Below are 57,067 nucleotides of genomic sequence, written 5' to 3'. Positions count from 1 at the left end.
CTCGTACCTTGCGGGAGATCCGCCGCGCGGAGGGCGCTTTCGCCTTTGTGGGCTTCGATTTCACTCACAAGCGGATACCTCAAAATATCACACTCGATCGCTGTGATCGCGCTTGATCGCTGCTCCTGACGCCCCAGTCCGGCAAAGCACCCGAGGGGGCGGGATGGTCAGTCAGGGTTAAAAAGCAGCCAAACCAATCTGCCGTAATGGGCAAGTGCCCCCAACATGATAGCAATGGCCAATGCCATGATCACTTCGGTTCTAAGGGTTTTTCGTTTAAGGTGGTGTCCTTTCATATCATAGCAATTTGCTACGATTTAAACGGTTCCAGGTTGTATTGGATTGAGCCCGCAATGAATCCGTGATCCAATTGACTCTCGGAGGCAGCCATGCGGGTTCGATGGATCATCGTCGCCGGTGCGATCGGCCTGTTGGCAGCCTGGTGGTATCAAAACCTTGTGGCGGCCTATATCACCGTTTTCAGCTGCCTAATTTTGTTCGCCTTGCGTGTTATCAGCGTAAAAATGTCCCCCACTGTAGAGGACGTCGACTTTTCGCAATCGGTCGATCAATGAACACCGTCCATGACTTCGAATGCCGTCTGGCCCGAACCGGTTGGAGTCATCAACATGGGAATGAATTTAGATGGCCCGATCTATTTACAGAAAAACGGGCTCCTAACGGTCGAAAAGAATAAGCTGCTCGATATAGGGCCGCAGAACGTCTATTTCGCGCGCGAAGATCAGATCCGCGAATTTATTAAAAACCAGGGTTCCGACGCGAGCGCGAATGAGGACGAGATCCAGCGCCTGATCTATTTCTCGACGCCCCGTCCCGAGGAACGCACGACGCTTTTCTCTGAAATCACCGATCTCACCAATATCGAATACGATTCCATCGATGTTTGTCCCGGCCTAAAGACTGAGATTCTTGATCTGAATTTCGACATGCTACCCAGCAGGATGGTGGGGCGTTATGATGTGGTGCTAAATTTCGGAACCACAGAGCATATTTTTAATCAGTGGAACTGCTTTGAAGTGATGCACGACGCGACGAAGGTCGGCGGCGTGATGTATCACCAGCTGCCGGCGAGCGGGTATCTTGACCATGGCTATTTCTGCTACACGCCGCTGTTCTTCCGGGAGATGGCACAAGCCAATGGCTACGAGATTATCGACATGTTTGTGACGCCAGCCGGCGAAAGTAAAATTGACAACCTTCATCTGCCGGCACGTTCTTCGCGATCGATATTTGAGCGTGTGAACTCGATGGGCGATGACAACCGAATCCCGGCTCTCAATATTCACGTCGTGCTGATGCGAACATCCGATCGCCCGTTTTCCTGCGCGTTGGAAATAGCAACAGCCCATGCTCCCGCTGATGCTGGAATGCTGACCCGCTACCAAGGCAACAGTCACCCGGTACCAGAGCGAGAGCGGGTGAGACGTGAACTTGCAGAGATCCAGGGTTCGCGATCTTGGAAAATCACCAAACCGCTACGCGATGTCTCCGGATACTTCCAGAGGCTGCGCCACTGACTGTATCGTGCTTCAAACTCCAGGGCGCTCCAGCGCTATGAATGATCCTGACGACTGAATCCTGTTGATGTGTGCTCGACCTCGTGCACGAAGATCAGATCAATCCCCAGCTTCTCGGCCAGCATGTTACGCGAATTATGGCTAAGCGCGATGGTCCAGTTGATCTGAGCCTGTAAAACTGGGCCATTTTTGGCTAGAGTTTTCCGCTAGCCTTCGTAGGCTGGAAGTAGCGGAGAGCGACGAAGGCATCGAAGTTTTCGGAGGCCCAGAAGGCGTTTATTTTGAAACAGGGCGCTGATGGCGTGCGGGTGGCGGACATCTGCCGGAAGGCGGGGATCAGCCCGGCGACCTACTTCAACTGGAAGAAGAAATACGACGGTTTGCCGCCGACCAAAATGCGGTGGTTGAAGCAACTCGAGGACGAGAACGCAAAGCTGAAGCGGATCGTGGCGGACCTGTCGCTGGACAAGGCGATGCTGCAGGACGTGCTGTCAAAAAAGCTCTGAGGCCTGGCCGCAAGCGCTTGTCGACAAGGTGCGTACTGACTGGAAGGTCTCGATCACGCGGGCCTGTTCGACCCTTCGGATCGATCGCGCACTTTACGTCTACAAGTCGAAGCGCAGCGACCAGGCCGCTCTCAAGCGCCGGATCAAGGACATCTGCGAGACGCGGGTGAGATACGGCTATCGGCGGGTCCATGTCCTGTTGCAACGTGACGGCTGGGCCGTCAACGTCAAACGCATCTATCGCCTTTATGGAGACTTAAGCCTGCCATTACGCAACAAAACGCCGAAGCGTCGCGTGAAGGCAAAGCTGCGAAAGGATCGAACTGATGCACGTCAGATCAACGAGACATGGGCAATGGACTTCGTCCACGATCAGCTTGCCACCGGTCGCAAGATCCGTGTGCTACGATCGTCGACACCTTCAGTCGCTTCTCTCCGGCCGTCGATCCGCGCTTCAGTATCGAGGGGAGGATGTCGTGCTGACCCTGGAGCGTATCTGCAAAACCGTCGGCTATCCCAAGACAATCCGCGTTGACCAGGGATCGGAGTTCGTCTCCCGCGATCTGGATATCTGGGCTTACCAAAAGGGTGTCGCGTCGTACTTCTCGCGCCCGGACAAGCCGACCGACAACAGCTTCATCGAATCGTTCAACGGCAAGTTCAGAAGCGAATGCTTGAACCGTTCCTGAGCCTTGACGACGCACGGCAGAAAATGGAGGATTGGCGGAGAGACTACAACGAGGTCCGGCCACATAGCGCGATCGGCAACAAGGCGCCGATATCGCTGTTGAACGGCTCATCGGCGTCCCCGCCGGCATGAGCTCAACCTGAAAATTCCAGCACGCGCTGGCCTAGTTTTGGGGAGCACTTGAAGACCGGCCGAGACTCGAATCTCCGCTGGACGAAACTCCAGGGGCAGGTCAAGTTTTGCAGGCTCATATCAGAGGCGGCATACCTACTTCGAAGGCCTTGGTTGGATAGGTACAATTCTGCCGGCTGCGCAGAATGTTATTGCTAAATAAGGTCACTTAATGCCGAAAGCCTCAGGCAGCGATGGTTGGACGATATGCATGCTTAGCCAGCGAGAGCCAGAGAAAGTCAGGTGACCGTAATCCCAAACGACCAGATCATGAGCGAGGTCGTCGCCGAACCTCGTCAAACATCCCTCCGCGTTGCATAGGGCGTCAACAAGGGGCACGTAATAAGTATTTGGGGGGAACCTCATAACCCGCATTTTCCGATCCATCTCAATCGAAGCTTGGTCAAGATCAGCATTTGTTCTTATAGGTATCGCACGACCAGCTTGCACGTAGCGTCTGGCCAAAATGTCCGGCAGAAACCCCTTCCATGTCGGGATCTGCCCTACAACAATAACCTTCTTCGCGCCAAGCTGCTGCAATTGCAAAAAGCGCGCCTCTAAATGAGAAATGAAATCGGGTCCTTTGTAGAAGAGAGGTGTCGATTCATGAAGCCAATACGCATTGAGTATCAGTACATCCGGTTTGATCCTTCGGATAGCATCGTCAGCAAAGCGGTTCATTTCAACGCAAGCCGGGTCAGATGTATCATTGCCGAATGGGCCACACCAACCTGAGCTCATCTGCAAGAGATTGAACTGGTACTGGGCGGCTATTTCGCGGAGCCCAACGGACAATGAAGCTGAATGTGAATCGCCGAGAAGGAAGGCCGTTGGTCGAGAAGGATCAGCAGGTGTCAAACATCCATTAGTAGTGAACCACTCAGCTGATTTATTACCGGGAAGCTGGAAACAAGGGCGGGGGCCATACTGATTCGTATAGCTGTTGATGTCAGGCACCTGTTGTAGCGACAACAACTTAGCGTCTCGAGACCACGGCCGAGTGGGCAAACCATTCAAAAGGTAAATGACGTACCCAGAAAGCCCAATGGCGGCCATTAGAGCCATTAAGCCGAGCGTTATACATCGATGTTTATGCGATTTTCTGATCGGTGTTTCGATAAATGTGAACGTGAGCCAAGCTAAGGCGACCGAAAGAGCGACAGCGAACCATCGGTAACCAGCCGGAAGATCGCCGCCCCAAAGAATGCGTGAGAATGAAAGGATCGGCCAATGCCAAAGGTATAGGGGAAAGCTGATTAACCCGAACCATACAGCAACACGACTTGAAAATACGGTTCGGTTTAGTAGCGCATCAGGGCCGGCCGATATGAACAAAATTGCGCCCACGGTCGGCAACAAAGCCCACCAGCCAGGAAATTTACTATCGGTATGCAGGCAGAAGATTCCAAGAAGAATAAGAAAGATTCCCGAGACGGACTCGACATCACTGAGGATCGATGGTTCCCGCCGCCTACTGCCGTCGAACAAAATGGCGGATATTACGCTACTGGCGGAGGACCTAAATTTTGATCTTGCGGTTTGGTACCGCAATAACGTCAGCGCCAAGATCGCACCGAGACACATTTGCCAAAAGCGGGATTGTGGTGAATAAAAATCACCTATCGGGTCACGATTGAGCATGGAAATGTTCATTGCAAAAGATACAGCAGCATAACCACAGCAAACGGATACTAGGTTCAGTCGAAGCTTCCAGGCTAGCCAAAGTAATATTGGCCAGATGATGTAGAATTGCTCTTCAACGCCGAGCGACCAAAGATGGAGTAGCGGCTTTGAGTCTGCTGAAACGTCGAAATACCCACTCTCGAACCAAAGCACTATGTTTGAAACGAATCCCGCACCGCCAGCGAGATGCTTACCGAATTGTCCCAGCTCGCCTGATAAAAGATAAATGAACGCAAAGACCAAGCTGCTCAGTAAGACGACCGATAAAGCGGGAAAAATCCGCCGAATGCGGCGCGCATAAAAATCGAGAATATCTACTTTGGATCGCCGAATAAGGCTTCCGAAAAGAATAGTCGATATGAGGAAGCCAGATATAACGAAGAAAACATCGACGCCAACGAAGCCGCCCGTTACTGTTGTAGGGAAAGCGTGGAAGAGAACAACTGAAAGAACCGCCAAAGCGCGGAGTCCATCTATGTCCGGTCGATACTTCGGGTGAATATTCTCCACTGCAGACGATATTTTATGTTTATCAATGGACTCAAGCATTTCCACTCAATCAATCTTCAGCTGAACGCGTCCCTCATTTCTTCTTCAGGGCTCGCTGGTGGGTGGCTGCTATACCCCATTCGGACGAATCGCGCAAAGATTGGAAAAGCCTAGGTGGCGTGCCTTCTTTTTCATCGCTGCGGTACTGCAAGTGCCGCTCCGGGTGGCAAAGTGCAAGCTCCACGTCTCTTGCTGAAGCAATCTGGCAACCTCGGCTCCTAGGGTGCCAAGTGCTAGATTTGGTCTCGCCTTGTCCGTCGAGCCCACTTTTCTCGCTTACTCGCCGCCAGCTCAAAATCGACGGCTAACTCGTATCAATTCAATTAGAAAGCTCAGCGGATCGCGGTTGTGACGCGTTTGCGGGTCGCAATCGGTCGACGAAACGGCCGCATTCACGCGAGAGTTGGGTAGGCCATGTGTCGGCATATTTGACGAGCACGGTCGATATCGCAACGATGGCAATGATCGAAAGTGCGCCTGCGACCAAAACCGAGAAGATATAGTTCTGGCCTGCCATTAGCAAAACGATGCCCGACGTTATGCTGCAGATCAGCGGCAGGTGAACAAGGTACAGTGTGAACGAAATTCTTCCAAGGTAGCGGCCGAAGGCATTTCCGAAGAATGACTGCAGACGCGCGGACTGCAGGAGAGCGAGCATCAAGAGCAGCGAACCAATCTTATGCCAGTGTATCGAATTGGCTTCGCCAGGCCCGAGCATTGGAAGCCATTTGAAGAAGAATAAATGGTCGTAGGACAGAGCTGCGGGCATGGAGCAGAGGTATAGACCAACGAGGAACAGGACCTCCGGGATAAAGTAGTGCCGTGTGGGCATCTTCTCGGCCCATTCCCTGAAATCATAAAGCATTGCGCCGATCGCGAAGAGTGGAAAGTAGTCGAGCGGCGTCCAAGCTATGAATAGCAAGTAGCATGTAAAGCGAATGTAACGATTGGTACTCATGGCGGAAATAACGAACACATACAAAGAGCCATAAAGCTCGATCCGCATGGTCCACAGATTTGAATTGTAGACAGAGCTACCTTTGACGAAAGCACCGTAAATCGCTTCCCCGATTGCTCCAGGAAGGGAGGGGCGGAATTGGTACCAAATGCTGAGCCAGCCGCTATGCGTTATCTGAGAGGCGCGATAGTTCAGCATGCCGCCGACTTTCATAAGCACCAGCGGGATTAGAATAGTGATGAGCATCGGCAGAGCAAGACGGACGTAGCGACGCAAGAGCTGCGCGGCGGTGCTAAGACTGGCTCTCTCGGAAAGCCCGGCAAGAACGTAACCGCTAAGGATGAAAAATACAGAAACTGCGGCATTGCCGTTCCAAATGAATGCGATTGGCGACGTGCCTAGCCGCAAGTCAAGAGGAGTGTTCAGCTCGCCGGGGTTGAGCGTCACGACCGCTGGGAGAAGTGAGATCATCAAATGTGAAAACAAAACCACGAGCGATGCATAACCGCGGAGGCCATCGAGAAACGGCTGTCGCATGGCTAATCGTTGACAACGTGGCCGCGCTGAAATGCGCTATCAATCGAGATTGATAAGCCAGACTTCGCGGCAGCGCAAATTGACAGGCACACTTCAATCCGCGGGCAAATTGGCAAGTCGCGTGAGCTGCTAGCAAATGATGTCGGCCCGGACGTTCGTGCATTCATAAGACTAGTGCTCCTTGACCATATTAAGTTTTCGCATCCAGATGCAGCGGTTTCCGCTGCTAAGCAAGATTTGAAATAACTCTACTCGATCTATACAAAATCGAACCCGTCGACTGCAACGCTTCAAAAATCGAAGGGGCTCGCGATTTGAGTGCAAGATTCGCGCTCGAGATTTCACGCATGTGGCGGGTGCATTGGCCAAAATGATTGGGCGAGCCGCTGTAGTTCCAGTCAAGGTCGGGGGCAGTAAAGGCAAAATGCGAGTGCCTCAGCAGAATTTTGGATGAAAGGGACGTGGATTCCAACCAAAATCTGCAACCGCAGCCGACGCATCAAAAATCATATCCTTTTCCATGCGGCTGCCCATCTCCGCATTAGCATTGGGAAAAAGAGCTTAAAAATAGCAAACGCTGTCTGCCAAAGCAACGGCGGCGCAGAAATGATCCACCGAGGCTGGTTCAGACTGTCAAATATTCGACCAGCCGTCTCACGATAGGTGATGACCTCGCCCCCTGGTAATTCATAAGTCTTGTTGGCAGCTGCAACGCTGGCCGTGGCGCAAATAGCTCCGACCGCTAGATCTTGCGCGTGAACCGGCTGGCGCAAGCCCATGCCTTCCCCCGCCAGTGGTAGAAAACGGAATTTCCGGATAAGCTTGGCGAGACGCAACATTCTGGTCACGGCCTTCTGCATAAATGATAGTAGGGCGAAGAATTGTCCAAGCAATACCGAGCCGATCGCACATCGCAATGAGCCGCTTCTCCGCCGCGCCAGTTCGCTCATCCGAAGTGGCCGGGCGAAACCCTTGCCTGCATGGCAGCATTGAAGTTTGGCAATCTGCGCCTGCGGCGAGTGCCTTTCCTGCCGAACCCGGCTTATTTCATCGTCGAGTAGACGCGTATGCGGACGTCGTCGCCTGCTGCTAGGTTGGCCGCGCCGGCATGCGCGCTTGGATTCTGCTATAGACTCCGTAGATGGTCCGGCCAACGGCTTCGGCGGTGAAGCGCTGCAGGAATCGTTGATGTGCGGCCGTCCCCATACGTGTGCGAAGAGGTTCGTTTTGTATGAGTTGCTGAAGTCTAGCCGCAGCTTGTTCGACATCGCCTTTCGGCACGATAAAGCCCTCTACCTGGTCGTCGATGACACTGCGGCAGCCGACGACGTCGGTCGTAATGATCGGCCGGCCGGCTGCGGCGGCTTCGATCAGGCTTCGGGGAAGTCCCTCGCGATATGACAACAGCATCGCAATGTGATGTGTGCCCCAGATATGGCCGATATTGCTGACACGGCCGTGCCAGAAGATCGGGCCTTCTTTTTCCCAGCCGCGCAGCGTTTCCTCGGTCAATGTCATCCGGCTAGATGGATCGGTTGCGCCGTACAGGTGCAGTTCCACGGCGGAGCCTTTGGCATGCACCTGTTTGGTGGCAGCGACCGCCTCAGCGATACCCTTGCCCTCAAGCATGCGGCCGACGACGGCGACCTTGATCGGGCTTCCACTTGGGGGCGGAACGAACGGGTACTCTGCAGGATCGACGCCGACGCCGCCGATGATGGTGAGGTTGGCGGCGTCAGGCGCTATGCCGAGTTCGGCGGGATCTTCGGCATTCTCGAAGATGAATTCGGTGTCGGCGCGGTTGAGGATCTTGTCGACCAAGAGGCGCACCACGCGCCGCATAGCGCGCTCCTTGAGATCGTCATTGATCCAGAAGTAGACCAGACCTGTCGGCAGCAGGACCAGTTGCCTTACTCGCGCGAAGCGCGCTGCAATTCCCGCCAGAATGACCATCCGCAGCCCGATACAGTGTACGATGTCGGGCTTGACCGCACGGATCGTCCGTATCATCCGCATCATGACGAGCACGTTGTATAACGGGCCGAGATTGCTGCGTTCGCTTTCAAAAGGCAGCACCCGAAAGCCTTCCGCCTCCAGTCGAGCGCGGTGATTTCGCACACGCGTGACCACGCTGACCTCGAATCCGGCCCGTTGCGCAGCACGCCCGGTGACGGTGAAGTGTTCCAGGAAAGCCCAATCTTCGGGGGCGAAGTATAAGATCTGGGAGGGCAAGTGGCAGTTCCGGCGATTGAGTTCGCTTATGTACGTTCCGGGGCAGGGAGAATCAATTTTAGATGTGATGCAGATTTGGCGAGCGGGGAACGGCCGGCGGCTGAAACTGCAGTTTCGGGTGGACACCGGCCTTCTCACTGGCTATTGGGTCGGCTGTTGCAGCATCCGGCAAGGGTTCGTGGGTCCTAAAGGATAGCTGAGTATTGTCCTTGGATTTCAATGGCATGATGGCCCAAAATACCAGTGTTGGTTCGCAGGCCAGCGATATCTTGCGATCGATCGCCAAGGGCAAGCGAATATCTTTCGTATCGGGCAACTTCAATGTTGTACATCCCGGTCACCTGCGACTGTTCAAGTTCGCGCGAGAGCTCGGCGACGTGCTGGTTGTTGGCGTGAACGCTGATGGCGCCCCAGGTGTTACGCTGCCGATGGAGTTGCGTCTCGAGAACGTCAATTCGATTTCGCGTGTCGATCACGTCGTGCCGCTTGGCACGTCGCCTGAGGTCTTCATTGCAGCCCTAAAGCCCGACTTCGTCGTCAAGGGCAAGGAATTCGAACTCAAAGACAATCCCGAAAAGTCGGCTGTCGAAACCTATGGCGGTCATCTCGTATTTAGTTCGGGCGAGTTGCGATTCTCGTCGCTGTCGCTACTCGAACGCGACTATTCAGAGCCGAATCTGTCGGCGGTCCGCAAGCCGCGAGACTTTCCGTTCCGCTATTCGTTCGATATGCAGGATTTGCGTTCGACGCTTGCCAAGTTCGCCGGACTTCGGGTTCTGGTGATCGGTGACCTGATTGTCGATGACTACATCACCTGCGATGCGCTGGGCATGTCACAGGAAGATCCGACGATCGTCGTTACGCCGATCGAGACAAAGACATTCGTGGGCGGTGCGGGCGTGGTGGCCGCACATGCTCGCGGCATGGGCGCAGACGTGCGGTATTGCTCCGTCGTCGGTGACGACGATGCTGCTCGATACGCGACCGATCAGCTCTTGCGTCAGGGGGTGGCACTCGATCAGTTCGTCGATGTCAGTCGTCCGACCACGCGCAAGCAACGCTTCCGTGCATTGAACAAGACACTTTTGCGCGTCAACCACTTGCGGCAGCATCCGGTCAGCCACGAAATCCAAGAGCAGATGCTTGCGTCAGTCGAGGCCGCCTTGCCTCATACGGATCTCATCCTTTTCGCCTGCTTTAACTACGGTTGCCTGCCTCAAGCACTGGTGGAAGCGATCAGCGAGCGGGCGCTCGCGCGATCCGTCATGATGGCGGCGGACAGCCAAGCATCATCGCAACTGGCCGATATCTCCCGCTTCCGGAATATGACGCTGATTACGCCGACCGAACGCGAGGCCCGGCTTGCGCTCAACGACTTCGAGTCGGGCCTCGCGGTGATTAGCGAACGGCTGCATAGCAAGGCTTTTGCCAAGAACCTAGTCATCACGCTGGGTGCCGAAGGCATGCTGATCAACGTCAAGAATGACGGGGAGTTCCGCACCGATCGATTGCCGGCCTTCAATGTTTCGCCAAAAGACGTCGCTGGTGCAGGCGACAGCTTCTTCACCAGCGCGTCGATGGCGCTCTGCGCCGGCGCGGATGTCTGGCAGAGTTCTTATCTCGGCGCCATGGCAGCCGCGCTGCAGGTATCCCGAGTGGGCAACACGCCGCTCAACACCAGTGAGCTGGTTGCTGAAATCGACGACGTGCGCTTTGACGTGTCTGAGCACGTCTGAGGGGAGCTCATATGCGGGCGCTTCTTCTGGCGGCGGGCATCGGTAGTCGACTGCGGCCCATTACAGACACGGTGCCGAAGTGCTTGGTCCAGATTCAGGGGCGACCCTTGCTCGACTATTGGCTCGACCTTGTTTTCCATGGTGGCATCGAGCGCGTACTTCTCAATACTCACTGGCTGGCGCCGCAGGTGCAAGCACATGTCATGGCGTCGCCGTGGGCGGATCGGATTGACCAGGTCTACGAAGAGACGTTGCTGGGCACGGGAGGAACCGTGCTGGCCAATCGTGACTGGTTTCAGAACCAGAGTTTCCTGCTGGCACATGCGGACAATTTAACCGATTTCGATGTGGCTGGCCTCATCGCCGCGCATGAGGGAAGGCCAGCGGGGCATGCCATCACGATGCTGGGCTTCCGGACAGACGATCCTAGTTCCTGTGGTATCCTGGAACTCGATCGACAGAATACAGTCCTTGCCTTTCATGAGAAGGTCGCCAATCCGCCCGGCAATTTGGCCAACGGTGCGGTTTACATCTTCGAACCGGAGGTGATCGACGCCATAGCGGTTCTTGAGCGCCCGGTCGTTGATCTCTCGACTGAGATTATCCCCAACTATCTGGGCCGTATTCTGTGTGTAGAAACCGATGGTTATCACCGGGATATTGGTAATCCGGAAAGCTTGCGTCGAGCCAATTCTGAGTTTAAGCAGAAGCCGTTCAAGGGGCCCGCTGGCGCGTTGCGCTGAGCCCGTTGTGGTAGGGCTTCTCCGCGGGGCTAAGCCGTCCCCGGATCGAAAGCGCAAGCATCACCATTTCGAAGCTAGGGATCGCACGAATGAAAGTGTTTTTGACGGGTGCCTGCGGCTACAAAGGATCTGTGCTCGTTCCGAAGCTCCTGAAGGCCGGTCATCAGGTCGTGGCCTTCGATATTCAGTGGTTCGGCAATTTCCTCGATCCGCATCCTGACCTCACGGTGGTGCAGGGCGACGTTCGCAATCCCGACGAGATTGATCTGACGGGTGTCGATGCGATTATCCATCTGTCCAGCGTTGCCAACGATCCGTGCGGTGATCTCGATCCGAAGCTCACCTGGGAGATCAGCTGTCTCGCCACGATGCAGCTCGCCGATCGCGCTCAGCGCCACGGCATCAAGCGCTTCATATACGCGTCATCGGGTAGCGTGTATGGCGTGAAGGAAGAAGAGCAGGTCACCGAGGATCTCGAACTGCTGCCTATCTCTGAATACAATAAAACCAAGATGTGTGGCGAGCGTATCGTGTTGTCCTACAAGGATGACATGGTTGTACAGATCGTGCGTCCCGCCACCGTGTGCGGTTACTCTCCGCGCCAGCGTCTCGACGTCTCCGTCAACATGTTGACGATGCAGGCGCTGATGAATGGCAAGATCACGGTGTTCGGTGGCGACCAGACTCGCCCGAACATTCACATCGATGACATCACCGATCTGTATCTCTTCCTGCTCGATCATCCCGAACATACCGGCATCTTCAACGCAGGCTTCGAGAACATCACCATTCTCGATATCGCCAACATGGTCGCCAAGCACATCAAGACGGAGATCGTGGTGACACCGTCGAATGATCCGCGCAGCTACCGCGTTAACTCGGATCGCTTGCTTGCCACGGGCTTCCGGCCGAAGAAGACCGTCGAGGATGCGATCAAGGAAATTATGGGCATGTACTCGCAGGGACAGCTCAAGAATGAAGATCGCTGGTATAACCTGAAGTGGATGGAGCGAGGCTTCGCCAAATGAACGCGCTGCCGTTTCCGACACCAGCCAAGCTGTTTAGCGACTATTCAAAGAGGCTCAACGTCGCGCTTGAGACGTTCGACTGGACGCCGGTCGAGAAGCTTGCCTATGAGCTGCGCGACTGCTGGCAGACTGGCCGGCAGGTGTTCTTCGTTGGAAACGGCGGTAGCGGCGGCAACGCCAATCATCTCGCTAATGACTTTCTCTATGCGCTGTCGAAGACGCCGGGCTCCGGCCTGCGCGCGCATTCGTTGGTCGCGAATCCCTCGGTCCTTACCTGTCTTGCCAATGACGAGGGCTACGATCAGGTGTTCTCGCTGCAGCTCGCCGTGATGGCGCGCAAGGGCGACGTGCTGATCGCGTTTTCCGGTTCGGGCAATTCTCCCAATATCGTTCGTGCGATCGAGGAAGCAAAGAAGATCGGCATGACCAGCTATGCCGTGCTCGGCTTCTCCGGAGGCAAGTGCAAGGAACTGGCCGACGTTCCGATACACTTTGCGATCAACGACATGCAGATCGCAGAAGATGCGCAGGTCATTATCGGACATATGCTGATGCAGTGGCTGCATCCGCAGCGTGGCGATATTACGCCAGCGAAGAATTAAAGATCGAGCACGATGGCATCTGAAAAATATCTGATCCTGGGGTCGAACTCGTTTTCCGGAGCGAGTTTCGCCGATTTTCTGGCTGCGGCCGGTCACGACGTGATCGCCACCAGCCGTTCGCGGGAACCGCATGACGCGCTGTTACCCTACAAATGGGAGAAACGGCCGGGCAAGGTGCGTTTCGAAAAGATCGATCTCAATCACGATCTCGATGCGCTGAAGGTGCTGCTAAATCGCGAGCGCCCTACCCATGTAGTTAATTTCGCAGCGCAAAGCATGGTCGGCGAAAGCTGGATCAATCCCGATCACTGGATGATGACCAACGTCGTCTCCGCAGTGCGGCTGCACGATCTGCTGCGCAACTATGACGGCCTCGATCGCTACGTTCACGTCACCACGCCGGAAGCCTACGGCTCGACGGAGGGTTGGGTACGCGAGGACACGCCGTTCAATCCGTCGACGCCCTATGCGGTGTCGCGTGCGGCCAGCGACATGAGCCTGCGGACCTATTTTGCGAATTATCAGTTCCCGGTGGTGTTCACCCGTGCGGCTAACGTCTATGGCCCCGGCCAGCAGCTCTATCGCATCATTCCGCGCACCATTGTCGCGGCCATGGGCGGGCAGAAATTGAAGCTCGACGGCGGCGGCAAGTCGGTCCGCGTGTTCATCCACATGACCGACGTGTCGGACGCCACAGTGCGGATCGGTCGAAGCGGCACGCTCGGCGATACCTATCACATCTCGGGTTATGAGCTGGTGTCAATCCGCGGGCTGGTCGAGATGATCCTCAAGCGGCTCGGCAAGTCGTTCGATGAATGCGTCGAGCTCGGTCCGGAGCGTCCCGGCAAGGACACCGCCTATACGCTCGACAGCTTCAAGCTGCGCACCGAGCTCGGCTGGCGTGACACCGTTTCGCTTGAGCAGGGTGTCGATGAGGTGATCCGCTGGGCCGAGCGTTTCGGTCCCGAGATCGCCAAGCTGCCGACGAAGTACGAACACAAGCCGTGATGGGCGAGTCCTTGAGGATGATGCGCCGCTTGCGGCGCAAGGGGAGAGCATTATGAACGTTGCAGTTCGCAAGACCTCGGCCAAGACGCCGGATGTCGCTGCGCTGAAGAAGCAGGCAGCGGTTCTCCGCGGCAAGGTCATCGAGATGTCGCATGCCGCGCAGGCTGCGCATCTGGCGTCGTCGCTGTCATGCGCCGACGTGCTGGCCGCCGCTTACTGGCATGTGCTGGATATTGATCCGTCCAAGCCGGCCGATCCGCTCCGCGATCGCTTCATCCTATCGAAGGGCCATGCTGCGGCGGCGTTGTTTGCAACGCTTGCGATGAAGGGCTACTTCCCGATGGAAGAGCTCGCGACCTATTGCCAGGACGGCGGCCGTCTGGCGGAGCATCCCCCGGCCAACCTGCTGCCCGGCGTTGAAGCTGCGACCGGTTCGCTCGGCCACGGCCTTCCGCTCGGCTGCGGCATGGCGTTGTCCGGCCGTATCAAAGGCGAGGCCTTTAACGTCTACGCGCTGCTGTCCGACGGCGAGAACAACGAAGGTTCGGTGTGGGAAGCTGCGATGTTCGCCGCTGCCCAAAAGCTCGAAAACGTCTGCGTCATCGTCGACTACAACAAGTGGCAGGCGACGGCGCGCTCCAACGAAACGCTAATGCTGGCCCCGCTGCGCGACAAGTGGGCGGCATTCGGCTGGGACGCCCATGAGATCGACGGCCACGACGTCGGTGCACTTGCTGAGGCGATGCAGAACATCCCGAACGGTTCGGGCAAACCCGTCGCGTTGATCGCCCACACCGTCAAGGGCAAGGGTGTGTCATTTATGGAAGACGACAACAACTGGCACTACCGCGCTCCGACCGCAGACGAAGTCGTGAAGGCGCACAAGGAGCTTGGCCTCGTATGAGAAACGCATTCGCAGACGAACTCACCAAGCTTGGCAATGAAGACCCGCGCGTCGTCATGTTGTCCGGTGACATCGGCAACCGCCTGTTCGACAAGTTTAAGGATAAGCATCCGTCGCGCTTCTTCAATTGCGGTGTCGCTGAAGCCAACATGATGGGGGTCGCTGCCGGTATGGCAATGAACGGCCTGCGCCCGGTCGCCTATACGATCACGCCATTCGTCACCACGCGTTGCCTCGAGCAGATCCGTACCGACGTATGCTATCATGAAGCGCCGGTTACCATCGTCGCCGTGGGGGCAGGCTTGGCCTATGCCGGTCTTGGCCCGACGCACCACGCTTGCGAAGACATCTCGTTCCTACGCTCGATCCCGAACATGGTCGTAATCTGCCCGGGCGATGCGCATGAAGTGCGCGGCGCGCTGCGTGCGGCGATGAAGCAGGATCAACCGGTCTATATCCGCATGGGCAAGAAGGGTGAGCCTGTGGTGCATGCCGGCCCGGTCGCGGATTTCGAGATAGGCAAGGCCATCACCATCGTCGAGGGCACCGATGTCTGCCTGCTCTCGACTGGCAATATGCTGCCTGAAGTCGTCGAGGCCGCACACAAGCTGAAAGAGCAGCGCATCAGCGCCAAGGTCGTCAGCTTCCACACTGTGAAACCGCTCGACGAAGCCTGCCTCAAGGACGCTTTCGGCAAGTTCAAGCTGGTCGCGACTATCGAAGAACATTCGCTGATCGGCGGCTTTGGTGCCGCTGTGTCAGAATGGTTGGCCGATACGGCAACTGCACCGAAGAAGTTCCTGCGCTTCGGTACGCCGGATGCATTCTTCAAGAAGTCCGGTGAGCAGGAATATGCGCGCGAGATGCTTGGCCTTTCCGCACACCAGATCGCCGACAAGATCGCTCACGCTCTCTAATCGAGTCACACATGAAAACCGAAGCAGCGCTCCTCGTCCAGACCGGCCAACCTCTCGTGCTGGCGGAAATCGAAATTCCGGCGCTGAAGCCCGGCCAAGTATTGGTTGAAGTCGCGTTCTCAGGCGCCTGTGGCACGCAGGTGATGGAATGGCGCGGCGACAAGGGCGAGGACAAGTGGGTCCCGCATTGCCTCGGTCATGAAGGCACCGGCACGGTTCTCGAAACCGGCAGTGCCGTCACCAAAGTGAAGGCCGGCGACAAGGTTGTACTGTCCTGGATCAAGGGTACCGGCATTGAGGCTGGCGGCACTGTCTATGACTGGGACGGCAAGAAGGTGAACTCCGGTGGCGTGACCACCTTCCAGCGCCACGCGCTGGTCAGCGAGAACCGCTTGACGCTGCTCCCTGAGGGCCTGTCGATGGAAGTGGCAGTGTTGCTCGGCTGTGCAGCTCCGACCGGCATGGGCGCCGTCTATAACGTGCTGAAGGTTCAGCCCGGTGATTCCGTTGCCGTGTTCGGCACCGGAGGCATCGGTCTCAACGCGTTGATGGCGGCCGCACTGGCCGGCGCGATGCCGGTGATCGGCATCGATCCGAATCCAACCCGCCGCGCGCTCGCCAAGATCTACGGCGCCACCCATGTGATCGACCCGAACGAGGGTGATGTGATCGCTGCGATCAAGAAGATCATGCCGCAAGGTGTCGACCTCGCGGTTGAAGCCTCGGGCATGCCGACGGTGATGGAGCAGGCCGTGAATGCCACGCGCCAGCAGGGCGGCCGTGCGGTCGTCATCGGCAACGCCAAGCATGGCGCATCGCTTGCGCTCAATCCCGGCGTCTTCAACCAGGGCAAGAGCCTGCTCGGCACCTGGGGAGGCGACAGCGTGCCGGACCGCGATTACGGCCGTTTCGGCCGTCTGCTCGGCTCCAACCGCTTCCCGGTGCGCGACCTGCTATCGAAGCCATATTCGCTGGCGCAGGCCGATCAGGCGCTGCAGGACCTCGCCGATGGCAAGGTCGGCCGCCCCTTGATCGACATGTCGCTGCGCTAAGCGGGGCTGTATGCGGATCGGGATCGACTTCGACAACACCATCGCCTGCTACGACGGCGTGTTCTACGCCGCGGCGCTGGAAAAGGGGCTGATCCCGGCCGAACTCGGCCGCGACAAGAACAGCGTGCGCGATCATCTCAACGGCTCCGGCCGCAAGGATGATTTCACCGAGCTGCAGGGCTATGTCTACGGCGCCCGCATGGAGCTGGTGTCGCCCTATCCGGGCTTTGCCGACTTCGTCCGTGCGGCGCTCAACGCCGGCCATACGCTATCCATCGTCAGCCACAAGACCAGGCATCCGATCCTCGGGCCGAAGCACGACATGCATGCGGCGGCGCGCGGCTTTCTGGAAGCGCGAGGCTTGATGGGCACAAGCGAGGGGCAGATCAACCCCGCCAATGTGTTCTTCGAGCTCACCAAGGAAGACAAGGTCGCTCGCGCCGCGTCGCTCGGCTGCGAGGTGTTCGTGGACGACCTGCCCGAAATCCTGGCGATGTCGGGCTTCCCGGATGGTATGCGCCGCGTGCTGTTCGACCCGGAAAGCCAGTTTGCCGGACGCGAGGTTGCCGGTGTTGAACGTCTGACGTCATGGGCCGCCATTGCCGCGGATTTGAACCGTGAGCGGAACTGAACCCGCGATCGATTCTGAACTGCTGGTGGTTGCACGGCGGCTCGCCTCCGATGCCGGACGGGCAGAGCCCGTCGGTCTGTCACGCCTGGCGGGAGGCAAGAACAATCAGGTGTTTCGCGCCGAGATGGCGCAGGGCGCGCCACTGGTGCTGAAACGCTACTTTAGCGATCCCCGGGATACGCGCGATCGCTTGGGTGCGGAGTGGGGGTTTCTGACCCATGCGTGGTCACGCGGCGTCCGCAGCGTGCCGGAGCCGCTGGCGAGTGAGCCTGCGTCGCAGACCGGTCTCTACAGCCTCGTTCCCGGCCGCAAGCTCGCGGCGCAGGAATTGACCATTGCGCATGTCGATGCGGCCGTGGATTTCGTTCTCGCCGTCAATGCCGCGCCGCGTGATCCCATGGCGCTGAAGCCGGGCTCCGAAGCCTGTTTCAGTCTCGCCGAGCATCTTGATACGGTTGAGCGCCGCGTGGTGCGCCTGCAGACGCTCGACGCCGACGCTCCGCATACCGAAGAGGCCAAGGACTTCGTAGCAGGCACCCTGCAGCCGCTCTGGACCGCCGTCCGCCGGCGGATCGCGGATGCCGCGCAGAGCGTGAACCTGCCGCTGGATCGCGCGCTGACGCTGCCAGAATGCTGCCTGTCGCCGTCGGATTTCGGTTTCCACAATGCGCTGGCGGACGCCGCCGGACGACTGACCTTTCTCGATTTCGAATATGCTGGGCGGGACGATCCGGCCAAGCTCGCATCGGATTTTTTCTGCCAGCCGGAAGTACCGGTGCCGACCAGTTTTCACACGCATTTCGCGACACGATTGGCCGATGGTCTTGATCTGGATGAAACCGGTCGCGTGCGCTGCCAGATCCTGCTTGATGCCTATCGCATCAAGTGGACCTGCATCATCCTGAACGACTTCTTGCCATTGGGGGCTGCGCGCCGTGCCTTCGCCGACACCGGCGCCTGGGCCACGCGCTGCGCAACTCAGCTGGCCAAAGCCCAAGCCAAAGTCGCCGGCCTTGCGGCCTGATCAACATTCACCCCTGAGGAGACAATATGGCCCTTCGCGAATTCGTCAGTCTGGTTCACAAATCCACCAAGCGCGATTACGTCGCTCGCGTCACCCAGCGTGACAAGGCCGACGTCGCCGAGATGGCGATCAAGTTCGATTTCGACTACTGGGACGGCAGCCGCGAGACCGGCTATGGCGGCTACAAGTATGATGGCCGCTGGCGCAAGGTCGCCGATGCGATGGTCGAAGCCTATGGCATCAAGCCTGGCATGCGCATCCTCGACGTCGGTTCGGGCAAGGGGTTTATCCTGCATGATTTCCTGGAAAGCGTGCCCGGTGTCGAAGTCGCTGGCATCGACGTGTCCACCTACGGCGTCGAGCACACGATGGAAGACGTCAAGCCGTTCTGTCAGGTCGGCACCGCGTCGAAGCTGCCTTATCCGGATAAGCACTTCGATCTCGTGATCTCGATCAACACGCTGCACAATCTCTACAATTACGACCTCTATGCAGCCTTCAAGGAAATCGAGCGCGTGTCGCGCGGCGCGAAGTATATCTGCGTCGAGGGCTATCGCAACGAGCGCGAGAAGGTGAACCTGATGTACTGGCAGCTGACCTGCCGCGCCTTTCACACGCCGGAAGAATGGGACTTCGTGTTCAAGCAGACCGGTTATACCGGTGATCACGAATTTATCTTTTTTGAATGAGAACAGAGTCTAACAATAACAGGGCGGGCCGGTTCATATTCCACGAGCCGGCCCGTTTGCTTTGATATTCGGTCGACAGCGACTCAGATCAGTCCGGCAAGCCGCGCTTTCAGGACAGGCGCCAGCGTAAATGAATCAGCGATCTCGTTGCGGTTGATCATCGCTCCCAGTTCGGCAACCTCTACCAGCCGATAGCCGGAAATGCCTTCCTGCAACGGCGAAACGCCGGGCGCAGTGATTTCGGCGAAGAACAGAGAGACGAAGCCACTGATCAGCGCAGTCGAGCCGTGGACCTCACCAAGCGGCACCAGTCGCACCGCTCACCTCTGGTCGATCCCACTTCGCGGCAACTGCGGGCGAAAAATGGTGTAAATGCGCTAGCAGAATCAAAAAGTTGCCATTGCACGGCGTCTGCTACTTGAGCGCATTTCGATTTGTGGCAGACTGGGGCAGGGTTAATTTGAAGCATCAATTGTCGGGATTTCAGGACAACTCGTTTGTGCCATTATGCTGCTCTCGCGAAAGCGCGGCGAAACGTTGTTCCATGTAGCGGAGAGAGTCGTTTTCTCATGACCGGTTCACTTTCACCTTCAGGTCAGGCCGCTGTACCACAAGAGTCGTTTCCGTCATGCCGTCTTTGCGGCCAGCTATGGCGCGGAGCGCCGCTGAAGTTAGGCCATTTGCCCGTGTGCAACCGGTTTACAGCCATCGCAGTCCCGCCAGATCTTCATGATCTCGCACTGGATCAGTGCGGCGCCTGCGGATTGGTTCAGTTGAGGACGCTGCCATCGATTCCGTCTGTCGTGCCGACGCTGCCCTGGATCTCCTATCGCGAGCCGGATGGGCATCTGGACAGTGTTGCCGCAAATCTTGTCGGCCGTTTTCCGTCGCAAGTCGTTTCGGCGTTTGGGTTCGGTCCGTTTGAAAAGCCGTTGTTTGATCGGCTCGCGGCGCATGGCGTGCAAACCGAACTGGTTGACGTGCGGCCTCGTGACAGTATCGCAGGCAGCTATCCTTATCTGGAAACCTGGCAGCGCGGATTGACGCACGCCGGGCTTAACCAGATCGCAAAAAAGCATGGCCGTGCCGACATTGTCACTTGCCGTTACCTAATCGAACATTGCCATGATCCCGTGGCTGCGTTGCGGGGTCTTGGCGGTTTCCTGCGGCCGGACGGGCTGCTGCTCGTCGAGCTTCCCGACAGTAGCAAATTCCTTGCGACGAAGGATTACTGCTTCCTGTGGGAAGAGCATGTCAGCTACTTTACCGAGCCAACGCTGCGCCAATTGGCCGCAAAAGCGGGCTTCCAATTGGTGGAGTTGATGCGTTTCGAGGGCCGGCTCGAAGATGCCTTCGTCATGTTGCTGCGGCCCGCTTCGGAGGAACTGCCGATCGCCGCGGCCGACGCCTCCGAGCAGCAGGTCTTTGTCCGGTACCGTGCGGGCTACGAACAGGCCCGTGCTAGCGTAAGCTCCATGTTCGGACCTCCTAGGTCAAGGGAGGACCGCGTGGCCCTATTCGGCCTCGGTCATCAGGCCATCATGTTTACCAATGCCATGGGTATTTCGTCCTCAATCGCAGCCGCGGTTGATGACGATGTCAATAAGAGAGGGCTGTTTGCGCCCGGTTTTTCCGTTCCGGTCACGACGTCAGCCGAACTTGCCGGCAATTGCCAGATACAGATCTGCCTTCTTGCGGTGAACCCCGGGGTCGAGCATAAGATCAAGGAGGAGAAACTGGCGCCGCTCGTCGCGCGCGGAGTCAAGTTTCATTCCATTTTTGCCGGTGTTCCCGGCTCCATCCTGTTGGACCTTCCGCCATGGCGTTAGTACAGAAATCCCCGGAAGTCTTTTCCACTGAAGGCTCCATCGCGACGGTTGGCGCCGCCGATATCGAGACTTTGCGCAACGCGGTTGTTAAGACGTCGAAACGGCGCGCGCGCATCAATGCCCATCCCGGCAGCGACGATAACCTGCACGAGATGATCATCGCGATCGAGCCGGGATCCTACATCCGGCCGCACAAGCATCCCGGCAAGAGCGAAGCGTTCCATATCATCGAAGGCGCGGTGGATATCGTCGTGTTCGACGATGCCGGCGAAATCGACCAGATTGTCTCCTTAGCTGCGAAGGGCGGGGAGGCGCCATTTTACTACCGGATGTCGAAACCACATTATCATACGCTGATCATCCGCTCAGAGCTTCTGGTCGTTCATGAGATTACAAACGGCCCGTTCCGTCCGGAAGGGACCGTGTTTGCGACTTTCGCGCCCGAAGAGGGCGACCTCGAAGCTGTTAATGCGTTTCAGGCCATGTTGGTGGATCGCGTAGCCTCGTTTCAGAGCGCCGTTCGATGAGCGTAGCCCATGCCGTCGTGGTCGGCGGCTCGCGCGGTCTCGGGCTGGTGGTCGTGGAGCGGTTTCTGGCGCGCGGTTGTACCGTCACGGTGCTGTCGCGGCGACCTTCGGATCGCCATGTTGATAACGACAAAGTTCGCCATGTCGCGATCGACCTTGAAGCACCTGATGGTGTGGACGGGGTCTGGGAGAAGGTTGTAGGTGGGGCCGGTCCGATCAGCTATCTGGTGCTGTGCCAGCGCTTCCGTGGCCTGGGCGATCCGTGGAATGGCGAGATCCAGGTCGGGCTGAACGCGTCCCGGGCGTTGATTGAGGGGTTTAAGGAACACTTCGTCGATGCCGGCGACCGGGCTATTGGCGTTGTTAGCTCGGTCTATGCCGAATTCACTGGTAGTTCGCAGCCCGTCGGCTACCACGTGGTCAAGGCTGGTCTCAATGGTATGGTTCGTTTCTATGCTGCGGCCCTCGGGCGTCGAGGAATTCGTGTCAACGCGGTCATGCCGCTGTCCTACATCAAGGACGAGGCCCGCCCGTTTTATCAATCGAAAACCGATTTGCTCGCCATCTACGACCAGTTCGTTCCGCTTCGCCGAATGGGCGAGGCCGACGATTCTGCCAACGCTCTCGATTTCCTCTGCAGCGCCAAAGCCGGCTTCATCAACGGTCAAAGCCTTTTCGTCGATGGCGGCGTGTCTGTGGTGTGGCCGGAAGAGGTGGCGAAGAGCTTCAAAGGCTTGTAAATTCTCCATTTTGGGCTAAACGGGGAAAATGCGGGACCCACTACCGGATCCTGTAACAGACATCTTATTCGGATCGCTTTTCTATGAAACATGTGACGCGCAAGTCAGTCTGCCGGTTGTGCGGTTGCTCGTCATTTGACCACGTTTTGCCGATTTTGCCTTCAGCGATCGGCGATGCATTCGTACCGGAGAGCATGCTCGGCGAAGAGCAGGGCGTATATCCGCTGGATTGCTATCTTTGCCGCGAATGCGGGCATCTGCAGAATCTTGATGTCGTCGATCCGGATATCTTGTTCCGCGAATACACCTACAAGACTTCGGTCTCTCTCGGTCTCGTCGAACACTTCCGCAAATATGCGAACTCTGTTGTCGGCACGCTCGGCATTCCGAAGGACAGCCTCGTCGTAGAGATCGGCAGCAATGACGGTTCGCTGCTGAAGGCGTTCAGGGCCGAAAGCATGCGTGTGCAGGGTATCGATCCAGCACGCGACATTGCTGCCGGTGCGAGCGCCGAAGGCGTGCCCACCATTCCGGATTTCTTCAGCAGCAAGATCGCCGAAAAGATCAAGGCCGAGCAGGGCCCCGCGATGCTGTTCTGCGCCAACAACGTGTTTGCGCATATCGACAACATGCAGGACATCGTCACTGGCATCCGGACGCTGCTGGCACCCGATGGCGCCTTCGTATTCGAGGTGTCCTATATCGTCGATATGATCGATAACATGGTGTTCGACACGATCTATCACGAGCATGTCTCGCACCACGCGCTGATTCCGCTGGAGAAGTTCTTCAACCGTCTCGACATGACGCTGTTCGACGTGATGCGCACCGGCACCAAGGGCGGTTCGATCCGCGCTTTCGCGCAGCCGCTGTCCACCGGTAAGCGTCCTAAGTCGAAGCAGCTGAAGGCTTTGATCGCCGAGGAAGAGCGCCGAGAGATCGTCAAGCCGAAAATCTACGAGGACTGGTTTAATGCCATTGAGGCGCGCAAGCAGGAGACACTCTCGATAGTGGATGCGGCTATTGCCGAAGGCAAAACCGTCGTAGCCTATGGTGCGTCTACAACAACCACCACGTTGCTGTACCATTTCGAGCTGGAATCGCGGATCAAGTACATTGTCGATGACAACGTGCTCAAGCAGGGCATGTTCAGTCCCGGTGCCCACATTCCGGTGCTGCCGTCGAGGGAGTTGATGGCCCGCAAGCCGGATATCGTGGTGGTTCTGGCTTGGATCTATGCCGAGCCTATCCTGAAGCGGAATCAGAACTTCCTCGATCAAGGCGGCGAGTTCCTTTTGCCGTTGCCGACCACGCAACTCATCGGCAAATCATCCTGATTGCATAGAGTCGCGCCCTGTTTTACTGCAGCGACGAGCGGTACCGAGGGACGCATGCAGGTTGAACGAAGCGAGGTTGGCCGCAGGCCATATCTGGACGGTCTCAGAGGCGTTGCCGCGTGCATGGTGTTCTTTGATCACTTGACGCTCGCGTTGCTGCCGTCGCTCATCACCTTTGCTCCCAATGAAGCGCATTTTGCCGCCGAGCGGCCGATCGCAATGCTGCCAATAGGCTGGATCTGGAACGGCTCCTTCGCGGTCTGCATCTTTTTTGTGTTGAGCGGCTATGTGTTGTCCGAATTCTGCTCACGTGCGCGAATCGGGCTGGCTGCGCAGATCGCCCGTCGCTATGTCAGGTTGGCGCTTCCGATGGTCCTGACCTCGGCGCTTGCCTTCGCGATCATGGCCTTGGGCCTCTACAAAAATCTCGATGCCGGCCTGCAGGTGACCAAGAGCGGCTGGCTCATCATGTGGTACAGAGCATTCGTGCCAAACCTACTCGACGTGATCAAAGAATCGTTGCTCGATGCCTTCATCAATGGCAGCGCCCACTACAATTCAAACCTCTGGACTATGAAGATCGAACTAGTCGGTTCCATCTGTGTTTTTCTGATCTTTTTTATTTTCAAATCGCCGAGCCGCAGGGCAGGTGCCGCGCTAACGCTGGCGATCATCACCTTCAGAAGCTACTATTTGCTCTTCGCGCTCGGGGTGATCTATTATTTCATGGAAGCGCGAATACGAGCGAATATCGCGAGAGTCTCGCTCCTGCCGTGGCTAAAGGAGACTCTGGCGCTGGTCTTGTGCATCACCGGGCTCTATTTAGGGGCGTTTCCGGCAACGCCGCCGGATGTAATACCGACTTGGCACTGGTTTTTGCCCCGTGGCGTTTCGGCGACGGACTGGCATATGGTGGGCGCCGCGCTGCTGGTTGCCGGTGTGTTATTTTGCTCAATCGCGCAAAGCGGGCTTGGCGGGCGCTTCGGGGCCTATCTTGGCCGGATCTCGTTTGTGCTGTATCTCGTGCATTTGCCGCTCATCTGCAGCTTTGCGTCCTGGTCGGTTGTCGGCATGTCGGGGCTGCCATATGCGGTTAATATAGTCGTTACAGCGTTCTTGACGGGCGCACTGGTATTTGGAACTTCGACGATACTTTATCTTTATGTTGATATTTACACGACCTCGCTGTCCCGCTTGGCTGGCCGCTTGGTCGATCAGTGGGTAGTGGGTGTCTGCGTTCATTTCCCTCGACGTGAGTTAGGTAGCAGGGTTCGCACTCAATGAAATTCGTTCGACGGCTGCGATCCGGACTGATGCGTCATGGCGCAATGCGCAGGCGTAAGATCGTCGTTCTCGGATTGTCGATTATCAACCGGATACTAGGGCTTCTGCCGCTCAAAGTTTCATTTTTTCTTCTGATAGTTCTGGAAGTTCTCAGAGTGAAGGCGCGGCGCGGCGTCCTGTTGGCCTTTCGTCCCATTGTTGCGCAAACGATGCAAAATGATCCCAGCTTCCGATTTGCGACGAATGCCTATCGTAGTCTCGAAGCACCATGTGCCAGAGTTCTCTACGGCACGGGAGCCTATCGCGAGGCGTCCGAGTTCATTATAAAGAGGGGGCTTTCTATTGGTCGTGGCGATATGAGTGCTATCTTGGCCCGATCGTTTTTTGAGCTCGGAGAGTTCGAAGAAGCGCGCAGCGCGATTGCAGCCACATGGTCGGCCCTCCTGCTTGATTTCGATCCATCATTGGCTGCGTTCAAGGCAAAGCTGGATTTGATTGCCGGTGATGAGGCTGAAGCCGAGAAAAATCTCGCTCGCTGTGTTGCGAAAGAACGCTACCTGTGCCCGCACCAGAATATCGCCGCACGTTATCCTGAGAAATACGCCGCCACTGCGATCGATCGTGACGGCGGCGTCGAGGCGCGGGTGTTCGATGCCTGCAATCTAGCTGGTCAGCGGGTCACGCATGTCGGGGCTGGCCACCTCGGTGCTGGCTTGTTCGCACGCGCGTTGAAGGCGCAGGAAAATCTGCGGACGAAGTTCCCGATGATCTCGCCGTCACTGCAAACGTTTTTAGCCGAACGCAACATCGTGCTGTCCGATTTACGGATCATCCCGATCGAATGGTTCACGCAGATCGGGCATCTCGGGATGCTCGATATGCAAATGCGAATGCGCCAGCTTGGATGGTGGACAGGAACGACAGTTTTCCTCGTGACGCCATCGTCGGTTGCCAATGCCGCACTCTTCCGGCTTTTTGAGGATTTTGGTCTGGTGCTCACGCCGGGCGGAAGCATTCCGCTGCCGCTGGCGCGAGAGTTGTTTTCACTGCAGCGTTGGAGCGGAATGTCTTTCAATGCCTTCAAGCTTCCTAGCGGCGAAGTGGTTCCGTGGCAGGAAGCCGGCGCTCTGATGATCCGGCAATGGGAGAAGGAAGGGCGTCCGTATCCGTTGCGCGAGGAACTCGATCGGGGGGCTAGCGCGTCCATTATAATTCGCCGCAGCATGGACATGCTGCGCGAGAAATGGGGCATGAAGCCCGACGACTGGTATGTTTGTCTGCATCTGCGCGATGCCGCTCACTACGGTGAACTCTCGGGTACGGGGCAGACGCACCGCAATTCGAAGGTGTCCAGCTATGTCGCTGCCATTCAGTACGTCACGGATCAGGGAGGCTGGGTGATCAAGCTCGGTGGCCCGAAATCGCCGAAGCTTCCGATGATGAAGAACGTGATCGACTACGCGCGCGATGGTGCGCGTTCGGAGGTCGCCGATCTAGATCTCATCCGGCATGCGAAGCTGTTTATCGGGACGACTTCCGGATTGACCAATGTCGCTGTCAGTTTTGGCATACCCTGCGCTCTGGTGAATTGCATCACGACAGATGCCCAGCTCTGGGGAGATCGTGTCCGCTTTGCTCTGAAGCAGATTCAGCTTCGCGAGGGCTCTGTGATCACGCAGCGCGAGCTCACCACGATGCCCTGGCGATGGCGGGTGTTCGATGCGGAGGTGCTTGGGCGTTTCGGTGCTGTCCCTCAAAACAATACGAGCGACGAAATTCTGGAGACCGTCAAGGAAGCGCTGGCGCTGGCCCAGGGAAAGAGTGCCGAATACCTGGCGCGCATACCCGACAGCGAGGCCTTGCTTGATCGCTGGGAAAAGCAACTCGGGATGCCCCATTTTTACGGGAACGGGCTCCCCAGCCGGTATTTCCTGCAGAAGCATCAGGCGCAATTTCTGCTGGATTAGCCTGACGCACATTATTGCGTCGTGGCTCCGCTGCCAAGCCGGATGAGCGCCTGAATTCTAGTTGTTTCAAAGGCTTGGTGAGGAGCTGAGGTCGGTTGCTCCGGTCGGTGGAGTTAGATATGGTCCGCTCGCTTCGCTGTCTTGGCCGTTGCCAGATCAATGGACGCCGTTCTTGCGAGAGGCCGCTCGGCAGCGCTTCTTCTCACGCAAGCCAACCCTCAGAGCTCGAAATGCCCAAGATTGTCGTTGAGAATATTTCGATCGAGTTCCCCATCGTTCCGCCGTCGTCCCGGTCGTTTCGGAACGTCGCGGTAAGGGCTGCGTCGCGCATCGGAGGCAACGTGTCGGACAACAAAGGCGCGCTGCAGCTGGTGAGGGCGCTGGACAATATCAGCTTCACGCTGAAAGACGGTGATCGGCTTGCTTTGCTCGGAGGCAACGGCGCGGGCAAGACAACGTTGATCCGAGTCCTTGCCGGCATCTACGAGCCGACCCATGGCGTCATGAAGATCCAAGGCACGCGTGTCCCGATGTTCGACATCGGTCTTGGCCTCGATGAAGAAGCGTCTGGTTACGAAAACATCTCCGTGCGCGGTCTCATTCTGGGCCTGAGCCCGGCGCAAATTCGTGAGCGGATTCAGGATATCGCGGATTACAGCGAACTCGGGCCGTATCTGAAACTGCCGATCCGCACCTATTCCTCCGGCATGCTGCTGCGTCTCGTGTTTGCCATTGCGGTATCGCTTGAAGGCGACATCGTGCTGATGGACGAGTGGATCGCAGTCGGCGATGCCAGCTTCCGCAAGAAGACGCACGAACGTTTGACTGACATCACGACGCGTTCGAACATTGTCGTTCTTGCGTCTCATGACCAGAATCTGCTGAGGAGCACCTGCAATCTCGGCCTGCATCTTGAAGGCGGCCGCGTGATCCGCTTCGGGGCGATCGACGAGGTCCTGGATGGCTGGCAGAACGACCAACTGGCTCAGGAAGTCGTACCAGTGGCGCATTGATTTCGTCGCGCATGGGATCGCCGGCTGCAACTAGCGGCGATTGCGAAACAGCTTTCGCAATGCCCACAGACTGCCGCCAGCGGCAAGGCCTCCGGCAAGCCCGGCGGCGAGCAACGGAAGATTCGGAGGTATCTGTGCGGCTGTGTTTTCGAGTGGATGCGGCAACTTCGTCTGCGCCACGCATGCGGCAGCAAAGACTCCGGCAGCAAGACCCACGCCGATATGCGAGGTCAGCGACAACGGCTGTTCAGTTCTGGCTGCGGCGGTCGGAAACTCATTTGTACTCATGCGTCACGTCCGGCTTTGGCGTAGGGCTGTTTTGACGATGGCGTCCGACTCAACTTCATCTGGTTCGACTGCATCTGCTTCAACATCATCTGGCGCAAGGCGCTGCTCGATGACAGTCGCGGTGCCGAATTACAATCACGCTGCCTATCTCGAACAATCGCTGTCGAGCATCGTAGCACAGTCGCTTCAGCCCGATCGAGTCATCATTGTCGACGATGCCTCGACCGATGACAGCCTGCGTGTCATCGCCCCTTTTCTCGTGCAAAATCCACACTGGCAACTGCTGCGCAACGAGGTCAACCGTGGTGTGGTCTACGGGCAGAACCGCGTACTGGCCGTAACCGAGACCGAATGGATCAGCTATCTCGGTGCGGACGATGTGCTGCATCCCCGCTATGTGGAGACCATGCTAGGCCTCGCGGAACGTGAACCCGAGGCTGGTCTGGTCTGTGCCTGCGCCGAGCAATTTGGGATCGCGCGCACCTTGCGTCCCATCGTCCTGCCGCGAACGACCGAGGGTTTCGTTGGGCCGGATGAGTACCGGCAGTTGCTTACGACCGCCGACAACTTCTTTCTTGGAACGGTATCGACCTATCGGTGCAACGCGGTGCGTGCATTGGGTGGCTTTGATCGCGAACTCGGCTCGTTTTCCGATGCGATGCTTGCACGACAGCTTTCCGTCCGCCACGGCTTTGGCTTTACGCCGCGTGTTCTCGGCTATTGGCGCATGCACGGCGATAACTACTCGATGACCATGTCGATGAGTGCCGTTGCTCTCGGCGAAAAAGCGGCACGGGCACGTGCCATGCTGGAGGCCGAGCCGGCTGGTCTGTTTCCACAGGGCTATGCGGAATTGCTCGATCGTCGACAACGATTCGGCGGGGCGCGTCTCGTCGTCATGGCGCGCAGTCTCACGAATGCGCTTCGGGCCAGGCAGATCGCGGCGCTGCTTCATATGGGTAGCCTCGAACAGATGTGGCTGCAGGCGATGCTGTCGGCCGGCCGGATCGGCACAGCGGCGACGCTGGCCTGGCTGACACTGCGCTTCAAGCCAATGTCGCCGTTGTTATTGCTGACACAGATGCGCGCACGGCGCGCGATTGCCGATCAGGTGGATTTCAGGCCGTGACCCGCATCTTGCCCGGAGCAGGCCACATTCGTCGTTTCCTCGCGCAGCGCGCGCCAGCGGCTGTCGCGCCAGAGGCTCCGGCGCCGATCGCAGCCGATCAGACCACGGGCGCCGCCAAAGCGGCCAGGCCGAACCTTGTGATGCGCCTGGCCTTCTTCCTGTATGGCTTTCTGCTGCGTCACCGCCGCCGTTTCAATCGCTTTGCTGGCACGATGTCGCGCCGGGCGACGCCGCTGACGGCAGCGATCGGTCCGAAACTGTTGCGGTTTGCCGATGCGCAGATCGCGGCGGGACACGACCGCCTCGCGATGGCCGCGCTGCTTGCCGTCGAGGTTGGCGCCGTGATTGCGATCCAGGTTCATCTCGCGGCAAGTCACAAGGTCAGCGCAGTGCGGATGGCCCGGATCCTCAATGCACTGTTCAGGAACAGGGTTCGGGCGCGCAAGGGGCTTGCCTCAAGTGCCTATTTCGCAACGCTGTCGTATTGCGGCCTCTACGACCGCATATGCGCCGAGATCAGGACGCCCGAGATGATCGAGAACGACGCGTTGAATTTCTCGGTCGGCGTTGCGCATATGTATCGCCGGCATGATCGCGAGGCGTGCTTCTTCCTGAAGCGGGCAACGAGGTCGGGCACGGCGCAGGCAGACCGCAAGCTCGGCTGCGTTCATATTCTGGCCGGGCGTTTCGACGATGCTGCAAAGTGCTTCGCGAGCTCCGTCGCGCGCGAGCCGAATTCGGTGATGGCGCACCAGAACTATGCCGGCTTCTACGACCATGCGGCCTATCAGCCCGGCACTTGGGAACTCGACAATGCCGGCGAGTTGCTGATCTACGACAACTTTATGCAGCTCGCCGAGAGCTTCTATCATCAAGGTAGATTTGACGACGCGTTCGATTGCTATCGCCACGCACTGCGATGCCAAGCGCGTTTCGCAGAACGCTGGCCGCTGCCCATGGCACTGTGCGACCGCATCGCTGCATCATGTCCCGCATTTGATCCGAAGCTGCCGGTTCGGCTGCTTGGCTATGAATGGGTGACGCTGGTTGGCCATTTCGGTTTTCTCGATTCCTATCAGCTGATGGCGCAGCTCGGCATGATTGGTAAGGCGAACTATGTGCTGCTTGCACCGCCGGCGAAGGTCGCCAATGCGACGCTGCTCAAATTGTTCGAACCGCGATTCTGCATCATTCGCAACATGGCGCTGATCGACGATCTGCTGCCCTATCAGCGATCGATTGGCGACCAGTTCATGGCGTTCGCGGCACCTGACGGGTCTGCAGAACCGTGGCCGCATGCAGCGGCGCGCGCTCACATCGCGGCCACATCCGGTGCGAATATGCCGCTGGTTGAGATGTCGCCGGAAGACAAGGCGCGCGGCCATCAGCTGCTGCGCGAGGCTGGCATACCCGAAGGCGCCTGGATCGTCGGCATTCATATCCGCGAGGGTGGGTTTCATGGCGATGGCGCCGGGTCGACGCGCCAGCATCGCTCGGCGGATATCGCCTCATATCTGCCGGCCGTTCAGGAAATCACCTCCCGTGGTGGCTGGGTGATCCGGCTCGGTGACAAGTCGATGTCGCCATTCCCGGTGATGCCGCAGGTGTTCGATTATGCAATGAGCGAGATCAAGTCGCCGCAAATGGACATCTTGCTTCTGGCCGCAGTTGATCTTTTTATCGGCACGACGTCAGGCCTGACCAGCGCGGCTCAGATATTCCGCAAGCCGATGCTGCTGGTGAACTGCATCTCCAACGATTGCCAGTACTGGACCGACAGGACGAGCTTCACGGTCAAGCAAGCATTCGACCTGCGAGGTGGGGGCTATCTGTCCTTGCGGCACACCTACAGCCAGCCAACGCAGGGATGGCTCATCGACGGTGAGGTCATGCAGCGCCACGGTCTCGATGTCCATGCTAATGGCGCGGAAGATCTGAGGGCGGCGGTTGCAGAAAAGCTGGACCTGATGCGCTCATCCGTGTCGCCGCCGGACCGGGACGAATGGATGGCGCGTTACCGCGCCGCGCTAGTGGATAATCCCTGCATGTTCGGGGCAGCGACACCGTCCATCAGCTTCCTGCGTGCGCATCCGGAACTGCTGCCTTAGGCAGCAGTGGGTGCGATTGGATCGATGGTGCGCATCGGTGTCGGGCGTTACGTCCAGAACACCACACGAGTTCGGTAGCGCGAGTAGACGAAGGTCGCGAGCAGCGAGCAAATCACCACGAAGGCCAAGGCGATCAGCCAGTCGATAGGCGGCACCGGCTGCGACATGATCGGGTTACGCGTGACTGCGAGCAGATATCCGATAGGGTTCAGCGCGACCACGAGTTCTCCGCCCTTGAGCTGCGACGGCATCCAGATGATCGGCGAGATGAAGAACAGCAGTTGAAGAATCGATGCGATGATCGGCGGGACGTCGCGAAAGCGGACGCAGACCATTGATACCAGCAGCGATGCGCAGGCGGTGAATACATAGATGATCGCAAAGCCGACGATGGCGAACACGAACGCGAAGCTGATCTTCCAAGGAAACACCAGCCAGACCAGGGGCACAATGGCGATGTTGTGCAGAAAGATGATGAAGTTTCGCTGCACCATGCGCATCACGTGAATCACGATCGGCATGTTCACGGCTTTGATCATGCCGCCGGCATTGATCATAGTCTGGCAGGACTCACCGACACTCGACGAAATAAAGTTCCAGACCGTCATGCTTATGACGAAGTGGGGCAGATAGTCGTGCATGTTCGCGCCCAGAAAGTTTCCCGAGACGAGGCCCATGATGAGCGCTGTGATACCGTTGGTTGCGGTGATCCACCACGGACCGAGGAAGGTGCGCCGATATTTGGAGCGGATGTCGCCATAGGCCAATTCGCGCCATGTCACGCTTCGGCTGAATATCGGGTTGATGTCGCCCCAGGCTTTCGCCCAGGAAAATCGCCCCATTCGCTGGTTTGACGAAACCACTTCCCAGTCGGTCGAGGAACTCATTGAAAACCTTTGATTTTACAGCCGTCACGGTTGGCGCAAGGATCGGTGGCGCGACAAATGCGGACCGACGCTGGCGCTGTGTGCACCAAAAAATCCCGCATGTCACGGCACCTGTGAGGCGTGTTTCATGATCTATTTTGAGATCCGAAAAGTGAGGAATTACGGCGGCGCGACCGGCATTCTGGTCGGTCCACGTAGGCCCGTTTGAGGTTCGTATGCGTCTCTGCAAGCCTTGCACGGCAACCGCAATCATCGCGGTGATCAGTTTTCGGTCTCAAGACTGGATTAGAGCGCGGCCCATCGCTCGATCATCATCTGGGGTAGTTCAAGGAGTTCAGACGCACTAAATTCGTCTAGCTCCAAGAACCCTGCGGCAAAGCAAATAACTTGAGACGATTGCCAATACCCACAATGCCAAAATCGGCAAGACTCTTTTCCGAATCAAGATCAGTTCCTCGTCGTTGACGACAGCCATGTTTCCAGCCTAGCGAAATTCCATCTCTGGTTGAAATCTAAAATGGTTAGTTGCGTATTTGATCATGCAACTTTGGAAATTCTCTAGCACGCGCTACCGGTCGGCGAATAGGTGTTATAATACGGCAAACGCTGCCGGCGAGGCCGACAACCGTGGCGATGGCGACCAGCGCGATCTTGCGCCCGAAGGGCTTGCAAGGGCCATGGAACTGGTGATGAAGAAAGGGCGCAGCACAAAGGGATGGGCGAGATAGATCGAGTATGAGGCGGCGCCGAGCCACCTTGGCGATCCAAAACTCGCGCCGAACTCCTGTTGTTTCGATCAATATCGCGCTGGCGACGCAGGCCTGGCTGGCAGGCCGAACGCCCGCGGCCGCGGGACGCTGAATGGCAGCATACCTACGAAAACAACAACCGAAGCGTTCGTAGTACCTGCACCTGCAAAGACGGGCAGTCGCAGCCGCTGGCGCGCAGGAATGATGCCCGCGAATACGCCGCCGAGAAATTCCAGCATGATGGGATCGCTATAGGTTTTTGCGATCACGCCTTGAGGCTCGCCGATCCGCCCGGTGATCACCAGGCCCAGGATGGCAACGGACACGGTCATGAGACGCAGGATCGGGTTCCGCAGCAAGCAGGCACAGGCCGAAGATCAGATAGAAGAACATCTTGCAGTTCAGCGTCCAGCCCAGCGAATAGACCGGAACGGTCAAGCCCGCCGGACTTGTCGCGGGAACGACAGGAACGAGGAGATGACGAACCAGGCCGACATTTCGGTATGGAAAACTTGGGACGGAATGACGACCGCGGCAGCGATAAACGCGATCGTGGCCAGCCAGTACTATGGCGCGATCCGGATCAGGCGTGCGCGCCGGAAAGTCAAGGGCGTCGTGAATTTTTTCGACGCAGTTGTCACTCACATGATGACGCCGGAAGCCACGACGAAGACGTCCACACCGACCTGCGCGAAGCCGACAGGATAGAGGCTCGCCAGCAACGGGTGCGCGAAGGCATGATGAAGCCCGATCAGGGAAGCCGCAAAGCCGTGCAGATATTGGATGGTGAGAAGGCGTAATGCAGCGCTCCGTTTCGGTCACCATCATCGCACATCACCAGCGGCAGGTGCAAATCCATCGCAGTGCGGCCGTTTCAAACTTGCGATTTGGATCGATTAAGTTAGGTTTGCGCGATTTTGCCCCTGCCTATTATGTCAGTACCGACGGAGTGTACCGGTGTCCGAACCGCTTGAAACGAAAACCACAACGGCGACGCCGGCACCTCCGCCGACGGCGATCGAGATATTCCTGATGAAGGTGATGATCCTCACCGCAGCGGCGGTCGTGTTCTTCTACGCGGTGGCCTATATCACGGACTCATTCGTGTCCAAGCGTCTTGAAGGGCTACAGGCTTTGAAGGGCGGCAAGGCGTTCTGGAGCAGTGTCGAGAACAAACTCTACAGCGTTGCCGATGCGCCCGAAATGCCGCCGGACCGCAAAGCCAAAATCCTCGAGTCGATCAAGAAAATATCAGATCGCTACCGTCCTTATCTCGAGGCCGCCGGCGTCGCCACTCCTGCCAGCAGGTAATCGGCATCGAATGTTGTTGAACGACTGCCACCGTATCTCTTTGCAGTGCGAGATGGTCGCCAGATCCTCGGTTGACCCTGGTAGATCATGCCGTCTGCAATCAGCAGATGGGCGACGAACGCCGCCGCTGGTTCGCCGCTGTTCCAGCCACGGTCAATCGCGAGGTTGAAAAAAGCTAACGGACCGGCAGCCTAGCGTGGGGCTTGGGCGGAAAGATTGGAATTGCACGATGCGGCGAACGTAGCCACGCGGGCTGATCATCGAGCATGAGCCTCTCCAAGGTCAAGTGTGGCAACACTTGCCCTGCGGTTTTCTGTATGTCGTCGTGCAAGTGGGCGCTAAGTTATGGAACACCTTAAGTTGCCAAGTTGCCGCTCACGCTTAGGCCGTGGGCGATTGCGATCAAGTCCTCCGTATTCGGTCGCCGAAGACGGAGATTTGCCTCTAATTGACTCAGGTTATTATCAATGGGCCAAGGCTTCCGATCTCAGGCATAGCCACGCCTGCGATGCCTTGCAAGTCCCGTAAAGCCGGGCACTTGATTCTAGAACACACCTGAGTTGTTCATCTCGCTTAGTCCAAAGGCGAACCATCGTCTTGCGCTCGCGATTCAAATCGCATTGCATCTCAGTGAATTTCACAATTATTGATTCCATGCGCTGCCGGAAGCGTCGAGCGGTCAGATATTCATAGGCCACTTCGATTTTCGTCCGTTGTCCTTCAGCAGCTAGTTTGTTTCCAGCGATCTGGCCGCGTGGATGGGGCTGGTCATCCAAAGTTCACGTGCCACAGCCGTCGGGGACAGTTTGAGGTTTGTTCACCACGCCATTTCGTTGCCTTGGCGGTGCAAATCGTGATGGTGATCCCGGCACAGCAGCATAGTGAATTCGCATTTGTCAGTCGACGTATTGTGGGCGATGGTAAAGCATCACGCGGCCTTCAGCGAATACGTAGAGCTCAATGCTCGATTTTTTCTCAAGATGTCGTAAGTGCGTTGGATTTTGACAAGAGAATCGCTCAGGCAACTAAGCTGGATAGGTACGCCAAGGCAGCGCTTGCGAAGCGTAACTCAGCCATTAAGGCAACAAACTCTTATTAAAAGTCTACAAAACGAACCCAATTCGTCATTGAGCATCGTGCTGTCACCGTTGTCGCAGCAAATAAAAGACTTTCTATGAATGCGATCCGGGGCCTCTGTTGTGCTCATTGACAAATCGCTCCAAGATCAGAACTTACATCCGTAATTTGACGGGTAATATTGAGATGCAGACCGGTACTGGCGCTCTGAAAACATCGATGAACGAGGCGTTACCTCTCTGGTCAGGCGTAGGTTGGGATGTGCAATCAGGGAGCTTCGCCGAGAGGTTGTACGTCAACGGTTCTCCTGACCTCGTCGCCCCCCGCCGTGTCCGCGTGCAAGCCCGCCAGATCTATTGCTTCGCGAAGGCCGCACAACTTGGCTGGTATCCTGACGGCGCCGAGATTGCGCGTAAGGGTCTCGATTACATGCTGGCCAAAGCTAAGTCGCCGGATGGCAAGCCGGGCTTCGTGCATATTCTCGCGCCCGATGGTTCGGTGCTGAACCCGCTGCGTGACACCTATGACCACGCTTTCGTCCTGCTGGCACTGGCGACGGTCTATCAACTGGATCGCGATGCAAAGGTGCGCGCCGAAATCGACGAATTGATGCAGTTCATCGATACGCAACTGCGCTCGCCCGATGGAGGCTATGTGGAAGGCGTGCCGGCTTCGATGCCGCGTCGGCAGAATCCGCAGATGCATCTGCTGGAGGCCTTCATCGCCGCTTTTGACGCGACTCATGATCAGGCATTTCAGGCGCGGGCCGGCGATCTGTTCGGTCTGTTCTCGTCGAATCTGTTCGATGCGAAGAAGGGCGTGCTCGGCGAGTATTTCGAACAGGACTGGTCGCGGATCGAACCGGTCAGCGTCGAGCCCGGCCATCAGGCCGAATGGGTCTGGCTGCTCAAGGGCTTCGAACGCATCACCGGCTGCCCGACCGGCAAGCAGCGTGCAGCGTTGCTCGAATCCGCGCTGCGCTATCGCGACGCCACCGGCTGTCTGGTGGACGAAGGCGACGCCCTGGGCAATATCGTCAAGGCAACGCGGCGCTGCTGGCCGCAAACCGAGATCGTCAAGGCCTGGGTGGCGCAGGCGGAGTCAGGCGTCGAAGGTGCGGCCGACGAGGCACGGGCGGCGCTGATGCGGCTGGACAAGTATTATCTGCAGCATCCCGTCAAAGGCGGCTGGTACGATCAGTTCGACGGTGAGGGACGCTCGCTGGTCGATGCGATCCCGGCGTCATCCTTCTATCATATTCTATGCGCGGTCGCCGAAGCCGAACGGGTGCTCGGCGCCTGACCGCCTGTGCGATCTAGCGGATGGCTTCGTTCGGATCCGTCGGCTTGGTCCGGAACACCACGAAATGCGACATCGTGAAATTCACGATGAAGCTGACCAAAATGGCCAGAAGCTTGGCGGCGTAGACCGGCATGAAGTGCGACAGCACCACCAGCGTGGTGGTGGTCGCGATCACGCCTAATACACCCGAGGCGACAAAGCTAAGATAATCCTTCCGCCGCAGCACGCGGCCGGATTCGGCGCGGAACGTGATCATGGTGTTCATCACGTAGGAACACGATACGGCCACCAGCCAGGCTATGACATTGGCGGGCACCAGCGGCAGCTTCAGCACCTGATAGGCGAGGGTAAAGATGGCGAGATCGATGAGGGTGTTGCCGAGGCCAATCACGCCGAAGCTGATGATCTTCGACACCGTGGGGCGCGACAGCCAGGTCTCGACAATTTGTGGTAAAATCAGTCTCACGGCAGCAGGCATCCTCGATCTGGGCGGCTGCATAGCAGGATCGCCCGGGGAAGTCCGGCTTTTTATGATGCGCCGCGGCAGTCCTGCGCGGTCAGTTCCCGCGCTCGTCCGCGATGATCTTGCCGTCATTGGGCAGCGAGGCCGGCGCCACCAGCTCCACGGCCCCACCGAGCTTGCTGACGGCCCTGAGGGTGGCTGTGACGGCCTCCTGCAGGCCGGGCTTGTCCTGGGCTCCCACTTCGGCCTTCAGCACCATGGCGTCATTCTCACCGTCTCGGGACACCACCAGCCGTAGCCGTCCGAGTTCCGGGTGCCGCTTGCCGATTTCGGCGACCTGTTCGGGTCGCACGAACATGCCCTTGACCTTGGTGGCCTGATCGGCACGGCCCATCCAGCCCCGGATGCGCATATTGCTCCGGCCGCAGGCGCTGGCGCCGGGCAGGGCGGCGGTCAGGTCGCCCAGTGCCAGCCGGATCCACGGGTGGTGCGGATCCAGCGACGTCACCACGATCTCGCCGACATCGCCCTCGGTCACAGGTGCGCCGGTCCCAGGGGTCACGATTTCCAGGATGAGGTCCTCATTGACGATCAGGCCGTCCCGGGCCGTGCTCTCATAGGCGATGAAGCCCAGATCGGCGGTGGCGAAGGCCTGATAGGCCTCGACACCGCGCGATGCGATCTCGGCCTGCAGTGAGGGTGGGAAGGCCGCGCCGGACACCATCGCGCGCTTGATCGAGGAAATGTCGCGCTTGGCGGCTTTCCCGGCATCGAGCAGGATCTTCAGGAAATCCGGCGTGCCGCTATAGGCTGATGGACGATAGGCTTCGATCAGTTCGAGTTGTTGTTCGGTATTACCCGGGCCGGCGGGGATCACAGCGCAGCCGAGTGCCCGTGCGGCGCCGTCGAAGATGAAGCCGCCGGGGGTCAGGTGATAGCTGAAAGTATTCAGCACCACGTCGCCCGCGCGGAAACCTGCGGCATAGAGCGCCCGCGCGCCGCGCCAGGGATCGGCCTGTTTCGACTCCGGCTCGAAAATAGGCCCCGGCGAGGTGAACAACCGGCCGAACGAGCCGGTCGCGCCTGACACGAAACCGCCGAACGGTGGGCTGGCCTTGTGCAGGGCCGGCAGGTCGGATTTGCGCAGCACCGGCAACTGCGCCAGTGCCGCGCGGTTGATGATGGCGGCGGGATCGATGCCCTTGAGATGCTCCGCATAAGCGGGCGCCTGCATCGCGTGGCGCAGCACATCGGGCAGGCGCGAAAACAGATTGGCCTGGCGCTGCGACGGATCGCAATTTTCGAGTGTGTCGAAGTGGCGCATCTGGGTGTGTCCTGGTGGTTTGGCGTCGTCGCGGTTATTCCGGTAGCCTGTGGCGCCGTGCTAGTGGGAAATCATGTTGTCAGAACGTATCGTCCAATGGCTCGACAGCTTCGGCCAGCTTGATTTTCCTGCTGCCGTCGTGTTGGCCGCATTGGTGGTTGCCTCTTCGTTTTTGCCGGTCCCGCGAACATTCATCGTGTTCGGTGCCGGTGCTGCGTTCGGCTTGCGCTCTCTCGTCGTCATTATTCCAGTCGCCGCGGCTGCATCCGCTCTGGCCTTTATGTTGGCGCGCTCCGTTCTGCGCGGCTGGGTGGAGCGGCAGACCGAAAAACGCGCGGCCTGGCGTCTCATTGCCCAGGCCGTCGATGACGAGGGCTGGCGCATCGTCGCACTGATGCGGTTTGGCGGACCATTGCCCAATTCGGTGCAGAATTATTTGTTCGGTTTGACAAATATCGGACTGCTCCCGTTCGCCCTGGTCACTTTCCTGTTCACGCTGCCGCAGCTCGTGCTTTACGTGTATCTCGGTGCGTCCGGACGGGCGTTGTTGCTCGATGATGGACCAATGCCGCTCAACCGTGTGTCGATTGCCATGGCCCTGGTCATTGTGCTTGTCATCCTGTTGCTGGTGTCGCGCCGCATTCGCGCGATCCTTGCACGCAAGACCAGCATCGCGACCTGCGGGGCCGTGAGCAGCTAAAGCCATCGCTTCCTGCGCTTGAAGCTCTTCAGGTTCTTGAAGCTCTTGCGCTGGTCGCCGGCGCCGCCGAGATAGAACTCCTTCACATCCTCATTGTCGCGCAGCTCATCGGCGGTGCCGTCGAGCACCACCTTACCCTGTTCCATGATGTAGCCGTGACTTGCCACCGACAGCGCGGCACGCGCGTTCTGCTCGACCAGCAGAATGGTGACGCCGAGATCGCGGTTGATCTTCTTGATGATGGCGAACACCTCCTTCACCAGCAGTGGCGACAGGCCCATGGAGGGTTCGTCCATCAGGATCATCTTCGGCCGCGCCATCAGCGCTCGCCCGATCGCCAGCATCTGCTGCTCGCCGCCGGAGAGATAGCCGGCGAGGCCGGTGCGCTCCTTCAGGCGCGGGAAATAATCGAACACCATGTCGATATCGGTGGAGACCTCGTTGTCCCTGCGCGTGAAGGCGCCGAGCCGCAGGTTCTCCAGTGACGTCATGTCGGACACGATGCGGCGGCCTTCCATCACCTGGAAGATGCCGCGGCGGACGATCTTGTCGGGATCGATGCCGTCGATGCGCGTGCCATCGAACAGGATTTCGCCGCGCGTGACTTCGCCGTCTTCGGTTTTCAGAAGGCCGGAGATCGCCTTCAATGTGGTCGACTTGCCGGCACCATTGGCGCCGAGCAGCGCAACGATCGCGCCCTTCGGCACCTCCATGCTGAGGCCGCGCAGCACCAGGATGACGTCGTCATAGACGACCTCGATATTGCGGATGTCGAGCAGGGGGGCGGTGGCGGGGGCCACTGCAATCTTCGTCTCGGGCTGAAGTGTAGTTTGCACAGTTGTCACTCCGGTCGCTGTTCTTTTCCCTCCCCCTTGCGGGGAGGGTGGCCGGCCCACTTGGGCCGGTCGGGTGGGGGTGCCACAAGCGCCGTCGCTCGTGGCCCCCCACCCCTGACCCCTCCCCGCAAGGGGGAGGGGAACATCGGCGTCTTAGTTCAAACTACCACCCGTGCCATTCCGGCTTGCGCGGCAGCTCCACGGTCTTCACCTTCTCCAGCTTGATCGTGCCCTTGGCCATCAGGTCGTTGAGATCGCCATCGGTCGCGCCGGTGACCTTCGAGCGATACAGATCGACTTTCGTGGTCGGGCGGTGATCCTTGTCGGTCCAGGTCGAGGGATTGCAGACGCCCTCCATGCCGGCCGGTACCCAGTCCTTCTTCTGATAGAACCCCTTGGCGACGTTCTCGCCGGTGGCGCCGCCGTTCTTCGCGGCCCAGTCCAGCGCTTCCTTCATGTAGAGCGAAGTGCAGACCGCCGCGATGTAGTGCACCGGGCGATAGATCTTGCCCGAAGGATCGGAGATCTTGGAAATCTCCTGCACCGTCTTCATGCCCGGCGCGTTGCCGCCCCAACTCACCGCCGTGCGCAGCGGGAAGATCACGCCATCGGCAGCATCGCCTGCGGCCTTTGCCGCGTTCTCGTCCATGCCCCACACATTGCTCATGAACTGTACGTCGACGCCGGCTGCCTTGCAGGCCTTCATCACCGAGATGTTCGAAGCTGCGGTGTTGCCGAGATAAGCGTAGTTGGCGCCGGCGCTCTTCAGGCTGAGGCACTGCGCGCTGTAGTCACCGGGCGCAAGTGCGAAGACCAATGGCGGCAGGACGTCAAAGCCGAGTTCGGCGGCGAGCGCTTCACCCGCGGCTTTAGGCGCGTTGGGGTAGGGATGGTTGGCGCCCATATGGACATATTTCGGCTTGCCCGACTTGCCCTTGGACTTCCAGTCTTCCGCTGCCCAGGTCAGTTCGGCGCGCAGCGCGTCCGAATAGGACGGGCCGTAGAAGAAGTTATACGGCGCAGGCTTCGCCTTGCCGCCGGCACCGGTCGGGTCGGTCAGCGCGGCCGAGTAGGAGCCCGAGATATCCGGGATCTTGTCCTGTGCGAGGAAGCCGGTGAGCGCTTCGGTATCTGCCGTGCCCCAGCCCATGATCGCCGCGACCTTGTCGGCGCCGGACCACTTCTTGTACAGGGCTATGGCGCGCGGCACCTGATAGCCATAGTCGTTGCTATCGAGATTGACCTGCTTGCCGCCGACGCCGCCGTTCTTGTTGATCCAGGCATAGGTATCGACAACTCCCTGGCCATAGGGCGTACCGACGTCGGACGTGCCGCCGGAATAATCGGCGAGGTGGCCGACGGCGATCTGCGCCTGCGCACTGGCGGAGGCGCCCGTAATGAGAAGGGCAATGGATGCGGACGTTAGAAATGTTTTCATCGTCATGAGCATTCTCCCGTTGGATTTTATATTTTGTCGTTTCGTCCAGTCCGTCCCGTTCTCAATGCGAGAACGGGTAGAGTTTCCAGTAGGTCTTGATCTGCCGCCAGCGATGCGCGAGTCCGTCGGGTTCGAACACCAGAAACGCGATGATGATGAGGCCGATGGCAATCTCGCGCAGGAAGGTGAGATTGTTGTTGAGCGCCAGCGCCTTGTCGATGACGCCGCCCTTCAGCTCCATGCTGATCCATTCCATCGCTTCCGGCACCAGCACCACGAAGGCCGTGCCCATCAGCGTGCCCATGATCGAGCCGGTACCGCCGATGATGACCATTGCCAGGAACAGGATCGAGCGCTCGATGCCGAAACCCTCGTTGGAGACCACGAGCTGGTTATGCGCGTACAGCGCGCCGGCGATGCCGGCGAAGAACGCCGCGAGGCCGAAGGACAGCGTGCGATATTTGGTGAGATTGATGCCCATGATCTCGGCCGAGAGATAGTGATCACGCACAGCCACCAGCGCGCGGCCGTCGCGCGAGCGCATCAGGTTGGTAACCAGCAGATAGCTCGCCACCACATAGGCCAGCACCACATAGAAATACTGCCGGTCGCCGCGCAGCGTATGGTCGAAGATCGAGAACGCTTTGGCCGTCGCCGGCACCGAGCCGCCGCTGAACCAGTCGGCGCGGGAGAAGAAGTCGAGCAGAATGTATTGCGCGGCCAGCGTGGCGATAACGAGGTACAGCCCCTTCAACCGTGCCGCCGGCAGGCCGAAAATGAGTCCCACGATGGCCGTTACCACGCCGGCGATGGGAATCGAGAAAAACACCGGGATCGGATAGTTGTTGGAGATATAGGCCGAGGTGAAAGCGCCGAACAGGAAGAACGCGGCGTGGCCGATGGAGATCTGGCCGGTGAAGCCGACCAGGATGTTGAGCCCCAGCGCCGCGATGCCGTAGATGCCGATCATGATCAGCTGGCTGAGCCAGTATTCGCTGAGCAGTTGTGGCGCGAAGCAGATCAGCACCACGCCGAGGATCGCCGCGTTGCGGCTGGTGGTGGTCGGGAAGATGGTGGTGTCGACCGCATAGCTGCTGCGGAAGTCGCCGGCGGGAATGAGGGAGGGGCTTGCCATGATGCTTTACACCCGCTCGATGTCTTTGGTGCCGAACAGGCCGTAAGGCTTGATCATCAGGATGATGATGAGCACGTAGAACGGCGCGACCTCATAGAGATTGCCCCAGTGCAGATATTCGCTGTCGATGAATTGCGCGAAGTTCTCCAGCAGCCCGATGATGATGCCGCCAACCACGGCGCCGCCGATGGAGTCGAGGCCGCCGAGGATGACCGCCGGAAACACCTTGATGCCGTAGATCGACAGGCCGGATGACACGCCGTTGACGACGGCGACGACGACGCCGGCGACCGCGGAGACCATGGCCGAGATTGCCCAGGCCATGGCGAACACCGTCTTGACGGAAATGCCGAGCGATTGCGCCACCTGCTGGTTGAACGCGGTGGCGCGCATCGCCAGGCCCCATTTCGACACCTTGAAGAACCACGCCATGCCGATCATCATCGCGACCGATACCACGAGGCTCATCACATAGACGGTCTGGATCTGTAGGCTACCGATCGTCACCGACTGGCTGGTGAAGACACGCGGGAATGGCTGCGGGTTGACGCCATAGATCCATTTCAGTGCCGCCTGGAATACGGCGGACAGCGCGATGGTCACCATGATCACCGAGATGACCGGCTCGCCGACCAGCGGCCGCAGGATCACGACCTGGATCAGGATGCCGAAGGCGAACATGAACACCAGCGTCATCGGCATGCCCAGCCAGAACGGCACCTGGTATTTGGTCAGCAGCGTCCAGCACACCCACGCGCCGATCAGCAGTAATTCGCCTTGCGCGAAATTCACGACCTGCGTCGCTTTGTAGATCAGCACGAACGACATCGCGACCACGCCATACAGCGTGCCGACTACGAGGCCGTTGACCAGAAGCTGGAGGAGGAACTGCGTGTTCATGCTGTCGGTCTCATTCGGCGGCCTGCATGCGCGCACTATCCCGCGCCATATCCACCACGACCAATCGCGTGCGGATGCGCTGGGAGGTGCCGTCCTGGAAGCGGATCGTTGTGTCGACGGGGATGTCCCGCGCACCGCCATAGATGCCGTCGATGATATCCGCGTATTTCTCGTTGATGACGCTGCGGCGGACTTTTCGCGTGCGGGTCAGCTCGCCGTCGTCGGCGTCGAGCTCCTTGTACAGCAGCAGGAATTTGGCGATCCGCTGCGCCGGCGGCAGCGTGGCATTCACCGTCGCGACTTCCTTGCGGATCATCTCATAGACCTCTGGGCGCGACGACAGGTCCGTATAGGTTGTAAACGAGATGCGGTTCTTCTCGGCCCATTTCGAGATGATCGAGAAGCGGATGCAGATCATCGCCGCGAGTGCGTCGCGGTTATCGCCCAGCACCACCGTCTCTGCGATATAGGGCGAGAATTTCAGCTTGTTCTCGATATATTGCGGGGAGAAGCGCTCGCCGCGCGCGGTCTGCGCCAGATCCTTGATGCGGTCGATGACGACGAGCTGCTTGTTGTCGTTGAAATAGCCGGCATCGCCGGAATGCATCCAGCCATCGCGCAGGTCGGCAGCGGAGGCCTCGGGCGATTTGTAATAGCCGAGGAACATATTGGGGTGCCTGACCACGATCTCGCCAACGCCTTGCACATCGGGATCGCGGACTTCGATCTCGATACCACTGCCCATGGCGATGCCGGTGGTGTCGGGATCGACGGCGTCCGGCGGATGCAGCGTGAAGGCGCCGAGTGTTTCGGTCTGGCCATAGAGCGTGCGCAGCGGCACGCCCATGGCGCGGAAGAATTTGAATGTATCGGGGCCCAGTGCGGCGCCGCCGGTGGCGGCCGAGCGCAGCCGTGTGAAGCCGAGACGATCACGCAGGGCACGAAACAGCAGCGTATCGGCGACGGCCGAGCGCTTGCCTTGCGCAAGTGCGGACAGGCCCGACTTCATGCCGAGCTCATACAGGCTTTGCTTCAGCGGCGACGAATCCATCACCCGTGCGCGCACGTCAGCTGCGATACCTTCCCAGACCCGCGGGGCGAATAGCACGAAAGTAGGCGCGATCTCGCGAAAATCGTTCATCATGGTGTCGGCTTGCTCGACGAAGTTGACCTTCATCCGGCTCAGGAGACCTTTGCCGAGCGCATAGACCTGTTCCATGATCCAGGGCAGCGGCAGCACCGAAACATATTCATCATCCGGTCCCTTCGGATCGAACGACAGATACACCGCGCAGTGGCCGAGCACGCGGCCCGTCGCGAGCATCGCCAGCTTGGGATTCGACGTGGTGCCTGACGTGGTGCAGAGGATCGCGACATCCTCGCCCTGCGTCGCATCGACCAGTTGATCGTAGAGCCCCGGCTCGCGCGCCGCGCGGTCGCGGCCCATCTGCGCAAGCCTGTCCGCTTCTAGCAGACGTGGGTCGTCATACTTCCGCATGCCGCGCGGATCGCTGTAGACGATGTGCTTCAGCGCGGGGACTCGCTCGGCGAGGGTGAGCAGCTTGTCGACCTGTTCTTCATCCTCGGCGAACACGATCTTGGCTTCGCCGTAGTTGAGGAGATAGGCGGCTTCCTCGTCGAGTACGTCGCGATAGAGACCGAGGCTCATACCACCGATGGCATGCGCGGCGATCTCGGCAGCGACCCAGTCGGGCCGATTGTCGCCGATGATGCCGATGACATCGCCACGGGCTATACCGAGCTCGACCATGCCGAGCGTGAAATCCTTCACCCGGGCATGATAATCGTTCCAGGTGAACTCCCGCCACAGGCCGAAATCCTTCTCGCGCAGCGCGATCTCTTGGCCATGTTCTTTGGCGTTGAGGCGCAGCAGCTTTGGATAGGTGTCTGCCTGTTTGACGCGTCCGGCATAGTCCATCATGCGGCACTCTCCGCAGCGATAGGCGCATGGTCGGGATCGACGAGGGCTTCGTCTTCTTCACCGAGATAGGCGCGCTTGACGTGTGGATCGGCGAGCACGGCAGCCGGATCGCCCTCGGCGATCTTGCGGCCGAAATCCAGCACCATCACGCGATGGGAGATATCCATCACGACGCCCATGTCGTGCTCGATCATCATCACCGTCATCCCGTATTCTTCATTGAGATCGACGATATAACGCGCCATGTCTTCCTTCTCCTCGAAGTTCATGCCGGCCATCGGCTCATCGAGGAGGATAAGGTTCGGCTCCAGCGCCATCGCGCGGGCGAGTTCGACGCGTTTGCGCAGACCATAGGGAAGGGTTCCGGCGGTCGCCTTGCGCACGCTCTGCAGATCGAGGAAGTCGATGATCTCCTCCACCTTGCGGCGATGCTCGAGCTCTTCCTTGCGCGCGCCGGTCAGCCAGTACAGCGAGCCGGTGAGGAAGTTGTTCTTCAGAAGGTGATGGCGGCCGACCATGATGTTGTCGAGCACGCTCATATGATGAAACAGCGCGAGGTTCTGAAAGGTGCGGCCGATGCCGAGGCCGGGACGGGCGTTGGGGTTGAGCCCGGTGATATCCTTGCCGTGATAGAACAGCTGGCCTTCGGTGGGGCGATAGCGGCCGGAGATGCAGTTGACGATGGAGGTCTTGCCGGCGCCGTTCGGCCCGATGATCGAGAACAGCTCGCCGTCATTGACAGCGAAGCTCACATCGGTGAGCGCGCGAACGCCACCAAAGCGCAGTGACACCCCGCGCACGTCCAGAGCAACCGCCACTCAAATCCTCCCAGATACGGCGCTTGTCGCGCTCTTTATCCACGTTCCTCGGATGGTCCCGAGCCTATATCGCCCGGTCACGCTAAGCCATTCTACTAATGACCTTTCGCGGTAGTCTTCCCTACGTCAAATCGGTATCCTGAAATGTCTCGCGGCGGACAATCTGCCTGCCAATTTGTCGCGCGAGCGTTCTTTTGCGCTGCAACATTCGAAGTGAGGCGGACCCTATGATTGCTGCAGATCATCTCAAGCGCATCGCGGCCTGGGCGCGGGACCTGAACGAGAAGGAGATCGAGGTCGCGCGCGCGGGCATCGTCGAGAAGTCGTTCAAGGCGAATGAATTCGTCTGCATGCGCGGCGACCAGTTCGAATACTGGACCGGCGTGGTGAGCGGTCTGGCGAAGATCGGCACCATCTCGCGCAGCGGCAAGGAAGTCAGCATCACCGGCCTGACGGCCGGTGCGTGGTTCGGCGAGGGCAGCGTGCTGAAGAACGAACCGCGACGTTACGACATTGTCCCGCTACGCGACTCCAAGCTCGCATTCATGGAGCGCCCGGCATTCATGTGGCTGTTCGAGAACAGTGTCGGCTTCAACCGCTTCCTGGTTTCGCTGTTGAACGAACGGCTCGGTCAGTTCATCGCACTGACTGAATATGGCCGCAGGCTCGACGCTACAGGGCGTCTCGCGCGCTGCATTGCCTCGCTGTTCAACCCGATACTCTATCGCGACGCGACCAGGCATCTGGATATCACCCAGGAAGAGCTCGGTGCCATCAGCGGCATTTCGCGGCAGAGGGCGAACCAGTGCCTGCAGACGCTGGAGAAGGAGGGTCTGCTGCGCCTCGAATATGGTGGCGTGACAGTGGTCGATCTAGAGAAGCTGGGCAGCTACGGCGATTAGGGATTCCCTCGCCCCGCTTGCGGGGAGAGGGTGGCGTGGACGAAGTCCGCGACGGGTGAGGGGGAGCCAGCGAGTGAAACACTGGCTCCCCCTCACCCGAAGCCTCGCTGACGCTCGGCTCCGACCTCTCCCCGCAAGCGGGGCGAGGTAAGGAAGTCGGCGCTCACACTTCCAGCCATTCCCTGCGCACGGCGTCATTGGCCTTGAGCTCAGCCGGTGTTCCCTCGAACACGATGCGGCCGTGGCCCATCACATAGACCCGGTGCGAGATGCGCAGCGCGATCGAGAGCTTTTGCTCGACCAGCAGGATCGCCACGCCGCGGCGCGCGATCTCGGCGATGAGGTCGCCGACCTGCTGGACGATGATCGGTGCAAGGCCCTCGGTGGGCTCGTCGATCATCACGAGTTCAGGATCGCCCATCAGCGTGCGGCAGATCGTCAACATCTGCTTCTCGCCGCCGGACAGCACGCCGGCCGCAGTGTCGGCGCGCGCGGCGAGGTTCGGAAACATGCCGAGCATGTCGTCGAGCTTCCACTTGCCGGGATGGCGCGGATCCTTAACGCCCAGCATCAGGTTCTGCCGCACCGTGAGACCCGGAAAGATGTCGCGATGCTCCGGCACATAGCCGAGGCCGAGATGCGCGATCCTGAAGCTCGGCAGGCCGGCGATATTGGCGCCCTTGAAGGTGATGGTGCCGTGTGGTGGCACTTCACCCATGATGGCCTTCACGGTGGTGGAGCGCCCGACGCCGTTGCGGCCGAGCAGGCTGACGACCTCGCCGGCATCGATGTGCAGATCGACGCCCTGCAGGATGTGGCTCTTGCCGTAATAGGCGTGCAGGTCCTGAACTTGGAGCATCACGCCACTTCCTCGCCGAGATAGGCTTCCTTGACCTTGGGATTGCCGCGGATTTCCTCCGGCGTGCCCGAGGCGATGATCTGGCCGTAGACCAGAACCGAGATGCGGTCGGCGAGGCCGAACACCACGCTCATGTCGTGCTCGACAATCAGCAGCGTGCGGCCTTCGGTCAGCCGCCGGATCAGTGCCACGGCACGCTCGGTCTCGGCGTGACTCATGCCGGCCGTGGGCTCGTCCAGCAGGATGACATCGGCGCCGCCTGCAATGGTGATACCGATTTCGAGCGCGCGCTGCTCGGCATAGGTCAAAAGACCCGCGGGCACGTCGCGGCGCGATACGAGGTTGATATCCTGCAGAATCTGCGCAGTGCGGTCGCGCACCTCCGGCAGGTTGTCGACATTCTTCCAGAACGCGTAACGATGCCCGGTCGCCCACAGTACGGCGCAGCGCAGGTTCTCCCACACGCTCATCTTGGCAAAGACGTTGGTAACCTGGAAGCTGCGCGACAGTCCGCGGCGGTTGATCTGGAACGGCGGCAGGCCCGAGATCACCTGATCGCGCAGCAGGATGCTGCCGACTGATGGCTTCATATAGCCTGATATCAGATTGAACAGCGTCGACTTGCCGGCGCCGTTGGGGCCGATCAGCGCGTGGCGTTCGCCTTGGGCGACCGTCAGGTTGACGTTGCGGATCACGGAGGTGATGCCGAAGGTCTTCTCGACGCCGCGCAATTCAATGGCGGTGCTCATGCGGCCACTCCCTTCTCGCGCGCCGCGGTCAGGGCATCGTCCCAACTGCCGGCGACGCGCGCCCAGGTCTTGCGCGCGATGATGAAGCCGCCGATCAGCAGCACGGCGGCAACGGCCCAGATCGCAGGGTTCGCTGCATCGAATGGAATCCCGAACGCCTTGATGTGGGAATCCTCGCCGGGATTGACGGTGAAGTGGACGGTGGTCTCGATCGCCAGCATCAGGCCGGTGATCATCGCCAGCGTCGGCACGAAGGCGACGAGATAGCTCGGCAGCACGCGGCTGAGCGTGCCGCCTTTCAGCAGCGGCCGGTGCATCATCAGCAGGCCTGTAATGCCGCCGGGCGCGAACATCACCACGGCGATGAAGATCAGGCCGAAATAGAGCTGCCAGACCTGCGTGAGATCGGAGAGGCCGAGCGACAGCAGCGTGACGAAGATCGCGCCGACGATCGGGCCGATGAAGAAGCCGACGCCGCCGATATAGGTGGCGAACAACACGGTGCCCGATTGCACAGCGCCGAGATAGGCCGAATTGGCGATCTCGAAATTGATTGCGGCCAGCGCGCCCGCTATGCCGGCGAACAGGCCGGAGAAGCAGAAGGCGATGTAGCGGATGATGTGCGGATCGTAGCCGACGAATTGCACGCGTTCGGGATTGTCGCGCACGGCGTTGCACATGCGCCCCAGCGGCGTGCGGGTGAGGGCATACATCGCGATGACGGCGATCAATGTCCAGGCCGCGACCAGATAATAGATCTGGATCTGCGGGCCGAAGCTCCAGTCGAACAGGCGCAGGACTTTGGTGCGATTGGCGGAGACGCCGGCTTCACCGCCGAAGAAGGTGCGCAGGATCAGTGCCGAGGATGCGACGAGTTCTGCGACGCCAAGCGAGATCATCGCAAAGGCCGTACCGGAGCGCCGCGTCGACACCCAGCCGAGCAGCATGGCGAAGACGAGGCCAGCCGCGCCGCCGACCAGCGGCACCAGCGGCAGCGGGATCGCAAACTTGTTCCTGGCGATGATGTTGATGGCGTGGATCGCCAAAAAGCCGCCGAGGCCATAATAGACCGCGTGGCCGAACGACAGCATGCCGGTCTGGCCGAGCAGGATATTGTAGGACAGCGAGAAGATGATCGAAATGCCGATCAGGCTGAAGGTGGTCAGCGATCCGCCCGACGAGAACAGTTTCGGCAGCACCAGCAGCGCCAGCGCGGCGGCGATCCAGATGCCGTAGAATTTCAGCCGGTCGGAGGCGGCGGGACGGGGCGGCGCGATGGTTGCCGGAATTTTGGCGGTGGCGTCGCTCATGTGTCGCGTGTTCCCAGCAGGCCCATCGGGCGGAAGATCAGGATCAGCACCAGCAGCAGATAGGGCATGATCGGTGCGATCTGGGCGACGGTGACGTTCCAGATATCGGAGAGCCAGGTGGCGGCATAGTCGGGGCTGAGCGGGCCGAAGGCGCCGGCCAGCGAGCCGTTCATCGATACGGCAAAGGTCTGCACGAGGCCGATCAGCAATGAGGCAATGAAGGCACCGGGCAGCGAGCCGAGGCCGCCGACCACCACGACGACGAACAGGATCGGACCAAGCAGACCGGCCATGTTGGATTGCGTGACCAGTGCCGGGCCTGCGATCACGCCGGCGACGGCGGCGAGCGCGGTGCCGACGCCGAACACCAGCATGAAGATGCGCCCGACATTGTGTCCGAGATGGCCGACCATATGCGGATGCGTCAGCGCCGCCTGTACGATCAGGCCGATGCGCGTGCGCTTCAGCACCACCAGCAATCCGATGAAGATCACGATGGAGACGACCAGCATGAAGATCTTGAAGGCCGGGTAGTTGGTGGAGAACAGCGTGAAGGCCGGGAAGTCGAGCAGCGGCGGAACGCGGAAATCGACCGGGCTCTTGCCCCAGATGATCTGCACGATCTCCTCGATGGCGAAAGCAAGCCCGAAGGTGAACAGCAGCTCGGCGACGTGGCCGTTCTTGTGAACGTGACGCAGGCCGTAGCGTTCGACGGCGGCGCCGAGCGCGCCGGCCAGCAGTGGCGCGAGGATCAGCGCCGGCCAGAAGCCGAACCAGCGGCTGATCTGGAAGCCGAAGAATGCGCCGAGCATATAGAAACTGGCATGGGCGAAGTTCAGCACGCCAAGCATGCTGAAGATCACCGTCAGGCCCGAGGCCATCAGGAACAGCAGCATGCCGTACAGAACGCCGTTGAGCGTGGAAATGACGATCAGTTCAAGCACGAAGTATCTGCCTCTCGGGTGAGGAGTGTGCCGGAGTGCGGCGGCGTCTTAACCTCTCCCCGCTTGCGGGGAGAGGTCGGATTGCGCAGCAATCCGGGTGAGGGGGAGGCAGTGAGTGAAACTGAGAGTCCCCCTCATCCGTCCCGAACTTGCTCTGCAAGTTCGGTCCCTTCTCCCCGCAGGCGGGGAGAAGGCAGGGCTTACGGCCGTTCCATCTTGCAGGTGGTCGGCAGCACTGTCTGCGGCGTGTCGATCTTGGCGGCTAGCTTCCAGCCCCAGCCGGTCTTTTCCTCGTCGAACGGCTCCTTGTCGGTGCGCTCGCCGAACGAGGCGATATACATTGGCTGGAAGAACTGATGGTCGTCCTTGCGCATGTTGCCCTTGCCGCCGTCGAACACCTCGAACTCCATGCCTTCGAGGGCCGCAGCCACCTTCACCGGATCGAGCGACTTGGCTTTCTCGGCGGCCGCGGCGAACATGCGCATCTCGTTCACGGCGCGTGGATAGAACAGGCTGAAGTCATACTTCGCGCGCAGTGCCTTTTCGAACACGTCGGCCGAGGCGTGGCCGAGATTCGGGATGCCTTCGGCGATCTGGAACACCTGATGGTTCAGGCCGGCCTGCTTGATGGCAGTCGGGCCACCAGTGCCGCCGGCGTAGTAAGTGAACCAGCTCACCTTCAGGCCCGCGTCAGCGGCAGCCTTCAGCAAGAGGGCAAAATCCTGACCCCAGTTGCCGGTGATGACGCTATCGGCGCCGGAGGCCTTGATCTTCGCGATGTAGGGCGCGAAGTCGGTGATCTTTAGCAGCGGATGCAGCTCGTCGCCGACGATCTTGACGTCGGGCCGCTTGGCGCCGAGCATGGCGCGCGCCTGGCTGCGCACCGACTGGCCGAACGAGTAGTCCTGATTGATCAGGTAGACGTTCTTCACCGCAGGCACGGTCTTGATGTAGTTGGTGAGCGCTTCCATCTTGATGTCTGAATTGGCGTCCCAGCGGAAATGCCAGAAGCTGCATTTCTCGTTGGTCAGCACCGGATCAACGGCGGCATAATTGAAGTACAGGACTTCCTTGCCGGGATTGCGGTCGTTGAACTTGGTGACGAAATCCGACAGCGCACCGGCGACCGACGAGCCGTTGCCCTGGGTGATGTAGCGAATGCCGCCATCGATCGCCTTCTGCGCCTGGATCAGGCTCTCTTGCGGATTGGTCTTGTTGTCGAGGGGGACGATCTCGACCTTCTTGCCGAGGATGCCGCCCTTGGCGTTCAGCTCATCGGCGAGAAACTGGAAGGTCTTGAGGCCGACTTCGCCGACGCTGGCGCCGCCGCCGGACAGTGGGTCGATATAACCGATCTTCACGGTCTCCTGCGCCATCGCCGTGCCGCCGAGCATCGGCAGCGCAATGGACGCAATGAGGGCTAGTTTGCGCATGGTGTTTCTCCCTGGAAGCATTTGTGCTGGCCGTTTTCGCGGCGCCGAATCTTTTGATCCATCCGTCGCTGGCCTTATGCCGGGAGTGTGAGCCATGGCGGTAGAAGCTGCAAGCCTCACTTGCAGCCTCACTTGCAGCCTCACTTGGTCGTAGGCGCGGCCTTCGCTTTCTTGGATATTGCAGCGTCGCCAATGATTTCCGCGGCGCGCAATTCGTCGATTTCGGTGGCGCTGAGGCCCAGGATATCGCGCAGGACTTCCTCATTGTGCTGGCCGAGCGTCGGCGCCAGCCGGGTGATCGGGTAGGGCAGTTTTGCACTGCCTTCGCGATAGGCAACGGAGGGCAGTAGATGCGGGCCCATAAATACCTTGGTCACGGGCTGCCAATGTCCGACTGCGAGCAGGTGCGGATCGCCGGCGAGGTCCAATGGCAGTCGCGCGGTACCCGCGGGCACGCCGGCGTCCTGCAGCGTCACCATGGCCAGATCCGGTCGCACGGTTGTCGTCCAATGCCGGACCGCGACCTCGATACGGTCCTCCTCGGCGCGGCGGCCCTCGGCTGTGGCAAGTGCAGCATCTTCAGCCAGGTCGTTGCGATGCATGACCTTGCACAGCGCTCGCCATTCGTCGTCGCTGCGCACGGCAATGGTGATCCACTGATCTTCGCCGAGACAGGGAAAGCAACCGTTCGGCACGAAGCGCGGATGCCGGTTGCCGATGCGCGGGCCGGATTTGCCGGTGGCTGATTGCTCGATGACCGAGGGTGCGACAAGAGGCAGCAGGGCTTCCGTCGCACTGAGATCGATGTGTTGGCCGAGGCCGGTATTCTTCTGATGCATGAAGCCGAGCATCAATGCCGCCGCGGCACTGACGCCGCCGAAGGGATCGCCGAGCGCGGCATGCAGCATGGTCGGTGGATCGCCTTCGCGGCCGGTGACGGAGGGCAGGCCAGAGGCCTGCTCCAGCGTCGAGCCATAGGCACGGACGCCGCTCCATGGACCGGTCATGCCGAAGGCGGGCATCGTCACCACCACGAGACGCGGATTGATCTTGTGCATGGCTGCGGCATCGAGGCCCATGCGCGGCAGCACGTCGGCGGCATAATTGTCGATCACCGCATCGGCGTCGGCGAGCAGTTGTTTCAGCAGCTCCTTGCCGCGCGGATTGGTGAGATCCAGCGTGATGCCGCGCTTGTTGCGGTTCATCTGCTGAAACCAGTAGATCTTCTCGTAGGTGCGCTCGGGAAAATACGGGCCGCGCGGATCGGTGCCGCGAAACCAGTCCGGATATTGGCAGGACTCGACCTTGATGACGTCGGCGCCGAGATCGCCCATCTGCCGTGTTGCCGATGGCCCGGCCCAGCCCATGGTGAGATCGATAATGCGTAGGCCTTTCAGCGGCTGCGGATCATCGGGTGTTGCCTGCCGTGTCGCCATGCGTTGATGCGCGGGCAGCGCGTCGATCGTGTCGTCGCCGGCAAATGGCGCGCGGCCATTCGGTTTGGGGCGCGAGCCCGTCAGTGTTTGCGGTAGCACCGGCGCATCGAATGATGCCGTTCCAATCTCGACTTTCGCGAAGGCGCCGCGGTCGCGATAATATTGCTGCTTCAGCAGCGTCTCCATGTCCGGCACGACAGCGAGCGGAAGACGCAGTTCGATGCCCATCTCGAACCATTCGTTTGCGCTCTTGTGCATCAGGATGGGCTGGAAGATATCGAACAGCGCTTTGGAATTGTTGGTGCGCGCGAGACCGTCGTTGAACTGCGGCTCCGTCTCCAGTTCGGGAAGGCCGAGCATCACGCAGAATGCGGCCCATTGCGCCGGTGTCACGACGGTGATGCCGAGCCAGCCGTCCTTGGTCGGGAAATTGCCGACGGGATAGCCGCGGCCGAACCGGTTAATGGCCATGCGGGGCCGCGTGAAGCCGACTTCCAGCGCGAGTCCTGTGTCGAATTCGCTGATCTGCAGCATCGCCTCATGGGCGCTGACCGCAAAGCGTCGTGCGCCGGTGTTGCGATCATACATGCCGGCCAGCGTCGGGATGAACGCAGTGAGGCCGGCCATGACGGCGATCTGGCCGTCGCGCGGCAGCACCGGCGGGCCTTCCTGCGCACCGACCAGCTTCACGCTGCCCGCGAGACTGCGGCAGACAGAGTCCGTCGTCTGATAATTGCTGTAGAGCCCGTGTTCGCCGAACCACGAGATCGCGGTGATCGCGAGGCCCGGTTGCTCCTTGCGCAGATCATCCTGCGTCAGGAGTGAGTTCGGAATCTCCGAAGGCGCGCGCGCGTCGATCAGCAGGTCGCATGTCGCAAGCAATGCGCGGATACGCGCGACATCATCGGCCTTATTGAGATCGGCGATGACACTGCGCTTGTTGGTATTCAGCCAGGCGAAATATCCGCTCTCGCGGCGGCCATCGCCGGCATCGACGAGCGGCGGATAGTGCCGCGCAGGATCGCCGCCAGGCGGTTCGATCTTGATGACCTCGGCGCCGAAATCGGAAAACAGTTTGCCGCAGTAATCCAGCGTATCGCCGGATCCGATTTCCGCGACACGCAAATCCGATAATGGCAAGTTTGGCATTTCCGCCCGATCATTTTTTTATGTGTCGGGGCATCATGTCGAGATGTGTGCGGGCGTCAAGTCATTCGGCGCGCGCTGCAGCCTTGTCGAGCGCAATCGACATCGCCGAGATCAGTGGCTTCATGAAGAACGCATCATTGGCTGGATAGATGTCGGCCTCGAGGCCGTATGATTTCAATTCATCAGACACGACGGGACCAACCGATGCGATCGGTGTTTTCGCAAGTGCACTGCGCAATTGATCCTCACGGTCATGCGCCTTCGCAGCATCGACGAGACGACGCACCTGACCCGAACTCGTCAGCGCGATGGCATCGACGCGGCCGGCTTCCATTTCGTCGATGGCCGAGAGGATGTTCGTTTCAGCAGCCTTGGAGTCGTAGACGTAAGGCAGCACCGTATCGACCTCGGCGCCGCAGGCGGTGATCGCTGATATCAGAACGCTGTGGTCCTTCTCGGGATAGAGCTGCAGGCCGAGGCGATGGCCTTTGAGATCGAGCCGCGACAGCATTTCGGCGACGCCTTCGGAGGTCGGCTTCTCGGTGGTGATGTCAGCCTCGAGGCCGATCTCGCGCAAGGCGCGACCGGGCTTCGGGCCGCGTGCGAATTTGCGGGATTGGCCGACAGCCGCCACGAACTCTTTTTCGATGCCGCGTTGACGCACGATTTTCATCATCCGGCGCAACCCTTCGCCGGTCATGAGAACGAGGTCGTCGAACGGGTTAGCAATGAATCGGCCGATCCAGGCCTCGACCGGGGCGGAATCCGGCGCGTCCTCGATGGTGAACATCGGACATTGCAGCACATTGGCGCCCTGTTCGGTCAGCAGCCGGGAGAATTGCGCTTCCTCGCGGGTCTCTAGGATCAGGATGCGATAACCGTTGAGCTTGTCAGCCATATCCGTTTTCTGCCTGTTTTCGTTCGTTAATTCGCTGGCAATGACGTCCATATTGCAGCGCGCAATTGGATTGGCGCAAGCTTGCTTCGGATGATAGAGCAGGGCCTCAATTCCAGTTCACTTGAAGCAGATCAGCCCGTCCCATGTCCCATCAATTCGTCCTGACCCTGTCCTGTCCAGATCGCCCCGGCATCGTGTCCGCTGTATCGACCTTCCTGGCCCATAATGGCCAGAATATTCTCGATGCCCAGCAGTTCAACGATGTCGAAACCGGGCACTTCTTCATGCGCGTGGTGTTCAACGCCGCCGACGTGAATGTCGGTCTGGCGGCGCTGCAGACCGGCTTCGGGGCCATTGCCGAGCGCTTCAAGATGGACTGGCAGATGCGCGACCGGGCGACGCGTCGCCGCGTCATGCTGCTGGTGTCGAAGTCCGATCACTGCCTCGTCGATATCCTGTATCGCTGGCGCACCGGCGATCTCGACATGATCCCGACCGCGATCGTCTCGAACCATCCGCGCGAGGCCTTCAAGGATCTCGATTTCGGCGACATCCCGTTCCACCACATGCCGATCACCAAGGAGACCAAGCGCGAGCAGGAGCAGGCGATCTGGGATCTGGTCGGCACGACCGAGACCGAGCTCGTGGTGCTGGCGCGTTACATGCAGATCCTGTCCGACGAGATGTCGGCGAAACTGTCCGGCAAGTGCATCAACATCCACCACTCGTTCCTGCCGGGCTTCAAGGGCGCACGGCCCTATCACCAGGCCCATGCGCGCGGCGTCAAGCTGATCGGCGCCACGGCGCATTACGTGACCAGCGATCTCGACGAAGGTCCGATCATCGATCAGGACGTCGAGCGCATCAGCCATCGCGACACGCCGGAAGAACTCGTGGCCAAGGGCCGCGACATCGAGCGCCGCGTGCTGGCGCGCGCCGTGCGGTATCACCTCGAGGATCGCGTGATCCTCAACGGCAAGAAGACCGTCGTCTTTATGAATTGAGCGAGGCGTCGCGCGAAATTCGCGATCAGCGCACAGCCTCTGCAGAGGGCGATGTGGCGGGGTCCGGCCCCGTCATGGCGCCG

At 59.3% G+C, this 57,067-nt stretch carries 56 protein-coding genes and 1 pseudogene (1 of these 57 running past the window's edge); 32 read left to right on the top strand and 25 right to left on the bottom strand.

Going from position 1 to position 57,067, the window contains the following annotated elements:
* Positions 1-389 precede the first annotated feature (389 nt).
* The 6 genes from AB8A23_RS24995 to AB8A23_RS24970 all read left to right on the top strand — a co-directional run bounded on the left by AB8A23_RS24995 (position 390) and on the right by AB8A23_RS24970 (position 2,864).
* On the top strand, positions 390-575 hold the full coding sequence (locus tag AB8A23_RS24995; RefSeq protein WP_439057790.1) for a hypothetical protein: 186 nt from the start codon (positions 390-392) through the stop codon (positions 573-575).
* A gap of 9 nt (positions 576-584) precedes the next feature.
* Positions 585-1,538 carry a hypothetical protein gene (locus AB8A23_RS24990; protein WP_439057791.1) on the top strand — a complete coding sequence of 318 codons (954 nt, stop codon included), beginning with the start codon at positions 585-587 and terminating at the stop codon, positions 1,536-1,538.
* Between the two features lie 281 nt (positions 1,539-1,819).
* The gene (locus tag AB8A23_RS24985) at positions 1,820-2,044 is read left to right on the top strand and encodes a transposase (RefSeq protein WP_439057792.1); all 225 of its coding nucleotides are present in this window, start codon (positions 1,820-1,822) and stop codon (positions 2,042-2,044) included.
* Between the two features lie 28 nt (positions 2,045-2,072).
* A complete protein-coding gene (locus tag AB8A23_RS24980; protein ID WP_439066030.1) occupies positions 2,073-2,579 on the top strand; it encodes an IS3 family transposase in 507 nt (168 codons plus the stop codon).
* Entirely contained in the window at positions 2,521-2,733 is a 213-nt protein-coding gene (locus tag AB8A23_RS24975) for an integrase core domain-containing protein (protein WP_439057793.1), read from the top strand. Before AB8A23_RS24980 ends, AB8A23_RS24975 begins: the two co-directional genes overlap by 59 nt.
* Entirely contained in the window at positions 2,688-2,864 is a 177-nt protein-coding gene (locus AB8A23_RS24970; protein ID WP_439060458.1) for an integrase core domain-containing protein, read from the top strand. Before AB8A23_RS24975 ends, AB8A23_RS24970 begins: the two co-directional genes overlap by 46 nt.
* 204 nt (positions 2,865-3,068) lie before the next feature.
* Here the strand turns inward: AB8A23_RS24970 and AB8A23_RS24965 are convergent, their stop codons facing one another.
* The 4 genes from AB8A23_RS24965 to AB8A23_RS24950 all read right to left on the bottom strand — a co-directional run bounded on the left by AB8A23_RS24965 (position 3,069) and on the right by AB8A23_RS24950 (position 8,988).
* Positions 3,069-5,135 (bottom strand): acyltransferase family protein, encoded by a 2,067-nt coding sequence (locus AB8A23_RS24965; protein WP_439057794.1) that lies wholly within the window; start codon positions 5,133-5,135, stop codon positions 3,069-3,071.
* 319 nt (positions 5,136-5,454) lie between these two features.
* Positions 5,455-6,630: an acyltransferase family protein gene (locus AB8A23_RS24960; protein ID WP_439057795.1), complete on the bottom strand. Its 1,176-nt coding sequence runs from the start codon at positions 6,628-6,630 to the stop codon at positions 5,455-5,457.
* A 506-nt stretch (positions 6,631-7,136) separates the two neighbouring features.
* Positions 7,137-7,580: a hypothetical protein gene (locus tag AB8A23_RS24955; protein ID WP_439057796.1), complete on the bottom strand. Its 444-nt coding sequence runs from the start codon at positions 7,578-7,580 to the stop codon at positions 7,137-7,139.
* A 139-nt stretch (positions 7,581-7,719) separates the two neighbouring features.
* On the bottom strand, positions 7,720-8,988 hold the full coding sequence (locus tag AB8A23_RS24950; protein ID WP_439057797.1) for a glycosyltransferase family 4 protein: 1,269 nt from the start codon (positions 8,986-8,988) through the stop codon (positions 7,720-7,722).
* Between the two features lie 101 nt (positions 8,989-9,089).
* On the opposite strand from AB8A23_RS24950, the gene AB8A23_RS24945 reads away from it, so the two are divergent.
* The 11 genes from AB8A23_RS24945 (at position 9,090) to AB8A23_RS24895 (ending at position 19,196) form a co-directional block, all read left to right on the top strand.
* Entirely contained in the window at positions 9,090-10,598 is a 1,509-nt protein-coding gene (locus AB8A23_RS24945) for a PfkB family carbohydrate kinase (protein ID WP_439060459.1), read from the top strand.
* 11 nt (positions 10,599-10,609) lie between these two features.
* Positions 10,610-11,341, top strand: coding sequence for a nucleotidyltransferase family protein (locus AB8A23_RS24940; RefSeq protein ID WP_439057798.1), 732 nt, complete (start codon positions 10,610-10,612; stop codon positions 11,339-11,341).
* A gap of 89 nt (positions 11,342-11,430) precedes the next feature.
* Entirely contained in the window at positions 11,431-12,369 is a 939-nt protein-coding gene (locus AB8A23_RS24935; RefSeq protein ID WP_120290580.1) for an NAD-dependent epimerase/dehydratase family protein, read from the top strand.
* Positions 12,366-12,971, top strand: coding sequence for an SIS domain-containing protein (locus AB8A23_RS24930; protein ID WP_309946359.1), 606 nt, complete (start codon positions 12,366-12,368; stop codon positions 12,969-12,971). Before AB8A23_RS24935 ends, AB8A23_RS24930 begins: the two co-directional genes overlap by 4 nt.
* A 12-nt stretch (positions 12,972-12,983) precedes the next feature.
* Positions 12,984-13,979 (top strand): NAD-dependent epimerase/dehydratase family protein, encoded by a 996-nt coding sequence (locus AB8A23_RS24925; RefSeq protein WP_439057799.1) that lies wholly within the window; start codon positions 12,984-12,986, stop codon positions 13,977-13,979.
* Positions 13,980-14,031: 52 nt separating this feature from the next.
* Positions 14,032-14,883 (top strand): transketolase, encoded by an 852-nt coding sequence (locus AB8A23_RS24920; protein ID WP_439057800.1) that lies wholly within the window; start codon positions 14,032-14,034, stop codon positions 14,881-14,883.
* Positions 14,880-15,800, top strand: a complete 921-nt coding sequence (locus AB8A23_RS24915) for a transketolase family protein (RefSeq protein ID WP_439057801.1) — start codon at positions 14,880-14,882, stop codon at positions 15,798-15,800. The genes AB8A23_RS24920 and AB8A23_RS24915 overlap by 4 nt, the downstream gene beginning before the upstream one ends.
* Positions 15,801-15,811: 11 nt before the next feature.
* Positions 15,812-16,852, top strand: coding sequence for a zinc-binding dehydrogenase (locus AB8A23_RS24910; protein ID WP_439057802.1), 1,041 nt, complete (start codon positions 15,812-15,814; stop codon positions 16,850-16,852).
* A gap of 10 nt (positions 16,853-16,862) precedes the next feature.
* Complete coding sequence (locus AB8A23_RS24905) at positions 16,863-17,483, top strand: hypothetical protein (protein ID WP_439057803.1); 621 nt, start codon at positions 16,863-16,865, stop codon at positions 17,481-17,483.
* Positions 17,470-18,507: an aminoglycoside phosphotransferase family protein gene (locus AB8A23_RS24900; protein WP_439057804.1), complete on the top strand. Its 1,038-nt coding sequence runs from the start codon at positions 17,470-17,472 to the stop codon at positions 18,505-18,507. The genes AB8A23_RS24905 and AB8A23_RS24900 overlap by 14 nt, the downstream gene beginning before the upstream one ends.
* 26 nt (positions 18,508-18,533) lie before the next feature.
* The gene (locus tag AB8A23_RS24895) at positions 18,534-19,196 is read left to right on the top strand and encodes a class I SAM-dependent methyltransferase (RefSeq protein WP_184515009.1); all 663 of its coding nucleotides are present in this window, start codon (positions 18,534-18,536) and stop codon (positions 19,194-19,196) included.
* A gap of 83 nt (positions 19,197-19,279) precedes the next feature.
* On the opposite strand, the gene AB8A23_RS24890 is transcribed toward AB8A23_RS24895, so the two are convergent.
* Positions 19,280-19,513: a hypothetical protein gene (locus AB8A23_RS24890; RefSeq protein WP_439057805.1), complete on the bottom strand. Its 234-nt coding sequence runs from the start codon at positions 19,511-19,513 to the stop codon at positions 19,280-19,282.
* Between the two features lie 252 nt (positions 19,514-19,765).
* Here AB8A23_RS24890 and AB8A23_RS24885 point away from each other — a divergent pair, with 252 nt between their 5' ends.
* From AB8A23_RS24885 to AB8A23_RS24855, 7 genes are all read left to right on the top strand, one after another.
* Entirely contained in the window at positions 19,766-21,025 is a 1,260-nt protein-coding gene (locus tag AB8A23_RS24885; protein WP_439057806.1) for a methyltransferase domain-containing protein, read from the top strand.
* Positions 21,016-21,552 carry a WbuC family cupin fold metalloprotein gene (locus tag AB8A23_RS24880; RefSeq protein ID WP_439057807.1) on the top strand — a complete coding sequence of 179 codons (537 nt, stop codon included), beginning with the start codon at positions 21,016-21,018 and terminating at the stop codon, positions 21,550-21,552. Before AB8A23_RS24885 ends, AB8A23_RS24880 begins: the two co-directional genes overlap by 10 nt.
* Complete coding sequence (locus tag AB8A23_RS24875; protein WP_439057808.1) at positions 21,549-22,292, top strand: SDR family NAD(P)-dependent oxidoreductase; 744 nt, start codon at positions 21,549-21,551, stop codon at positions 22,290-22,292. The genes AB8A23_RS24880 and AB8A23_RS24875 overlap by 4 nt, the downstream gene beginning before the upstream one ends.
* Before the next feature lie 83 nt (positions 22,293-22,375).
* Positions 22,376-23,629, top strand: coding sequence for a methyltransferase domain-containing protein (locus tag AB8A23_RS24870; RefSeq protein WP_439057809.1), 1,254 nt, complete (start codon positions 22,376-22,378; stop codon positions 23,627-23,629).
* Between the two features lie 54 nt (positions 23,630-23,683).
* Complete coding sequence (locus AB8A23_RS24865; RefSeq protein WP_439057810.1) at positions 23,684-24,913, top strand: acyltransferase family protein; 1,230 nt, start codon at positions 23,684-23,686, stop codon at positions 24,911-24,913.
* Positions 24,910-26,880, top strand: a complete 1,971-nt coding sequence (locus AB8A23_RS24860) for a TIGR04372 family glycosyltransferase (RefSeq protein WP_439057811.1) — start codon at positions 24,910-24,912, stop codon at positions 26,878-26,880. Before AB8A23_RS24865 ends, AB8A23_RS24860 begins: the two co-directional genes overlap by 4 nt.
* Before the next feature lie 230 nt (positions 26,881-27,110).
* The gene (locus AB8A23_RS24855; RefSeq protein WP_439057812.1) at positions 27,111-27,893 is read left to right on the top strand and encodes an ABC transporter ATP-binding protein; all 783 of its coding nucleotides are present in this window, start codon (positions 27,111-27,113) and stop codon (positions 27,891-27,893) included.
* Positions 27,894-27,923: 30 nt separating this feature from the next.
* Here the strand turns inward: AB8A23_RS24855 and AB8A23_RS24850 are convergent, their stop codons facing one another.
* Complete coding sequence (locus AB8A23_RS24850; protein WP_439057813.1) at positions 27,924-28,181, bottom strand: hypothetical protein; 258 nt, start codon at positions 28,179-28,181, stop codon at positions 27,924-27,926.
* A 109-nt stretch (positions 28,182-28,290) separates the two neighbouring features.
* On the opposite strand from AB8A23_RS24850, the gene AB8A23_RS24845 reads away from it, so the two are divergent.
* Together AB8A23_RS24845 and AB8A23_RS24840 are read left to right on the top strand one after the other, a co-directional pair.
* Positions 28,291-29,310 carry a glycosyltransferase family A protein gene (locus AB8A23_RS24845; RefSeq protein ID WP_439057814.1) on the top strand — a complete coding sequence of 340 codons (1,020 nt, stop codon included), beginning with the start codon at positions 28,291-28,293 and terminating at the stop codon, positions 29,308-29,310.
* Positions 29,307-31,418 (top strand): TIGR04372 family glycosyltransferase, encoded by a 2,112-nt coding sequence (locus AB8A23_RS24840; RefSeq protein ID WP_439057815.1) that lies wholly within the window; start codon positions 29,307-29,309, stop codon positions 31,416-31,418. The genes AB8A23_RS24845 and AB8A23_RS24840 overlap by 4 nt, the downstream gene beginning before the upstream one ends.
* Before the next feature lie 47 nt (positions 31,419-31,465).
* On the opposite strand, the gene AB8A23_RS24835 is transcribed toward AB8A23_RS24840, so the two are convergent.
* A complete protein-coding gene (locus AB8A23_RS24835) occupies positions 31,466-32,305 on the bottom strand; it encodes an ABC transporter permease (RefSeq protein WP_439057816.1) in 840 nt (279 codons plus the stop codon).
* Positions 32,306-33,101: 796 nt separating this feature from the next.
* Positions 33,102-33,386: a hypothetical protein gene (locus AB8A23_RS24830; protein ID WP_439057817.1), complete on the bottom strand. Its 285-nt coding sequence runs from the start codon at positions 33,384-33,386 to the stop codon at positions 33,102-33,104.
* 171 nt (positions 33,387-33,557) lie between these two features.
* Here AB8A23_RS24830 and AB8A23_RS24825 point away from each other — a divergent pair, with 171 nt between their 5' ends.
* Complete coding sequence (locus tag AB8A23_RS24825; protein WP_439057818.1) at positions 33,558-33,854, top strand: hypothetical protein; 297 nt, start codon at positions 33,558-33,560, stop codon at positions 33,852-33,854.
* A gap of 157 nt (positions 33,855-34,011) precedes the next feature.
* Positions 34,012-34,365, top strand: coding sequence for a hypothetical protein (locus tag AB8A23_RS24820; protein WP_439057819.1), 354 nt, complete (start codon positions 34,012-34,014; stop codon positions 34,363-34,365).
* Between the two features lie 464 nt (positions 34,366-34,829).
* Here AB8A23_RS24820 and AB8A23_RS24815 read toward each other — a convergent pair whose 3' ends face one another.
* Positions 34,830-35,063, bottom strand: a complete 234-nt coding sequence (locus AB8A23_RS24815) for a DUF2130 domain-containing protein (protein ID WP_439060460.1) — start codon at positions 35,061-35,063, stop codon at positions 34,830-34,832.
* A 598-nt stretch (positions 35,064-35,661) separates the two neighbouring features.
* On the opposite strand from AB8A23_RS24815, the pseudogene AB8A23_RS24810 reads away from it, so the two are divergent.
* Positions 35,662-36,744 (top strand): annotated as a pseudogene (locus tag AB8A23_RS24810) (AGE family epimerase/isomerase); the annotation flags it as partial.
* Positions 36,745-36,757: 13 nt separating this feature from the next.
* Here the strand turns inward: AB8A23_RS24810 and AB8A23_RS24805 are convergent.
* Both AB8A23_RS24805 and AB8A23_RS24800 read right to left on the bottom strand, forming a co-directional pair.
* Positions 36,758-37,210, bottom strand: coding sequence for a GtrA family protein (locus AB8A23_RS24805; RefSeq protein ID WP_089268162.1), 453 nt, complete (start codon positions 37,208-37,210; stop codon positions 36,758-36,760).
* Positions 37,211-37,301: 91 nt separating this feature from the next.
* Entirely contained in the window at positions 37,302-38,531 is a 1,230-nt protein-coding gene (locus tag AB8A23_RS24800; RefSeq protein ID WP_439057820.1) for a phenylacetate--CoA ligase family protein, read from the bottom strand.
* Between the two features lie 76 nt (positions 38,532-38,607).
* Between AB8A23_RS24800 and AB8A23_RS24795 the strand changes: the two genes are divergently transcribed.
* On the top strand, positions 38,608-39,231 hold the full coding sequence (locus AB8A23_RS24795) for a VTT domain-containing protein (RefSeq protein ID WP_439057821.1): 624 nt from the start codon (positions 38,608-38,610) through the stop codon (positions 39,229-39,231).
* Here the strand turns inward: AB8A23_RS24795 and AB8A23_RS24790 are convergent.
* From AB8A23_RS24790 to AB8A23_RS24765, 6 genes are all read right to left on the bottom strand, one after another.
* Positions 39,228-40,067: an ABC transporter ATP-binding protein gene (locus tag AB8A23_RS24790; RefSeq protein ID WP_439057822.1), complete on the bottom strand. Its 840-nt coding sequence runs from the start codon at positions 40,065-40,067 to the stop codon at positions 39,228-39,230. The genes AB8A23_RS24795 and AB8A23_RS24790 overlap by 4 nt on opposite strands.
* A 163-nt stretch (positions 40,068-40,230) precedes the next feature.
* Positions 40,231-41,511, bottom strand: coding sequence for an ABC transporter substrate-binding protein (locus AB8A23_RS24785; protein ID WP_309946339.1), 1,281 nt, complete (start codon positions 41,509-41,511; stop codon positions 40,231-40,233).
* Between the two features lie 55 nt (positions 41,512-41,566).
* Positions 41,567-42,640, bottom strand: a complete 1,074-nt coding sequence (locus AB8A23_RS24780) for a branched-chain amino acid ABC transporter permease (RefSeq protein WP_439057823.1) — start codon at positions 42,638-42,640, stop codon at positions 41,567-41,569.
* Positions 42,641-42,646: 6 nt separating this feature from the next.
* Positions 42,647-43,540 (bottom strand): branched-chain amino acid ABC transporter permease, encoded by an 894-nt coding sequence (locus AB8A23_RS24775; protein WP_089268124.1) that lies wholly within the window; start codon positions 43,538-43,540, stop codon positions 42,647-42,649.
* Between the two features lie 10 nt (positions 43,541-43,550).
* Complete coding sequence (locus AB8A23_RS24770; protein WP_439057824.1) at positions 43,551-45,482, bottom strand: long-chain fatty acid--CoA ligase; 1,932 nt, start codon at positions 45,480-45,482, stop codon at positions 43,551-43,553.
* Positions 45,479-46,300: an ABC transporter ATP-binding protein gene (locus tag AB8A23_RS24765; protein ID WP_093760123.1), complete on the bottom strand. Its 822-nt coding sequence runs from the start codon at positions 46,298-46,300 to the stop codon at positions 45,479-45,481. Before AB8A23_RS24765 ends, AB8A23_RS24770 begins: the two co-directional genes overlap by 4 nt.
* Positions 46,301-46,527: 227 nt before the next feature.
* Here AB8A23_RS24765 and AB8A23_RS24760 point away from each other — a divergent pair, with 227 nt between their 5' ends.
* The gene (locus AB8A23_RS24760; RefSeq protein WP_093760121.1) at positions 46,528-47,202 is read left to right on the top strand and encodes a Crp/Fnr family transcriptional regulator; all 675 of its coding nucleotides are present in this window, start codon (positions 46,528-46,530) and stop codon (positions 47,200-47,202) included.
* 163 nt (positions 47,203-47,365) lie between these two features.
* Here the strand turns inward: AB8A23_RS24760 and AB8A23_RS24755 are convergent, their stop codons facing one another.
* From AB8A23_RS24755 to AB8A23_RS24725, 7 genes are all read right to left on the bottom strand, one after another.
* Complete coding sequence (locus AB8A23_RS24755; RefSeq protein ID WP_439057825.1) at positions 47,366-48,061, bottom strand: ABC transporter ATP-binding protein; 696 nt, start codon at positions 48,059-48,061, stop codon at positions 47,366-47,368.
* Positions 48,061-48,810 carry an ABC transporter ATP-binding protein gene (locus tag AB8A23_RS24750; RefSeq protein ID WP_231077459.1) on the bottom strand — a complete coding sequence of 250 codons (750 nt, stop codon included), beginning with the start codon at positions 48,808-48,810 and terminating at the stop codon, positions 48,061-48,063. Before AB8A23_RS24750 ends, AB8A23_RS24755 begins: the two co-directional genes overlap by 1 nt.
* A complete protein-coding gene (locus tag AB8A23_RS24745) occupies positions 48,807-50,120 on the bottom strand; it encodes a branched-chain amino acid ABC transporter permease (RefSeq protein ID WP_309946332.1) in 1,314 nt (437 codons plus the stop codon). The genes AB8A23_RS24750 and AB8A23_RS24745 overlap by 4 nt, the downstream gene beginning before the upstream one ends.
* The gene (locus AB8A23_RS24740) at positions 50,117-51,064 is read right to left on the bottom strand and encodes a branched-chain amino acid ABC transporter permease (RefSeq protein ID WP_068738207.1); all 948 of its coding nucleotides are present in this window, start codon (positions 51,062-51,064) and stop codon (positions 50,117-50,119) included. The genes AB8A23_RS24745 and AB8A23_RS24740 overlap by 4 nt, the downstream gene beginning before the upstream one ends.
* A gap of 200 nt (positions 51,065-51,264) precedes the next feature.
* Positions 51,265-52,497, bottom strand: a complete 1,233-nt coding sequence (locus AB8A23_RS24735; protein ID WP_089268117.1) for a branched-chain amino acid ABC transporter substrate-binding protein — start codon at positions 52,495-52,497, stop codon at positions 51,265-51,267.
* 140 nt (positions 52,498-52,637) lie between these two features.
* Entirely contained in the window at positions 52,638-55,082 is a 2,445-nt protein-coding gene (locus AB8A23_RS24730; protein WP_439057826.1) for a CoA transferase, read from the bottom strand.
* Between the two features lie 61 nt (positions 55,083-55,143).
* Complete coding sequence (locus AB8A23_RS24725; RefSeq protein WP_439057827.1) at positions 55,144-55,980, bottom strand: uroporphyrinogen-III synthase; 837 nt, start codon at positions 55,978-55,980, stop codon at positions 55,144-55,146.
* 143 nt (positions 55,981-56,123) lie between these two features.
* Between AB8A23_RS24725 and purU the strand changes: the two genes are divergently transcribed.
* The gene (gene purU, locus AB8A23_RS24720) at positions 56,124-56,984 is read left to right on the top strand and encodes a formyltetrahydrofolate deformylase (protein WP_439057828.1); all 861 of its coding nucleotides are present in this window, start codon (positions 56,124-56,126) and stop codon (positions 56,982-56,984) included.
* Positions 56,985-57,009: 25 nt separating this feature from the next.
* Here the strand turns inward: purU and AB8A23_RS24715 are convergent, their stop codons facing one another.
* Positions 57,010-57,067: the 3' end of a hypothetical protein gene (locus AB8A23_RS24715; protein ID WP_439057829.1), read on the bottom strand. The gene runs 110 nt beyond the window's last position; the window shows 58 of its 168 coding nt (coding positions 111-168); its start codon lies off the right edge, out of view — the gene reads right to left on this strand; the stop codon is at positions 57,010-57,012.

Origin of the sequence: Tardiphaga sp. 619_E2_N8_4, from assembly GCF_051810905.1 — a bacterium.
In the GTDB taxonomy this organism is placed as follows: Bacteria; Pseudomonadota; Alphaproteobacteria; order Rhizobiales; family Xanthobacteraceae; genus Tardiphaga; species Tardiphaga robiniae.
The sequence above is the reverse complement of the archived record's forward strand: the minus strand, read 5'-3'. Positions and strand labels throughout refer to the sequence as shown.

Excerpts from the sequence above, each read along its gene's own strand:
- AB8A23_RS24760 (WP_093760121.1), top strand. The coding sequence starts at position 46,528 with ATGATTGCTGCAGATCATCTCAAGCGCATCGCGGCCTGGGCGCGGGAC.
- AB8A23_RS24945 (WP_439060459.1), top strand. The coding sequence starts at position 9,090 with ATGGCCCAAAATACCAGTGTTGGTTCGCAGGCCAGCGATATCTTGCGA.
- AB8A23_RS24845 (WP_439057814.1), top strand. The coding sequence starts at position 28,291 with ATGACAGTCGCGGTGCCGAATTACAATCACGCTGCCTATCTCGAACAA.
- AB8A23_RS24745 (WP_309946332.1), bottom strand. The coding sequence starts at position 50,120 with ATGAGCGACGCCACCGCCAAAATTCCGGCAACCATCGCGCCGCCCCGT.
- AB8A23_RS24860 (WP_439057811.1), top strand. The coding sequence starts at position 24,910 with ATGAAATTCGTTCGACGGCTGCGATCCGGACTGATGCGTCATGGCGCA.
- AB8A23_RS24955 (WP_439057796.1), bottom strand. The coding sequence starts at position 7,580 with ATGAGCGAACTGGCGCGGCGGAGAAGCGGCTCATTGCGATGTGCGATC.
- AB8A23_RS24770 (WP_439057824.1), bottom strand. The coding sequence starts at position 45,482 with ATGATGGACTATGCCGGACGCGTCAAACAGGCAGACACCTATCCAAAG.
- AB8A23_RS24775 (WP_089268124.1), bottom strand. The coding sequence starts at position 43,540 with ATGAACACGCAGTTCCTCCTCCAGCTTCTGGTCAACGGCCTCGTAGTC.
- AB8A23_RS24990 (WP_439057791.1), top strand. The coding sequence starts at position 585 with ATGACTTCGAATGCCGTCTGGCCCGAACCGGTTGGAGTCATCAACATG.
- AB8A23_RS24885 (WP_439057806.1), top strand. The coding sequence starts at position 19,766 with ATGACCGGTTCACTTTCACCTTCAGGTCAGGCCGCTGTACCACAAGAG.
- AB8A23_RS24750 (WP_231077459.1), bottom strand. The coding sequence starts at position 48,810 with ATGAGCACCGCCATTGAATTGCGCGGCGTCGAGAAGACCTTCGGCATC.
- AB8A23_RS24930 (WP_309946359.1), top strand. The coding sequence starts at position 12,366 with ATGAACGCGCTGCCGTTTCCGACACCAGCCAAGCTGTTTAGCGACTAT.
- AB8A23_RS24725 (WP_439057827.1), bottom strand. The coding sequence starts at position 55,980 with ATGGCTGACAAGCTCAACGGTTATCGCATCCTGATCCTAGAGACCCGC.
- AB8A23_RS24865 (WP_439057810.1), top strand. The coding sequence starts at position 23,684 with ATGCAGGTTGAACGAAGCGAGGTTGGCCGCAGGCCATATCTGGACGGT.
- AB8A23_RS24850 (WP_439057813.1), bottom strand. The coding sequence starts at position 28,181 with ATGAGTACAAATGAGTTTCCGACCGCCGCAGCCAGAACTGAACAGCCG.
- AB8A23_RS24935 (WP_120290580.1), top strand. The coding sequence starts at position 11,431 with ATGAAAGTGTTTTTGACGGGTGCCTGCGGCTACAAAGGATCTGTGCTC.
- AB8A23_RS24960 (WP_439057795.1), bottom strand. The coding sequence starts at position 6,630 with ATGCGACAGCCGTTTCTCGATGGCCTCCGCGGTTATGCATCGCTCGTG.
- AB8A23_RS24875 (WP_439057808.1), top strand. The coding sequence starts at position 21,549 with ATGAGCGTAGCCCATGCCGTCGTGGTCGGCGGCTCGCGCGGTCTCGGG.
- purU (WP_439057828.1), top strand. The coding sequence starts at position 56,124 with ATGTCCCATCAATTCGTCCTGACCCTGTCCTGTCCAGATCGCCCCGGC.
- AB8A23_RS24870 (WP_439057809.1), top strand. The coding sequence starts at position 22,376 with ATGAAACATGTGACGCGCAAGTCAGTCTGCCGGTTGTGCGGTTGCTCG.
- AB8A23_RS24925 (WP_439057799.1), top strand. The coding sequence starts at position 12,984 with ATGGCATCTGAAAAATATCTGATCCTGGGGTCGAACTCGTTTTCCGGA.
- AB8A23_RS24940 (WP_439057798.1), top strand. The coding sequence starts at position 10,610 with ATGCGGGCGCTTCTTCTGGCGGCGGGCATCGGTAGTCGACTGCGGCCC.
- AB8A23_RS24825 (WP_439057818.1), top strand. The coding sequence starts at position 33,558 with ATGGAAAACTTGGGACGGAATGACGACCGCGGCAGCGATAAACGCGAT.
- AB8A23_RS24785 (WP_309946339.1), bottom strand. The coding sequence starts at position 41,511 with ATGACGATGAAAACATTTCTAACGTCCGCATCCATTGCCCTTCTCATT.
- AB8A23_RS24920 (WP_439057800.1), top strand. The coding sequence starts at position 14,032 with ATGAACGTTGCAGTTCGCAAGACCTCGGCCAAGACGCCGGATGTCGCT.
- AB8A23_RS24780 (WP_439057823.1), bottom strand. The coding sequence starts at position 42,640 with ATGGCAAGCCCCTCCCTCATTCCCGCCGGCGACTTCCGCAGCAGCTAT.
- AB8A23_RS24730 (WP_439057826.1), bottom strand. The coding sequence starts at position 55,082 with ATGCCAAACTTGCCATTATCGGATTTGCGTGTCGCGGAAATCGGATCC.
- AB8A23_RS24830 (WP_439057817.1), bottom strand. The coding sequence starts at position 33,386 with ATGACCGTGTCCGTTGCCATCCTGGGCCTGGTGATCACCGGGCGGATC.
- AB8A23_RS24905 (WP_439057803.1), top strand. The coding sequence starts at position 16,863 with ATGCGGATCGGGATCGACTTCGACAACACCATCGCCTGCTACGACGGC.
- AB8A23_RS24880 (WP_439057807.1), top strand. The coding sequence starts at position 21,016 with ATGGCGTTAGTACAGAAATCCCCGGAAGTCTTTTCCACTGAAGGCTCC.
- AB8A23_RS24755 (WP_439057825.1), bottom strand. The coding sequence starts at position 48,061 with ATGCTCCAAGTTCAGGACCTGCACGCCTATTACGGCAAGAGCCACATC.
- AB8A23_RS24965 (WP_439057794.1), bottom strand. The coding sequence starts at position 5,135 with ATGCTTGAGTCCATTGATAAACATAAAATATCGTCTGCAGTGGAGAAT.
- AB8A23_RS24855 (WP_439057812.1), top strand. The coding sequence starts at position 27,111 with ATGCCCAAGATTGTCGTTGAGAATATTTCGATCGAGTTCCCCATCGTT.
- AB8A23_RS24910 (WP_439057802.1), top strand. The coding sequence starts at position 15,812 with ATGAAAACCGAAGCAGCGCTCCTCGTCCAGACCGGCCAACCTCTCGTG.
- AB8A23_RS24735 (WP_089268117.1), bottom strand. The coding sequence starts at position 52,497 with ATGCGCAAACTAGCCCTCATTGCGTCCATTGCGCTGCCGATGCTCGGC.
- AB8A23_RS24995 (WP_439057790.1), top strand. The coding sequence starts at position 390 with ATGCGGGTTCGATGGATCATCGTCGCCGGTGCGATCGGCCTGTTGGCA.
- AB8A23_RS24800 (WP_439057820.1), bottom strand. The coding sequence starts at position 38,531 with ATGCGCCACTTCGACACACTCGAAAATTGCGATCCGTCGCAGCGCCAG.
- AB8A23_RS24895 (WP_184515009.1), top strand. The coding sequence starts at position 18,534 with ATGGCCCTTCGCGAATTCGTCAGTCTGGTTCACAAATCCACCAAGCGC.
- AB8A23_RS24835 (WP_439057816.1), bottom strand. The coding sequence starts at position 32,305 with ATGAGTTCCTCGACCGACTGGGAAGTGGTTTCGTCAAACCAGCGAATG.
- AB8A23_RS24915 (WP_439057801.1), top strand. The coding sequence starts at position 14,880 with ATGAGAAACGCATTCGCAGACGAACTCACCAAGCTTGGCAATGAAGAC.